The sequence below is a fragment of the Streptomyces sp. 549 genome (assembly GCF_030124175.1).
Taxonomy (GTDB): domain Bacteria; phylum Actinomycetota; class Actinomycetes; order Streptomycetales; family Streptomycetaceae; genus Streptomyces.
Genome location: NZ_JASKMT010000006.1, coordinates 51,799 through 105,016, shown reverse-complemented (window position 1 = coordinate 105,016; position 53,218 = coordinate 51,799). Strand labels below are relative to the sequence as shown.

The 53,218-nt window shown below is 72.9% G+C and carries 69 protein-coding genes and 1 tRNA gene (2 of these 70 running past the window's edge); 56 read left to right on the top strand and 14 right to left on the bottom strand.

What is annotated here, in order from left to right:
• The 3 genes in view from QNO07_RS09845 to QNO07_RS09835 are tightly spaced (at most 11 nt apart) and all read right to left on the bottom strand, a layout consistent with a single transcriptional unit that may run on beyond the window.
• Positions 1–1,053: the 5' portion of an AAA domain-containing protein gene (locus QNO07_RS09845; protein WP_283991524.1), read on the bottom strand. Its footprint begins 306 nt before the window's first position; 1,053 of the gene's 1,359 nt are visible here — the first part of the coding sequence; its start codon is at positions 1,051–1,053; its stop codon lies beyond the left edge, outside the window.
• A gap of 11 nt (positions 1,054–1,064) precedes the next feature.
• Positions 1,065–2,570: a hypothetical protein gene (locus tag QNO07_RS09840; protein ID WP_283991350.1), complete on the bottom strand. Its 1,506-nt coding sequence runs from the start codon at positions 2,568–2,570 to the stop codon at positions 1,065–1,067.
• A complete protein-coding gene (locus tag QNO07_RS09835; protein WP_502961808.1) occupies positions 2,561–3,799 on the bottom strand; it encodes a hypothetical protein in 1,239 nt (412 codons plus the stop codon). The genes QNO07_RS09840 and QNO07_RS09835 overlap by 10 nt, the downstream gene beginning before the upstream one ends.
• Before the next feature lie 132 nt (positions 3,800–3,931).
• Between QNO07_RS09835 and QNO07_RS09830 the strand changes: the two genes are divergently transcribed.
• Positions 3,932–4,540, top strand: coding sequence for a histidine phosphatase family protein (locus tag QNO07_RS09830; RefSeq protein WP_283991349.1), 609 nt, complete (start codon positions 3,932–3,934; stop codon positions 4,538–4,540).
• Positions 4,541–4,588: 48 nt separating this feature from the next.
• On the opposite strand, the gene QNO07_RS09825 is transcribed toward QNO07_RS09830, so the two are convergent.
• Positions 4,589–5,998: an NsdA family TPR-like regulatory protein gene (locus QNO07_RS09825; RefSeq protein ID WP_283991348.1), complete on the bottom strand. Its 1,410-nt coding sequence runs from the start codon at positions 5,996–5,998 to the stop codon at positions 4,589–4,591.
• 171 nt (positions 5,999–6,169) lie between these two features.
• Here QNO07_RS09825 and QNO07_RS09820 point away from each other — a divergent pair, with 171 nt between their 5' ends.
• On the top strand, positions 6,170–6,583 hold the full coding sequence (locus QNO07_RS09820; RefSeq protein WP_502961807.1) for a hypothetical protein: 414 nt from the start codon (positions 6,170–6,172) through the stop codon (positions 6,581–6,583).
• Positions 6,584–6,632: 49 nt separating this feature from the next.
• Positions 6,633–7,514, top strand: a complete 882-nt coding sequence (locus QNO07_RS09815) for a spermidine synthase (protein ID WP_283991347.1) — start codon at positions 6,633–6,635, stop codon at positions 7,512–7,514.
• 45 nt (positions 7,515–7,559) lie between these two features.
• Here QNO07_RS09815 and QNO07_RS09810 read toward each other — a convergent pair whose 3' ends face one another.
• Positions 7,560–8,129: a hypothetical protein gene (locus QNO07_RS09810; protein ID WP_283991346.1), complete on the bottom strand. Its 570-nt coding sequence runs from the start codon at positions 8,127–8,129 to the stop codon at positions 7,560–7,562.
• A gap of 32 nt (positions 8,130–8,161) precedes the next feature.
• Between QNO07_RS09810 and QNO07_RS09805 the strand changes: the two genes are divergently transcribed.
• Both QNO07_RS09805 and QNO07_RS09800 read left to right on the top strand, forming a co-directional pair.
• The gene (locus QNO07_RS09805; RefSeq protein ID WP_283991345.1) at positions 8,162–8,869 is read left to right on the top strand and encodes a response regulator transcription factor; all 708 of its coding nucleotides are present in this window, start codon (positions 8,162–8,164) and stop codon (positions 8,867–8,869) included.
• Positions 8,866–10,242: a HAMP domain-containing sensor histidine kinase gene (locus QNO07_RS09800; protein ID WP_283991344.1), complete on the top strand. Its 1,377-nt coding sequence runs from the start codon at positions 8,866–8,868 to the stop codon at positions 10,240–10,242. Before QNO07_RS09805 ends, QNO07_RS09800 begins: the two co-directional genes overlap by 4 nt.
• A gap of 188 nt (positions 10,243–10,430) precedes the next feature.
• Here QNO07_RS09800 and QNO07_RS09795 read toward each other — a convergent pair whose 3' ends face one another.
• Genes QNO07_RS09795 through QNO07_RS09780 form a run of 4 tightly spaced genes read right to left on the bottom strand, consistent with a single transcriptional unit; the run spans position 10,431 to position 15,112 of the window.
• Positions 10,431–11,825 (bottom strand): GH1 family beta-glucosidase, encoded by a 1,395-nt coding sequence (locus QNO07_RS09795; protein ID WP_283991343.1) that lies wholly within the window; start codon positions 11,823–11,825, stop codon positions 10,431–10,433.
• 57 nt (positions 11,826–11,882) lie between these two features.
• Positions 11,883–12,740 carry a carbohydrate ABC transporter permease gene (locus QNO07_RS09790; RefSeq protein WP_283991342.1) on the bottom strand — a complete coding sequence of 286 codons (858 nt, stop codon included), beginning with the start codon at positions 12,738–12,740 and terminating at the stop codon, positions 11,883–11,885.
• Positions 12,741–12,753: 13 nt separating this feature from the next.
• Positions 12,754–13,764: a carbohydrate ABC transporter permease gene (locus tag QNO07_RS09785; RefSeq protein WP_283991341.1), complete on the bottom strand. Its 1,011-nt coding sequence runs from the start codon at positions 13,762–13,764 to the stop codon at positions 12,754–12,756.
• Positions 13,765–13,777: 13 nt separating this feature from the next.
• Complete coding sequence (locus QNO07_RS09780; protein WP_283991340.1) at positions 13,778–15,112, bottom strand: ABC transporter substrate-binding protein; 1,335 nt, start codon at positions 15,110–15,112, stop codon at positions 13,778–13,780.
• A gap of 199 nt (positions 15,113–15,311) precedes the next feature.
• On the opposite strand from QNO07_RS09780, the gene QNO07_RS09775 reads away from it, so the two are divergent.
• From QNO07_RS09775 to QNO07_RS09765, 3 genes are all read left to right on the top strand, one after another.
• Positions 15,312–16,364, top strand: a complete 1,053-nt coding sequence (locus QNO07_RS09775; protein ID WP_283991339.1) for a LacI family DNA-binding transcriptional regulator — start codon at positions 15,312–15,314, stop codon at positions 16,362–16,364.
• A 94-nt stretch (positions 16,365–16,458) separates the two neighbouring features.
• Positions 16,459–17,361: an SCO2400 family protein gene (locus QNO07_RS09770; RefSeq protein ID WP_283991338.1), complete on the top strand. Its 903-nt coding sequence runs from the start codon at positions 16,459–16,461 to the stop codon at positions 17,359–17,361.
• Positions 17,362–17,705: 344 nt separating this feature from the next.
• Positions 17,706–18,299 carry a M23 family metallopeptidase gene (locus tag QNO07_RS09765; RefSeq protein ID WP_283991337.1) on the top strand — a complete coding sequence of 198 codons (594 nt, stop codon included), beginning with the start codon at positions 17,706–17,708 and terminating at the stop codon, positions 18,297–18,299.
• Here the strand turns inward: QNO07_RS09765 and QNO07_RS09760 are convergent.
• The gene (locus tag QNO07_RS09760) at positions 18,266–18,955 is read right to left on the bottom strand and encodes an SACE_7040 family transcriptional regulator (protein WP_283991336.1); all 690 of its coding nucleotides are present in this window, start codon (positions 18,953–18,955) and stop codon (positions 18,266–18,268) included. The genes QNO07_RS09765 and QNO07_RS09760 overlap by 34 nt on opposite strands.
• Before the next feature lie 111 nt (positions 18,956–19,066).
• Between QNO07_RS09760 and QNO07_RS09755 the strand changes: the two genes are divergently transcribed.
• From QNO07_RS09755 to glmS, 7 genes are all read left to right on the top strand, one after another.
• Complete coding sequence (locus tag QNO07_RS09755) at positions 19,067–20,683, top strand: carboxyl transferase domain-containing protein (RefSeq protein ID WP_283991335.1); 1,617 nt, start codon at positions 19,067–19,069, stop codon at positions 20,681–20,683.
• A 16-nt stretch (positions 20,684–20,699) separates the two neighbouring features.
• Complete coding sequence (locus tag QNO07_RS09750) at positions 20,700–22,799, top strand: ATP-binding protein (RefSeq protein ID WP_283991334.1); 2,100 nt, start codon at positions 20,700–20,702, stop codon at positions 22,797–22,799.
• A gap of 50 nt (positions 22,800–22,849) precedes the next feature.
• A complete protein-coding gene (locus QNO07_RS09745) occupies positions 22,850–23,773 on the top strand; it encodes a hydroxymethylglutaryl-CoA lyase (RefSeq protein ID WP_283991521.1) in 924 nt (307 codons plus the stop codon).
• Between the two features lie 6 nt (positions 23,774–23,779).
• Complete coding sequence (locus QNO07_RS09740) at positions 23,780–24,943, top strand: acyl-CoA dehydrogenase family protein (protein WP_283991333.1); 1,164 nt, start codon at positions 23,780–23,782, stop codon at positions 24,941–24,943.
• Between the two features lie 27 nt (positions 24,944–24,970).
• Positions 24,971–25,882 carry a DUF4429 domain-containing protein gene (locus QNO07_RS09735; protein WP_283991332.1) on the top strand — a complete coding sequence of 304 codons (912 nt, stop codon included), beginning with the start codon at positions 24,971–24,973 and terminating at the stop codon, positions 25,880–25,882.
• A 145-nt stretch (positions 25,883–26,027) separates the two neighbouring features.
• A complete protein-coding gene (locus QNO07_RS09730) occupies positions 26,028–26,306 on the top strand; it encodes a hypothetical protein (RefSeq protein WP_283991331.1) in 279 nt (92 codons plus the stop codon).
• 61 nt (positions 26,307–26,367) lie between these two features.
• Complete coding sequence (glmS, locus tag QNO07_RS09725) at positions 26,368–28,203, top strand: glutamine--fructose-6-phosphate transaminase (isomerizing) (RefSeq protein ID WP_283991330.1); 1,836 nt, start codon at positions 26,368–26,370, stop codon at positions 28,201–28,203.
• Positions 28,204–28,626: 423 nt separating this feature from the next.
• Here glmS and QNO07_RS09720 read toward each other — a convergent pair whose 3' ends face one another.
• Positions 28,627–29,148 (bottom strand): universal stress protein, encoded by a 522-nt coding sequence (locus QNO07_RS09720; RefSeq protein WP_283991329.1) that lies wholly within the window; start codon positions 29,146–29,148, stop codon positions 28,627–28,629.
• Positions 29,149–30,038: 890 nt separating this feature from the next.
• Between QNO07_RS09720 and QNO07_RS09715 the strand changes: the two genes are divergently transcribed.
• The 4 genes from QNO07_RS09715 (at position 30,039) to QNO07_RS09700 (ending at position 33,648) form a co-directional block, all read left to right on the top strand.
• Positions 30,039–31,451 carry a helix-turn-helix domain-containing protein gene (locus tag QNO07_RS09715; RefSeq protein WP_283991328.1) on the top strand — a complete coding sequence of 471 codons (1,413 nt, stop codon included), beginning with the start codon at positions 30,039–30,041 and terminating at the stop codon, positions 31,449–31,451.
• A 19-nt stretch (positions 31,452–31,470) separates the two neighbouring features.
• Positions 31,471–32,082, top strand: coding sequence for an oligoribonuclease (orn, locus tag QNO07_RS09710; protein ID WP_283991327.1), 612 nt, complete (start codon positions 31,471–31,473; stop codon positions 32,080–32,082).
• 122 nt (positions 32,083–32,204) lie between these two features.
• A tRNA-His gene (locus tag QNO07_RS09705) sits at positions 32,205–32,277 on the top strand.
• Positions 32,278–32,388: 111 nt separating this feature from the next.
• Positions 32,389–33,648 carry a tyrosine-type recombinase/integrase gene (locus QNO07_RS09700; protein WP_283991326.1) on the top strand — a complete coding sequence of 420 codons (1,260 nt, stop codon included), beginning with the start codon at positions 32,389–32,391 and terminating at the stop codon, positions 33,646–33,648.
• Here QNO07_RS09700 and QNO07_RS09695 read toward each other — a convergent pair.
• Together QNO07_RS09695 and QNO07_RS09690 are read right to left on the bottom strand one after the other, a co-directional pair.
• A complete protein-coding gene (locus QNO07_RS09695) occupies positions 33,618–34,100 on the bottom strand; it encodes a hypothetical protein (protein ID WP_283991325.1) in 483 nt (160 codons plus the stop codon). The two genes, QNO07_RS09700 and QNO07_RS09695, sit on opposite strands and share 31 nt — an antisense overlap.
• Before the next feature lie 209 nt (positions 34,101–34,309).
• The gene (locus QNO07_RS09690) at positions 34,310–34,720 is read right to left on the bottom strand and encodes a hypothetical protein (protein ID WP_283991324.1); all 411 of its coding nucleotides are present in this window, start codon (positions 34,718–34,720) and stop codon (positions 34,310–34,312) included.
• 252 nt (positions 34,721–34,972) lie between these two features.
• Here QNO07_RS09690 and QNO07_RS09685 point away from each other — a divergent pair, with 252 nt between their 5' ends.
• The 20 genes from QNO07_RS09685 (at position 34,973) to QNO07_RS09590 (ending at position 44,214) form a co-directional block, all read left to right on the top strand.
• Positions 34,973–35,305, top strand: a complete 333-nt coding sequence (locus QNO07_RS09685) for an XRE family transcriptional regulator (RefSeq protein WP_283991323.1) — start codon at positions 34,973–34,975, stop codon at positions 35,303–35,305.
• Entirely contained in the window at positions 35,302–35,556 is a 255-nt protein-coding gene (locus tag QNO07_RS09680; RefSeq protein WP_283991322.1) for a helix-turn-helix domain-containing protein, read from the top strand. Before QNO07_RS09685 ends, QNO07_RS09680 begins: the two co-directional genes overlap by 4 nt.
• A 79-nt stretch (positions 35,557–35,635) precedes the next feature.
• Positions 35,636–36,046, top strand: coding sequence for a hypothetical protein (locus QNO07_RS09675; RefSeq protein WP_283991321.1), 411 nt, complete (start codon positions 35,636–35,638; stop codon positions 36,044–36,046).
• Positions 36,043–36,657, top strand: a complete 615-nt coding sequence (locus tag QNO07_RS09670; protein ID WP_283991320.1) for a hypothetical protein — start codon at positions 36,043–36,045, stop codon at positions 36,655–36,657. Before QNO07_RS09675 ends, QNO07_RS09670 begins: the two co-directional genes overlap by 4 nt.
• Positions 36,657–36,869 (top strand): hypothetical protein, encoded by a 213-nt coding sequence (locus QNO07_RS09665; protein ID WP_283991319.1) that lies wholly within the window; start codon positions 36,657–36,659, stop codon positions 36,867–36,869. Before QNO07_RS09670 ends, QNO07_RS09665 begins: the two co-directional genes overlap by 1 nt.
• Positions 36,866–37,222 (top strand): hypothetical protein, encoded by a 357-nt coding sequence (locus QNO07_RS09660; protein WP_283991318.1) that lies wholly within the window; start codon positions 36,866–36,868, stop codon positions 37,220–37,222. Before QNO07_RS09665 ends, QNO07_RS09660 begins: the two co-directional genes overlap by 4 nt.
• Entirely contained in the window at positions 37,219–37,437 is a 219-nt protein-coding gene (locus QNO07_RS09655) for a hypothetical protein (RefSeq protein WP_283991317.1), read from the top strand. Before QNO07_RS09660 ends, QNO07_RS09655 begins: the two co-directional genes overlap by 4 nt.
• Positions 37,437–38,486 carry a YqaJ viral recombinase family nuclease gene (locus QNO07_RS09650; RefSeq protein ID WP_283991316.1) on the top strand — a complete coding sequence of 350 codons (1,050 nt, stop codon included), beginning with the start codon at positions 37,437–37,439 and terminating at the stop codon, positions 38,484–38,486. The genes QNO07_RS09655 and QNO07_RS09650 overlap by 1 nt, the downstream gene beginning before the upstream one ends.
• Positions 38,483–39,271: an ERF family protein gene (locus QNO07_RS09645; RefSeq protein ID WP_283991315.1), complete on the top strand. Its 789-nt coding sequence runs from the start codon at positions 38,483–38,485 to the stop codon at positions 39,269–39,271. The genes QNO07_RS09650 and QNO07_RS09645 overlap by 4 nt, the downstream gene beginning before the upstream one ends.
• Positions 39,268–39,984, top strand: a complete 717-nt coding sequence (locus QNO07_RS09640) for an exonuclease domain-containing protein (RefSeq protein ID WP_283991314.1) — start codon at positions 39,268–39,270, stop codon at positions 39,982–39,984. The genes QNO07_RS09645 and QNO07_RS09640 overlap by 4 nt, the downstream gene beginning before the upstream one ends.
• Entirely contained in the window at positions 39,981–40,259 is a 279-nt protein-coding gene (locus tag QNO07_RS09635) for a hypothetical protein (RefSeq protein WP_283991313.1), read from the top strand. Before QNO07_RS09640 ends, QNO07_RS09635 begins: the two co-directional genes overlap by 4 nt.
• Positions 40,260–40,419: 160 nt before the next feature.
• Positions 40,420–41,484, top strand: coding sequence for a DUF5131 family protein (locus QNO07_RS09630; protein ID WP_283991312.1), 1,065 nt, complete (start codon positions 40,420–40,422; stop codon positions 41,482–41,484).
• 68 nt (positions 41,485–41,552) lie between these two features.
• Positions 41,553–41,951, top strand: coding sequence for a hypothetical protein (locus tag QNO07_RS09625; protein ID WP_283991311.1), 399 nt, complete (start codon positions 41,553–41,555; stop codon positions 41,949–41,951).
• The gene (locus QNO07_RS09620) at positions 41,948–42,211 is read left to right on the top strand and encodes a hypothetical protein (protein WP_283991310.1); all 264 of its coding nucleotides are present in this window, start codon (positions 41,948–41,950) and stop codon (positions 42,209–42,211) included. The genes QNO07_RS09625 and QNO07_RS09620 overlap by 4 nt, the downstream gene beginning before the upstream one ends.
• Entirely contained in the window at positions 42,208–42,387 is a 180-nt protein-coding gene (locus tag QNO07_RS09615; RefSeq protein ID WP_283991309.1) for a hypothetical protein, read from the top strand. Before QNO07_RS09620 ends, QNO07_RS09615 begins: the two co-directional genes overlap by 4 nt.
• The gene (locus QNO07_RS09610; RefSeq protein WP_283991308.1) at positions 42,384–42,617 is read left to right on the top strand and encodes a hypothetical protein; all 234 of its coding nucleotides are present in this window, start codon (positions 42,384–42,386) and stop codon (positions 42,615–42,617) included. Before QNO07_RS09615 ends, QNO07_RS09610 begins: the two co-directional genes overlap by 4 nt.
• Positions 42,614–42,835: a hypothetical protein gene (locus tag QNO07_RS09605; protein WP_283991307.1), complete on the top strand. Its 222-nt coding sequence runs from the start codon at positions 42,614–42,616 to the stop codon at positions 42,833–42,835. The genes QNO07_RS09610 and QNO07_RS09605 overlap by 4 nt, the downstream gene beginning before the upstream one ends.
• On the top strand, positions 42,832–43,674 hold the full coding sequence (locus QNO07_RS09600) for a hypothetical protein (RefSeq protein ID WP_283991306.1): 843 nt from the start codon (positions 42,832–42,834) through the stop codon (positions 43,672–43,674). The genes QNO07_RS09605 and QNO07_RS09600 overlap by 4 nt, the downstream gene beginning before the upstream one ends.
• Before the next feature lie 16 nt (positions 43,675–43,690).
• Positions 43,691–43,873, top strand: coding sequence for a hypothetical protein (locus QNO07_RS09595; protein ID WP_283991305.1), 183 nt, complete (start codon positions 43,691–43,693; stop codon positions 43,871–43,873).
• The gene (locus tag QNO07_RS09590) at positions 43,873–44,214 is read left to right on the top strand and encodes a helix-turn-helix domain-containing protein (RefSeq protein ID WP_283991304.1); all 342 of its coding nucleotides are present in this window, start codon (positions 43,873–43,875) and stop codon (positions 44,212–44,214) included. Before QNO07_RS09595 ends, QNO07_RS09590 begins: the two co-directional genes overlap by 1 nt.
• 53 nt (positions 44,215–44,267) lie before the next feature.
• Here the strand turns inward: QNO07_RS09590 and QNO07_RS09585 are convergent, their stop codons facing one another.
• Positions 44,268–44,555, bottom strand: a complete 288-nt coding sequence (locus QNO07_RS09585) for a type II toxin-antitoxin system prevent-host-death family antitoxin (RefSeq protein ID WP_283991303.1) — start codon at positions 44,553–44,555, stop codon at positions 44,268–44,270.
• 145 nt (positions 44,556–44,700) lie between these two features.
• Between QNO07_RS09585 and QNO07_RS09580 the strand changes: the two genes are divergently transcribed.
• From QNO07_RS09580 to QNO07_RS09500, 17 genes are all read left to right on the top strand, one after another.
• Complete coding sequence (locus QNO07_RS09580; RefSeq protein ID WP_283991302.1) at positions 44,701–45,582, top strand: hypothetical protein; 882 nt, start codon at positions 44,701–44,703, stop codon at positions 45,580–45,582.
• Positions 45,579–46,973, top strand: a complete 1,395-nt coding sequence (locus QNO07_RS09575) for a replicative DNA helicase (protein ID WP_283991301.1) — start codon at positions 45,579–45,581, stop codon at positions 46,971–46,973. Before QNO07_RS09580 ends, QNO07_RS09575 begins: the two co-directional genes overlap by 4 nt.
• Complete coding sequence (locus tag QNO07_RS09570; protein ID WP_283991300.1) at positions 46,973–47,164, top strand: hypothetical protein; 192 nt, start codon at positions 46,973–46,975, stop codon at positions 47,162–47,164. Before QNO07_RS09575 ends, QNO07_RS09570 begins: the two co-directional genes overlap by 1 nt.
• A 16-nt stretch (positions 47,165–47,180) precedes the next feature.
• Positions 47,181–47,411: a hypothetical protein gene (locus QNO07_RS09565; RefSeq protein WP_283991299.1), complete on the top strand. Its 231-nt coding sequence runs from the start codon at positions 47,181–47,183 to the stop codon at positions 47,409–47,411.
• A complete protein-coding gene (locus tag QNO07_RS09560) occupies positions 47,408–47,974 on the top strand; it encodes a hypothetical protein (RefSeq protein WP_283991298.1) in 567 nt (188 codons plus the stop codon). The genes QNO07_RS09565 and QNO07_RS09560 overlap by 4 nt, the downstream gene beginning before the upstream one ends.
• A complete protein-coding gene (locus QNO07_RS09555; RefSeq protein WP_283991297.1) occupies positions 47,971–48,249 on the top strand; it encodes a hypothetical protein in 279 nt (92 codons plus the stop codon). Before QNO07_RS09560 ends, QNO07_RS09555 begins: the two co-directional genes overlap by 4 nt.
• Positions 48,249–49,004: a DNA-methyltransferase gene (locus QNO07_RS09550; RefSeq protein ID WP_283991296.1), complete on the top strand. Its 756-nt coding sequence runs from the start codon at positions 48,249–48,251 to the stop codon at positions 49,002–49,004. Before QNO07_RS09555 ends, QNO07_RS09550 begins: the two co-directional genes overlap by 1 nt.
• 29 nt (positions 49,005–49,033) lie before the next feature.
• Positions 49,034–49,429 carry an ASCH domain-containing protein gene (locus tag QNO07_RS09545; protein WP_283991295.1) on the top strand — a complete coding sequence of 132 codons (396 nt, stop codon included), beginning with the start codon at positions 49,034–49,036 and terminating at the stop codon, positions 49,427–49,429.
• Between the two features lie 28 nt (positions 49,430–49,457).
• Entirely contained in the window at positions 49,458–49,760 is a 303-nt protein-coding gene (locus QNO07_RS09540; RefSeq protein ID WP_283991294.1) for a hypothetical protein, read from the top strand.
• Positions 49,761–49,852: 92 nt separating this feature from the next.
• Entirely contained in the window at positions 49,853–50,278 is a 426-nt protein-coding gene (locus QNO07_RS09535) for a hypothetical protein (protein WP_283991293.1), read from the top strand.
• Positions 50,275–50,976, top strand: coding sequence for a DNA methylase (locus tag QNO07_RS09530; protein WP_283991292.1), 702 nt, complete (start codon positions 50,275–50,277; stop codon positions 50,974–50,976). Before QNO07_RS09535 ends, QNO07_RS09530 begins: the two co-directional genes overlap by 4 nt.
• Positions 50,973–51,269: a hypothetical protein gene (locus tag QNO07_RS09525; RefSeq protein WP_283991291.1), complete on the top strand. Its 297-nt coding sequence runs from the start codon at positions 50,973–50,975 to the stop codon at positions 51,267–51,269. Before QNO07_RS09530 ends, QNO07_RS09525 begins: the two co-directional genes overlap by 4 nt.
• A gap of 53 nt (positions 51,270–51,322) precedes the next feature.
• Positions 51,323–51,532 (top strand): hypothetical protein, encoded by a 210-nt coding sequence (locus QNO07_RS09520; RefSeq protein WP_283991290.1) that lies wholly within the window; start codon positions 51,323–51,325, stop codon positions 51,530–51,532.
• Positions 51,529–51,783 (top strand): hypothetical protein, encoded by a 255-nt coding sequence (locus QNO07_RS09515; protein WP_283991289.1) that lies wholly within the window; start codon positions 51,529–51,531, stop codon positions 51,781–51,783. Before QNO07_RS09520 ends, QNO07_RS09515 begins: the two co-directional genes overlap by 4 nt.
• 53 nt (positions 51,784–51,836) lie before the next feature.
• Positions 51,837–52,181, top strand: a complete 345-nt coding sequence (locus QNO07_RS09510; RefSeq protein WP_283991288.1) for a hypothetical protein — start codon at positions 51,837–51,839, stop codon at positions 52,179–52,181.
• A 1-nt stretch (position 52,182) separates the two neighbouring features.
• Positions 52,183–52,800: a hypothetical protein gene (locus tag QNO07_RS09505; RefSeq protein ID WP_283991287.1), complete on the top strand. Its 618-nt coding sequence runs from the start codon at positions 52,183–52,185 to the stop codon at positions 52,798–52,800.
• A gap of 163 nt (positions 52,801–52,963) precedes the next feature.
• Positions 52,964–53,218, top strand: partial view of an HIT family protein gene (locus QNO07_RS09500; protein ID WP_283991286.1) — the 5' portion only. The gene runs 108 nt beyond the window's last position; only the first 255 of its 363 coding nucleotides appear in the window; the start codon lies at positions 52,964–52,966; the stop codon falls past the right edge of the window.

The window sequence follows — 53,218 nt, the reverse complement described above, 5'->3', positions numbered from 1 at the left end:
CACGCCAAGCGCGGCCAGCGCCTCACGGATCGCGGCGGCCTGGTCCCGGTGTGCGGTGCCCACCGCGATCCGGTCGGCGGTCAGCGGCGCCGGATCGGGCGTCCGCTCGCTGAGCGTGCTGCCCCGGCGGTCCAGCGCCCGGCGCACGACGCGCGCGACGGCGGCCACCGCCTCCGGGTCGGTCCGCGGGGTGTGCCGCGCGGGCAGCTCCAGCAGGCCCCACCCGGAGGACGCCGCCTCGTCCAGCACCCGGTCCGGCGCCGAGCCGTCCGACCGCTCGGCGAACCCCATGGCACGGTCGCCGGGGCCCGTCCCGCTGCGGAACGGCGTGAACGGGTAGAACGCCTGCGACACCAGGGGCGCAGCGGAGGCCGGCAGCCGCCAGGACACCGGCAGCCGGTGCTGGGGCAGCCCCGGGTTGTGGGCCAGCAGCGCCGCCACCGCGCTCGCCGACGGATCGTGCGACAGGCCCGCCCACTGCTCGGTGCCCACCTGGCTGAACGGGTCGAGCTGGCCCGGGTCGCCGACGAACAGCGCGTGCTCGAACAGCCGCGCCACCGCCAGAAGCGCGTCCGACCGCATCTGGTACGCCTCGTCCACGATGGCGTGCCGCCACGGCTCGACGTCCTTCACGTGCGCCCACTTCGCGGCCGTCGACACCACCACGTCCAGGCCCGCCAGATCACCGGCCCGCGCCGCCATGCGCACCTGCGGGTGCCGGTCGGGGCGCGGCTGCGGCGGCGTGTAGTCGCTGCTGTGCAGCCGTCCGACGGGCAGCTGCGGATCGGCCTCGGCCAGCCGCTCCACCAGGTCGTCCACCTGCGCGTTGGTCTGCGCCACCACCATCAGCGCACGCCCGGTCGCGGCGATCTCCCGGGCCGCCCGCACCACCAGCGTGGACTTGCCGGCGCCCGGCGGGGAGTCCACCACCACGCCGCGTCCCGTGCCGGCCAGCGTGTCGGCGAGGATCGCCGCCGTCGCGGCGGCGGCAGCCGCGCCGGGGTCGTCCGGCGGGCCGCCCGCGTCCCCGGGAGCGGTGGCGGCCGGGGCGATGGGGGACGTACTCACAGCAGGTCCTCCTCGGTGACCGGGTCGGGTGCGGCGCCGTCGGTACCGGGCGGGCCGCCGTGCGTCCACGGGGTGTGCTCCGGCTCCGGCAGGTCGGGTCCGCCGCGCGGGGCGTGCTCGAACAGCGTGAAGCAGACCCGCTCGCCCGGCCCTGGCACGGAACCCGGCGCGGGCTCCTTGCCGCGGCCCATGCCGCCGGTCAGCCGCACGGTGATCAGTCCAGGTCCCGGGGAAACGGCGAACTCGCCCGTCTGCGCCCGCCCCTCCGGCAGCGCCCGGAACACAGCGGAGCCCTCCGACAGCTGCGGGAGGTCGTCGGTGCGGACCGTCACCAGCGGGCGCGGCATCCTGCGCCTGCCCTCGGACCAGGCCATCTCGACCTCCGCGACCTCACCGGTGAACGCCTCGCCGGCCAGCCGCCGGGCGGCCATCACCAGCGGGTCGTCGAGCGCTTCGTGGGCCGCCAGCCGGGCCTGGTCGCGCTCCCTGGCGGCCAGCTTGCGGGCCGCCGTCACCGCGTCGTCCCGCCGGGGCTGCGGCGGCTCGCCGGCGAGCAGCCGGTCCCGGTGCGCGGTGCACGACCAGCGGTCGCTCTCCCAGCGCGTCGGCACCCGCCGGCCGGGCGGGAGGGCCCGCAGCAGGTCGAGGCCCTCCCAGACGGCGTCCCAGGTCGGACGCAGCTGAGACGCGAGAAGCGCGGCGACCTCCTCCTCGGCGCCCGGCAGCTTGGCGTCGTAGCGCTGGACGGCGGGCGCCAGCCGCTTGTTGTCGAAGGCCGGGTCGGTGGCGGGACCGGCCGGCGGGGTGCGCAGCAGACCCGCGGCGTCCCGCTCGGTCTCAGCCCGCAGGGCCGCCGCGGCGCCGTCGCCGGGGTGCCGGAACCAGGCCAGCAGCGCCCCGAGGTGCTGGTCCTCCAGGCTGCTCTGGCCGGTGGCCCAGTGGCGGCCGAGCAGGTCCGTCATGGCGAGCAGCAGTGAGGAGCCGGGCACCCGGGCCCGCTCCCCGAAGTGGCTAAGCCAGCGGCCCAGCAGCGGCACCCGGGGCGGCGCCGGATGGGCGGCCTGCGGGTCCTCCTCGGCGGTGCGGCGGAACCGCATCGACCGCCCGAGCAGCCGCACGAACTCCATCCCGCCGCGGTTGGGCACCAGCAGCTGGGGTGCGTCCAGGCACAGCTCGACGGGCTCGGCGTCCTTGTCCTTCGGCGGCACCGCCTCGGTCGCGGCCAGCACGGCCTCGACGTGCGGCAGCACCTCCTCGGCGAGCGCGGCGAGGAAGGCGAACCGCAGGTCCCGGTCGCGGGGCTGCGGCACGGTCAGCAGGCGCGGCGCGTCCCGGTCGGTGCCGACCAGCGCGCCCAGCGGCGCACCGGCCTCACCGGCCGTGGTGAGCGGTACCAGGACCAGTGGCCGGTCGGACAGATGCCGGTGCCGGACGGTGGTGAGCGGCGTGACCGCCCCCGTCTCCACGGCCTCCATCCGGGCCAGTGTGGTGATCAGCCCCATGCCGCCCCCTCGGGCACCGCCGGGCCCGCCGCCCGCGCCCCGGGCACCCCGCCGGCCCCGGCGTCGGCCTCGCAGCCGTGCCCCGGAGCCTCTGCGAGGGCTTCGGCCCGCAGGCGGGCCGCGCGCCGCAGGGCGGTGACCGCCGGGTCGGCCGGGTCGCCCGCGAGGCCGCGGGCCGCGTCCAGCGCGCTGCGGACGGTGGCGAGGCCGCCCAGCTCACCGCGTGCGCCGCGGCCCAGCGTCGTCACCTCACCGGCCGACCTGGCCTGGCCGCGGCAGTGGAAGGCGAGTTCGCAGCCGGCCAGGCACTGCGGGTCGTACGCGGCGGGCACCGTCGCGACGGCCGCGGCCAGCTCCCCCGCGGGCAGGTCCGGGTCGAAGCTGACCCCGTCGGGCACGGCGCCGGCGATCTCCTCCACCCGCGTCAGCCGGTCCAGTTGCCGCCGCACGGCGGCAACCTGCCTGCGCAGGTCCATGGCGGCGGCGGTGGGCTGGTTGGAGAAGTCCTTCGGGCACACCAGCAGCGCCCGCTCGTCCACCGCACCGCCCATCCGGGCGAGCGCCAGCGCGTAGACGGCCGCCTGCCGGGCGGCGGCACCGACCTTGGCCGGGTCGGCGGAACCGTCCAGGATCGGGAAGGACTTGATCTCCACCACCGTGCGGCGCCCGTCGGGGGCCACGGTGACCGCGTCCGGCTCCAGGTGGACGGGGGAGCCGCCGACGTCCAGCTCCAGCATCGGGTGGGCCAGCAGCGTCCACCGGCCCTCGGCGGCGGCGCGGTCCGCCTCGGCCAGCGCGAGCCGGGTGCGCTCGGCGCGGCCCGCAGGGCCGTCGGCGGACAGGTCGGGGACGGCGACGTCCTCCGGCTCGGGCACGTCACCGCCCATGCGCTCCCGCAGCAGGGCGACCAGAGCGGCGCCGTTGTCGGCCGTCAGCCGGGACTCGAAGGCGTGGCCCCGGGCGAACGCGAACTGCGACTGCCCGAAGGGCGCGGGAGCGCCGAGGGCCTGCGCGAGCGCGGCCTTGTCGACGCCGGCGCCGTCCAGCAGGGCGCGGCGGCGGCAGCCGGGGTTGGCGGCGAGCGCGGAGATGGCCCGCGCGTCCAGCGGGCGGGCCGGGCGGCCGGCGCCGCGCAGTGCGGCCAGCCGCCGGGGCAGGGCGGTGCGCCGCCCGTCGGGGGCCTCGGCCCCGGCGTCGCTGCGGGGGGAGCGGTGCGGGTGGTGCGTCACCCGGCAGAGTCTGGCATCCGGCACCGACAACGGCCCAGCGCACCCGCCGTCCCCCGCCTCCGGCGCCCGCCCGGCCGGTGCGCGATGATGGATGCGGAAAGACCCTGCCCCCGCTGCGAGGAGAGCTTTCGCATGTCAGCGCGCATCCTGCTGGTACGCCACGGCGAGACGGCCTGGTCCCGCCTGGGCCGACACACCGGGCGGACCGACGTGCCGCTGCTCGACGACGGCCGCCGCATGGCCAAGCAGCTGGGCGAGCGGCTGCACCGCGCGCCCTGGAACGGACTGCCGGACGCCGAGGTGCGGACCAGCCCGCTCTCGCGGGCGGCGGAGACCTGCGAGCTGGCCGGGTTCGGCGGCGGCCGGGCGCAGCCGTGGGACGCCCTCATGGAGCGGGACTACGGCGGTTACGAGGGGCTCAGCCCGGACGACATCAAGGAACGGGCCGGGGCGGACTGGGTGATCTGGCGGGACGGCGTGCCCGGCGGGGAGTCGCTGGCCGAGCTGTCCGCCCGCGCGGACGAGGTCGTCGCCTGGGCGCGGGCGGCCGAGCACGACGTGCTGCTGTTCGCCCACGGCCACATGCTGCGGGTGCTCGGTGCGCGCTGGCTCGGCCGTGAACCGGAGTTCGCCGCCCGGCTGCGGCTGTCGCCCGCCTCGCTGTCGGAGCTGGGCTGGGCGTACGGCGAGCCCGCCATCGAGCGCTGGAACGACGTCGGCCACCTGGAGGCCGGGGCCTGAACCAGAGGCAGCCGGCCCCTGGTTCCTGGCTCCCACCGGGTTGTGCAGTCAGGCTGTGAGGCGGGCCGACATCCGGTCCAGGAACGAGTCCACCGCCGCGTCACCCCGGTGGGGCGCGAGGTGGTGCGCGGTGGCCGCGAGCATGGTGCTGACGCGGGAGGACCGGACGTCCGCCAGCAGGTCCAGGGCGCGGGCGGCCTGCGTCGCCGCCTCGTCCGGGGAGCCCGCACCGGCCAGGTCCCCGGCCAACTGGGCGGTGAACAGGGCGGTGTTGCGGGCGAAGTGCGGCGGTTGCAGGGCGACCGCGCGCCGCGCGCCGCGCGTGGCGAGTGTCCAGTCGCCCAGCGCCGCCCAGCACTGCGCCTCCAGACCGGAAAGCTCCGCCTCGCCGAAGAACGTCATCCACTCCGGGTCGTCGTCCACCGGGCCGCGGGCGAAGAGGGCACGCGCCCGGCCGAGTGCCTCCGCGCAGGAGGCCCGGTCGCCGAGCCGGCTCCAGCCGCCGGCCTCGCGCAGCGCCAGCAGCGAGAGCAGCCGGTGCGAGCCGAGGCGCCGGGCAGCCTGCGTGCCGGCCTGCGCGGCCCGCACGCACTCCCGGGGCCGCCCGGCGTCCCGGGCGAGAAAGGCCAGGTTGCAGAAGGCGTGCGCCTCCAGGGCGGGGTCTTCGGCCACCCGTGAGGTGGCCAGCGCCTCGCCGTAGTGCGAGCGGGCGTCCTCCAGCCGTCCTGAGTCGTGCGCCAGCCAGCCCACGGAGATGGCGAGTTCACCCGCGCCGGCGTGCAACCGGTCGGCCACGGTCTGGCGTTGCGGTCGGGAGTCCAGCAGTTCGTACGCGGCTCGGAGCCAGGTGCCGGCGCGGCGGTAGAGGCCGTCCGCGCCGTGCCGGTCGTCCAGCAGGCGGATGCGGCGCACCGCCTCCTCGACCGCTGCCGCCTCGGGCGCCCCGGCGCGGGCCGGGGCGGCAAGGGCGCTTGCGGCCCCGGGGCCGCAGAGCACGGCGCCCGCGGTGGTGGCGGCCAGCGCGGCGGGGCCGCCGGCCATGAATGCGCGACGCAGCACGTCGCTCTCCTCGTCGTGTCCAGGGTGGGGCCCGGCACGCTCGTGGTCCGAGTGCGCCGGGCAGGAGGTCGTCCCGGTGGAGGTGCCGTCACCTCCGCCCGGGATTCGCGCCGCCCTTCCGCGCACCGACGCCCGCGGGGCGAAGCCCAGGTCGGACAGGGTCCGCCCCGGGAACATGTGCAGGAACACCCGTTCGTAGGCGTAGTTGGGGCAGCGGATCTCCCCGCTCTCCACCCGCCCGACGTAGCGGGCGTCGCAGGACACCCGCTCCCCGATCTCCCGGGCCGCCCTGCGGACGGCGGCGGCGAACTCACCGGGGGAGAGCCCGCCGCGCTGTCGCCGGAAGGCCAGGTTCGGCTGCCGCTGCGTCGCGGCTGACGCTGGAGGTGACGACGCCATGCCCGGGAAGGTACACGCCGTGAGGGGTCCGCCACACAGGGTTTGCCGACAGAACGGATATCCCATTCGGCATCCGCCATGAATCGCCATCCTTTGCGGTGCCCGATGCCGTAGCCGTTGACGCTCCCGCACGTTGAACCATGCATCAGCGAGCGCAGAGGAGTGGTCACCGTGCTTGACACCGGAGACTTGCGTACCACCGCCCCGACCCGGCCCGGGGCCGGACGCGGTGCGGTGCCGCCGGACGAGCCCTGCGACCTGGTCACCGTGCCCGCGCGGCAGGGGCTGGAGGCGGTCGACATCCTCAGGCTGCGCGACGGCGTCGGCCCGGTGCTGCACGACGACGCCGGAGCCACGCTCGGCTTCCTGGTCCCGCCGGGCACCGCCGCCGCCTGGGACCTTCCCGGCAGCGCCTGCACGCAGACCAGCGGGCCCGCCGACCGCAGCGCCGGTGAGCCGCCGGTGGCCGGCGCGGGCTGGGTGGTGCCGCCGGACGGCACCTACGAGACGGCCACCGACGCGTCCCGGCTGCGTGCCGCGCTCGGCGAGGCGGCCCGGACCATCGAGGCGCTCGACCGCTGGTAGCCGCTCCCCGGCGGGCGCGCCGGCGCGCGGCCGGGGGATACTGGCCGCCATGGGCAGACAGCGACGATCCGCCGCGGCCCGGCAGGGCCGCGAGGCGGCGGCCGAGCAGGTCGGCGGCGGGCTGGCCGAGCTGCTGCCGGACCCCGACCGCCCGCAGGCGTGGCAACTGCTGCTCGACGGCGCCCCGCAGTCGCACGTGGACCTCGCCGACCCCGCGCACCTCGACTTCTCCTATCAGCGCAGGATCGGCCACGCCATCGACCTGCTGGCGCCGCCCGGACGCCCGGTGCGGGTGCTGCACCTGGGCGGCGGCGCGCTGACCCTGGCCCGCTACACCGCCGCGACCCGCCCGCGCTCCACCCAGCAGGTCGTCGAGATGGACACCGCGCTGACCGCCTTCGTGCGGGAGCACCTGCCGCTGCCCGACGGCTGGCGCATCCGGGTGCGCGGCACGGACGCGCGGGCAGGGCTGGCCCGCGTCGCCGACGGCTGGGCCGACCTGGTGGTGGCGGACGTCTTCCAGGGCGCCCGCACCCCCGCGCACCTGGGAACGGCCGAGTTCCTCACCGAGGTCCGGCGGACGCTGCGGCCCGGCGGCTGGTACGCGGCGAACCTGGCCGACGGGCCGCCGCTGGCCCATCTGCGCGCCCAGACCGCGACCGTGCGCGACGCCTTCGCCGAGCTGTGCCTGACCTCGGACCCGGCGGTGCTGCGCGGCAAGCGTTTCGGCAACGCGGTGCTGCTGGCCGCCGACGGGCCGCTGCCGACAACCGAACTCACCCGGCGGGCGGCCGGCGACCCGCACCCGGGGCGGCTGCTGCACGGCCGGGATCTGGCGGACTTCACCGGTGGCGCCCGCGTCGTCACCGACGCCACCGCCACCGCCTCGCCGGCCCCACCCGCAGGCGTCTTCGACCGCCGCCGCAGCTGACCGGCAAGACCCGGCGGGCCCATCCGCGCCCGGGCGCGGGGCGGTTCAGCGCTCGTCGAGCTGCACGCGTGGCGGGCCGTCGTGCCAGGTGCAGAAGATCGACGAGGCGCGGTCGCCCTTGCTGAAGGTCACCCGAATCCAGAACTCCTGCTGCCACACCTCGACCTGCCATCCGGAGCCGGGTGTCGCCGACACCAGCGCCGCCGAGTCGGCCCGCAGGTCGAACGCGACCAGCCCGCCGTCAGCGGTGTAGCTGCGCACCTGCCCGGTGGGCGGCTGCTCGCCCTTCCCGGGTGCGGGCGGTGACGCGCTGCCCGACGGGGTGCGGGACGGCCGGGCGCTCGGGCTGCCCGCGGCCGACGGCGACGCGGAGTCCGACGGTGACGGCGACGGCGAAGCCCCCGACGCCGAAGGGGAGGGCGAATCCGCCGGCTTGGGACGCCGGGTGGAGGACTGCTCGGCTGTTTCCGCGTCGCCGTCCAGGGACAGGGTGACCGCCCGGGGCGGGTCGTAGGCCGTGCCGGAGATCACGGTGTGCACGCCGAACCAGGACAGCGCGGCGGCAACCGAGGTGGCGCACAACCACGCGCCCGCGTGAACCAGTCGACGTTGCATCGGCTTCACCCTAATGGCGTACGGTTCCGCGCATGGCAAGTGTGCTCGTCGTTGAGGACGACCAGTTCGTGCGCTCGGCGCTGATCCGCCACCTCACCGAGGCGTCCCACACGGTGCGCAGTGTCGGGACGGCGCTGGAGGCACTGCGCGAGGTCTCCCAGATCGGTTTCGACGTGGTCGTGCTCGACCTGGGACTGCCCGACCTGGACGGCGCCGAGGCCCTGAAGATGCTGCGCGGCATCACCCAGGTCCCGGTCATCATCGCCACCGCCCGGGACGACGAGTCGGAGATCGTGCGGCTGCTCAACGCCGGCGCCGACGACTACCTGGTGAAGCCCTTCTCGGTGGAGCACCTGTCCGCCCGGATGGCGGCGGTGCTGCGCCGGTCCCGGGGCGGCGAGCGCACCGCGTCGCCGGAGGACGCCACGCTCCGGGTCGGCGGCCTGGAGGTGGACCCGCTGCGCCGGCAGGCCCGGCTCGACGGCACCGCACTGGACCTGACCCGCCGCGAGTTCGACCTGCTGGCCTTCCTCGCCGGGCGGCCCGGTGTGGTGGTGCCGCGCCGCGAACTGCTCGCCCAGGTGTGGCAGCAGTCCTACGGAGACGACCAGACCATCGACGTGCACCTGTCCTGGCTGCGGCGCAAGCTCGGCGAGACCGCGGCCCGCCCGCGCTACCTGCACACGCTGCGCGGCGTCGGCGTCAAGCTCGAACCCCCGGTGGCGGGACCGCCGCAGTGAGATGGGCGCTGGTCAAGGTCTGCCTCGCCGTGACGGCCATGGTGGTGATCGCCTTCGCGGTGCCGCTGGGCCTGGTGGTGAAGGAGATGGCACGGGACCGGGCGTTCTCCAACGCCGAGCGGCAGGCCGCCGCGATCGGCCCGGCGCTCGCCATCACCGCCGACCGCGCCCAGCTCCAGCGCGCGGTGGCCAGCACCCAGGCGGGTGCCGACGGCCGCATCGCGGTACACGTACCGGCCGGGGACGATCGGGGCGAGCCGATCGAGGTCGGTGAGCGCCGCGCGCCCGCGGACGCGCTGGGCGAGGCGCGGGCGTCGATCGTCGCCGTGCCCGGCGGCTTCGCGCTGCTCCAACCGACCGCCGTCAACACCGGCCGCATCGCGGTGGTGGAGGTCTTCGTGCCCGACGAGGAGGTCTCGCGCGGGGTGACCACCGCCTGGCTGGTGCTGGCCGGAGTGGGACTGGGCCTGGTGGTGGGCTCGGTCGCGATCGCCGACCGGCTCGGCACCCGGATGGTCCGTCCCGCGGCCCGCCTCGCACAGGCGGCGCACGAACTGGGTGAGGGAAAGCTCGGCGTGCGGGTGCCCGAACAGGGCCCGACCGAACTGCGGTCGGCCGCTGTGGCGTTCAACATGATGGCCGACCAGGTCGTGCAACTGCTTGCCAATGAACGGGAGTTGGCTGCCGACCTCTCACACCGGCTGCGCACCCCGTTGACGGTGCTGCGCCTGAACGCCGCCTCGCTGGGCGAGGGCGACGCGGCGGACCAGACCCGCCACGCGGTCGCCCAGCTTGAACGGGAGGTCGACCAGGTCATCCAGGCCGCCCGGGAGTTGAAGCCGCAGTCACCCGGCGCCGGGGTGTCGGTGGGCTGCGACGCGTCCGAAGTGGTGCGGGCGCGGATGGAGTTCTGGTCGGCGCTGGCGGAGGACGAGGGCCGCCGGGCCCGGGTCGCCACGCCGGACCGTCCGGTGCGCGTACCGGTGGCCCGCGCCGAACTGGCCGCCGCGCTGGACGCGATGCTCGGCAACGTCTTCCGGCACACCCCCGAGGGCACCGCCTTCGCGGTGGACGTGCACGACGCGGGCAGTTCCAGCAACTCCGTCATCGTGCTGGTCTCCGACGCGGGCCCCGGCATCGAGGACCCGGAGGCGGCGCTGCGGCGCGGCCACGGCGACGGCGGCCCCGGCTCGACCGGCCTGGGGCTGGACATCGTGCGCCGGGTCGCGGAGTCCACCGGCGGCGACGTGCGGATCGGCCGGTCGGTGCTGGGCGGCACCGAGGTGCGGCTGTGGCTCGCGCTGGACACCGAGGGCCGCCCGGCCGGGAACCGCCGCGGTCACCGGGTGCGGCGGCGGGCTCGCCGGGCGTGACACTCGCTTAACGTCCGGCCATCCGGGCCTTAAGGCCGTCCTAAGGCACCCGCCCGGAGCCCGATTCGTCCAGGATGCCGGAGTCGGGGCGGCTAGTGTTCTGATCACCCCCACAGGGACCCAGCGGGGTGCGGCGGCCGATTTGCCCCTTCCGCCGCACCCCGCGCTCCCGCCGTCCCCCCGATCCGTCAGACGGCGGGCAGCTCCCGGGTCCTGACCAGTTCCGCGTACCAGTGCGCACTGGCCTTCGGTGTCCGCTCCTGGGTGTCGAAGTCGACGTAGACCGCGCCGAAGCGCTTGCTGTACCCGTAGGACCACTCGAAGTTGTCGAGCAGCGACCACAGGAAGTAGCCGCGCACGTCCACGCCGTCGCCCCTGGCCTGCTCGACCGCGCCGAGGTGGCCGTGCAGGTAGTCGATCCGGTCCTGGTCGTTGACGGTGCCGTCCTCGGACGGCTTGTCCTCGCAGGCCATGCCGTTCTCGGTGATGTACAGCGGCACGCCGGGTGCCAGCTGCCCCAGCCGGACGAGCAGCTCGTGCAGGCCGGTCGGGTCGACCGTCCAGCCCATCTGGGTGGTCGGGCCGGGCGTCTGGTGGAAGGCGACGCTGTCGGCCGCAGGCCAGGGGGAGTGCGCGCTCGCGCCGTGACCGTCGCGCCGCTCGACCTCGCCCGCCTGCACCTGGGACACCAGGGACGGGGTGTAGTAGTTGACGCCGAGCGCGTCCAGCGGCTGGTGGATCTCCGCCAGGTCGCCGTCGCGGACGAAACTCCAGTCGGTGATGCGCGCGGTGTCCGCGAACAGGTCCTCGGGGTACGCGCCCTGGAGGATCGGCCCCTCGAAGACGCCGTTGGCGAGCGCCTCGATGCGCCGCTTGGCGTCGCGGTCGGCGGGGGAGTCGGTGCGGGCCCGCACGACCGCCGAGTTGAGGCTGACGCCCAGCTTGGCGGTGGCCGGCAGCGCCGCGCGCAGCGCCTGCGCGGCGAGGCCGTGGCCGAGGTTGAGGTGGTGCGCGGCGCGCAGCGCGGCGAGCGGCTCGGTCCGGCCCGGCGCGTGCACGCCCGAGCCGTAGCCGAGGAACGCGCTGCACCACGGCTCGTTGAGCGTCGTCCAGTGCTGCACCCGGTCGCCGAGCGCGTCGGCGGTGAGCGTGGCGTACTCGGCGAACCGCTCGGCGGTGACGCGCTCGGGCCAGCCGCCCGCGTCCTCCAGCTCCTGCGGCAGGTCCCAGTGGTACAGGGTGACCCACGGGGTGATGTCGTGCTCCAGCAGCTCGTCGACCAGTTGGCGGTAGAAGTCCAGGCCGCGCTGGACGGCCGGGCCGCGGCCGGTGGGCTGGACGCGGGACCAGCTGACGGAGAACCGGTAGGCCTCAAGGCCCAGGTCCGCCATGAGGCGCACGTCGTCGCGGAAGCGGTGGTAGTGGTCTACGGCGACGTCGCCGTGCTCGCCGCCGAGCACCTTGCCGGGGGTGTGGCTGAAGGTGTCCCAGATGGAGGGGGTGCGTCCGTCCTCGGCGGCGGCGCCCTCGATCTGGTAGGCGGACGTGGCCGATCCGAACAGGAAGTCGGAGGGGAAAGTCATGTGGGAGCGCTCCCAAGTCTAGTCGTCGGAAAGGGCGTTCGGCAGGGCGGACACGCGTCAGCCCTTGACTGCGCCGTGCATGATGCCGCCCACGATCTGTCTGCCGAAGATGGCGAAGGCGATCAGCAGCGGGAGCGTGCCGAGCAGGGCGCCGGCCATGATCACCGACTGGTCGGGGATGTATCCCTGGCCCAGACCCGTCAGGGCGACCTGGACGGTCGGGTTGTCCTGGGTCAGCGCGATGATCGGCCAGAAGAACTCGTTCCAGGCCATCACGAAGGTGAGCATGCCCAGGACGGCCATCGCCGGGCGGGCGGCGGGGAAGACCACGTGCCAGATGACGCGCAGGCTGTTCGCGCCGTCCACCCGGGCGGCCTCGATGACCTCGGTGGGCAGCGCGTTCACCAGGTACTGCCGCATGAAGAACACTCCGAAGGCGCTCACCATCATGGGCAGGATGACCGCCTGCAGCTGGTTGGTCCACTCCAGCTCGGCGATGGCCATGAACAGGGGCACCACGCTGAGCTGCGGCGGCACCATCATGGTCCCGATGACGAGCACCAGCAGGATGTTCTTCGCCCGGAAGTGGAGCTTGGCGAAGGCGAACCCGGCCAGCGTCGCGAACAGCACCGTGCTGACCGAGATGGTCCCGGCCACGAACACCGTGTTGAACAGCGCCTTGCCCATGTTGGCGTCGGTCCACGCCGTGCTCAGGTTGGAGAGCAGGTTGCCGCCGAACCAGAACGGTGGCGGCGTCTCGGCCAGCCGCGAGTTGTCCCGGGAGGCCGCGATCGCCGTCCACACCAGGGGGAGCAGCGAGCCCAGGGTGAAGACCGCCAGCACGGTGTAGGTGATCACGCCGCCGTGCAGGTGCTTGCCCGCGCGGCCGGCCCGGACAGCAGAGAAAACAGCCATGGTCAGCCCCCTTTCAGTGGCTCTTCTGAAGCCGTCGGGCGAACAGCCAGTAGACGAGGCCGATCACGATCAGGACGAGGAACATGGACCAGGCGATCGCTGACGCCCGGCCGAGGTGGTAGTTGACCCAGCCCTGCTCGTACAGGTACAGCCCCAGCGTCTGGTACTGGTGCGAGGACCCGCCGGTCGCCGAACCGCCGAACAGCAGCGGCTCTCCGAACAGCTGGGTGGCGCCGATGGTCGAGATGACAGCCGTGAACAGGATGGTCGGCCGCAGCGACGGAATCGTCACGTGCAGGAACTGCTGCCAGCGGGAGGCCCCGTCCAGGGCCGCCGACTCGTAGAGGTCGTCCGGCACGGCCTGCATCGCGGCCAGGTAGATCAGCGCGTTGTAGCCCGTCCATCGCCAGATGACGATGGTGGACACGGCGAACTGCGAGGTCCAGGTGCCGCTCTCCCAGTCGATGTTGTCGATGCCGACCAGGCCCAGACCCCAGTTGATCATGCCGTAGTCGCGACCGTAGAGCATCGCGAACACCAGGGTCGCCGCGGCGACCGAGGTGGCGTAGGGGGTGAGCATGGCGACCCGGAAGAACATCGAGCCGCGCAGCTTGTAGTTCATCAGGTGGGCCAGCGCGAGCGCCATCAGCAACTGGGGAACGGTGGCGATGAGGCCGATGGTGAACGTGTTGCGCAGCGCGTTCCAGAAGAACTCGTCGCTGATCAGCCGGGAGAAGTTGTGCAGCCCGGCCCACTCCATCTCCGTCGGGGTGTGCAGGGAGACCTTGTGCAGCGAGGCCCAGCCCGTGTACAGCAGCGGGAAGAGGCCGAAGGCGGTGAAGAACAGGAAGAACGGAGCTATGAACGCGTACGGGCTCCAGCGGGCGTCCCGCTGGTAGCGGCGGCTGCGCCGGGCGAGGCGGCGCTCCTCTTTGGGGTCGGCCGGCCCGCCCTTGCGGGGCGGGCGCGGGGCCGTGCCCCCCGCGGTGGCGGGGGGCACGGCTTCGAGGCGCGGGGTGGTCATCCAGCAGCTCCGGTCACTCGTCGACCGCGTTGTCGATCTTCTTCACCGCGGCCTTCCACGCCTCGTCGGGCGACTTGCCCTGCTGCTCGGCCTGGAGGATGCCGACCGTGGCGATGTTCTCGCCGACGATCTGGTCCTTCGGGCCGAGGATGGCGGTGGGGATGCCCTTCGCGGCTTCGGAGAAGATCGCACCGATGGGCGCGTCAGCGAAGTACTCGTGCTTGGCGTCCTTGACCTCGGGGAGGTCCAGTGCCCGCTGCGAGCTGGGGAAGCTGGCCTGCTTGGCGAACAGCTTCGCCTGCTGCTGCGGCGCGGTCAGCCAGGCCGCCAGCTTGACGGCCTCCTCCTTGTTCTTGCCGGCCTCCGGCACGGTCAGGAACGAACCTCCCCAGTTGGCGGGCCGGGGAGCGGGCGCGACGTCCCACTGGTCGGCGTTCTTCTCGCCGGCCTTCTCCTTGATGTAGCCGAGCATCCAGGAGGGGCAGACCACGGTGGCGAAGGTGCCGTTGGCGTAGGCCTGGTCCCAGGCGGTGTCGAACTGCTTCAGCCGGCCGGTCATCTTGCCCTCGACTGCCCGCATCGCCAGGTCCCACGAGGTCTTCACGGCGTCGCTGTCCTTGTAGATCAGCTCGCCGTCCTTGTTGTAGTTCTTCTCGGCGTAGCTGGAGACCGAACCGTTGTAGAGGCCGGCTGCGGCGTCCATGAAGGTCGTCCCCTCGGGGGCGTCCTTCATGTAGGTCTCACCTGCGTCGACGTACTTCTCCCAGTCGCCTTCCCAGAGCTTGCCGACCTCCTCGCGGTCGGTGGGCAGGCCCGCCTTGTCGAACAGGTCCTTGCGGTAGCAGACGCCCATCGGGCCGATGTCGGTGCCGACACCGATGACCCGGCCGTCCTCGGCCTTGGCCTGGTCCCACTTCCAGGGCAGGAAGCTCTCGCCGTCCACCCCGTCGGCCTTGGACATGTCCACGAACTTCGCGGCCTGGATCTGGGTCAGCTCGTTGATGTTGGCGACCTCGACGGCCTGGATGTCGTCGAGTCCGCTGCCGGCCGAGAGGCGGTTCAGCAGGGCCGGGTAGTAGTCCTCGTTGCGCTCGGTGGAGTTCTCCTTGATCGTCACATGCGGGTTGAGCTTCTCGTACTCGTCGTACAGCCCGGCCTGCTTGTAGCCGAAGACGCCGAAGACGCCCACCGAGACGGTGGTCTTCTTCTTGCCGTCCGCGGTATCCGACGACTCGTCGCTGTCCGAGGCGCATCCTGCGAGCAGGCCGGCGCTCAGGGCAGCGGTGAGGCCGATGGCCAGGCTGCGGGTGGTGAGACGGAACGAAGGTGTGCGGGTCCTGCCGTGCATTGCATCCTCCCGAACGTACGGGACGTGAAAGGGCGTGTGGAGAAATGACTGGGTGCGGTACCTTGGGAGCGCTCCCAAACGTGATGGGTTGAAGAGTCTCCGAGACCCATCGGGGTGTCAAGACACTGAACGGCAACTACTTCGAAACACGGTGTAGTTGAATGATCCGTACATCGGAGAATCGGTCCGGGAGGCAGGTATGGCGGTGCGCGGCGCTGGGGCTCGCAGGCCCACGTTGGAGCAGGTCGCGGCACGTGCCGGGGTCGGACGGGGCACGGTCTCCCGGGTGGTCAACGGTTCCCCGCGGGTCAGTGAGCAGACCCGGGCGGCGGTCCAGCGGGCCGTCGCGGAACTCGGTTACGTTCCGAACCCGGCCGCGCGCGCCCTCGCCGCCGGCAGCACCGACGCGATAGCGCTCGTGGTCCCCGAGCACGAGACCCGGCTGTTCGCCGAGCCGTACTTCTCCGGTGTGGTGCGCGGCGTCAGCGCCGCCCTGGCCGACGCCGACCTCCAGCTGCTGCTCACCATGATCCGCAACCAGAAGGAACGCGACCGCTTCGGCCAGTACGTCAGCGCCCACCGGGTGGACGGCGTGCTGCTGGTGTCGGTGCACGCCGACGACCCGCTGCCCGACCTGCTGGAGAGCATCGAGATGCCGGCCGTGCTGGGCGGCCGGCGGTCCGGCGCCGAGTCCGTGCCCTACGTCGACTCCGACAACGTCGGCGGCGCACGGGCCGCGGTGGAGCACCTGATCGGCCGTGGCCGCCGCACGGTGGCCACCATCACCGGCCCGCTCGACATGTACGTGGCCCAGTGCCGCCTGGACGGCTACCGGGACGCCGTCCGCATCGCCGGCCACGACGAGGACGCGCGGCTCGTCGCGCACGGCGACTTCACCGAGGACGGCGGCCACCGCGCGATGCGCGAGCTGCTGGCCCGCAGGCCCGAGGTGGACGCCGTCTTCTGCGCGTCCGACGTGATGGCCTCCGGCGCGCGGATGGCGCTGCGTGCGGCCGGGCGGACGGTGCCCGACGACGTGGCGCTGGTCGGCTTCGACGACTCCGCGGTGGCCCGCCACATGGACCCGCCGCTGACCAGCGTGCGGCAGCCCATCGAGCAGATGGGCCGCGAGATGGCCAGGCTGCTGCTGGCCCGGCTGCGCGGCCCGGCCGCGCCCGGTGGCGCGGGCGGCACCGCCGTGCCCACCGGCGTGGTGCTGCCGACCGAGCTGGTGCGCCGCAGTTCGTCCTGATCCCGGGCCGGGTGACCCCCTCGGCAGGGACACGACACAGGCCAGTAGGGTGGCCGCCACCGCAGGACTGACGCCCGCTGGAGTGGGTCCCCCCATGAACTACTGCCTTACCTGTCGCCGCCACCTCAACGGCGCCCTGGTGTGTCCCGGATGCGGCGAGGTGCAGCACGCACCGGAGACCCCGGCCGACCCCGACCCCGCCGGCCCGCTGGGGAGCGGTGCGTTCGGCGCCGGTGCGTCCGGGGGCGGGGCGCCGGACGCGGAGCTGCCCACCGCGGAACTGCCCGCGGTCGCGCCGGCCGGCGCCCACGACCCGGTGGCGCCGGCCCGCACTCCCGACGCGCCCTCCACGTCCGACGCGCCCTCCACGTCTGACGCACCCGGCGCGCCTTCCACACCCGACGCGGTGGAAACGGCCGCGCTTCCCGCCGTGGACGGCGCCGCCGAGCCGCCGCCCGGCGTGCGGGAGGGGCGGGCGGCCGACCGCCGGGAGGGCCGCCGGGGGAGTCGGCGCCGCATCCTGATCGGCGCGGTGCTGGTCGCGGCGGTGGTGCTGGCCGGGGTCGCGGTGGGTACCGGCGGCGGACTGCCCGACTTCCGGCCGGAGGCCGACGCCGAGGCCCCGGCGAGCACGCCGCCCTCACCGGAGCGGTCCGGCGAGGAGGGGACGGAGCCGGAGACGCCGGGCGACGGGCCGGTGGACGGGGAGGAGGAGGCGTCGCCGTCCGCGTCGGCCGACGGCGTCTCCTCCTCCCCGTCGGCGTCACCCGACACCAGTGGCAGCGCCTCACCGCCGGCCGGGGCGCCCAGCGCGCCCTCGTCCTCGGCCCCCGACGCGGAGCAGCCGCCCCCGGCGCCCGCCTCCACACCGCCGGCGACCGTCAACGTGCCCCGTCCCCCGACCCCCACCGCGACCAGCCAGCCTCCCCGGGATCCCGACCCAGAGCCGGAACCGGAGCCGACGCAGTCCTCGTGTGTGCTGTGGTGGTGCGACTGAGGCGTGGGCAGCCGGCCTGCCGCGCCCCTCGCTTCCGCCACGCCGACCAGCCGTCAGGTCGACCGCCGTCGCGTGTGCGCCGGGGAGCTGCCGGTGCCCGGGCCGCAGCCTGACGGTCCGTGATCTGACGGAGCAAAAGTGGTTTACACCATTCACCTGTACGGACCGGCACGCCCGAGCAGTCGCGTCGCAAGCCAACCAAGCAGGTGCAAAGGGGAGTTGTCGCCTCCGCTGGTCCGTTCCCGGCTCCGCTCGCCGGGGTTCTGCGGTGTTCACGAGATGCAGGCTCCCGGCACCTGACGTGTCCTCACAGTGTTGACGTCACTGTTCGGGAGGACGGTCGCATGTGTACACAGGGTGAACGCACGCCCGCCGCGTTGAGCCGCCGCGGCATGCTGCTGGGCGGTGGCGCGCTGCTGGCGCTCGGACTCGTTCCGGCCCTCGGCGCGGCACACCCGGCCGCCGCCGCGGACGACCCGCAGTCAGAGCCGCAGACGCAACAGACGGACCCGCTGGCCGGGCCGCCGGGCGTGTTCGCGCGTCCGCTCGCGGCGAAGTACCCGGTGTCGGCCGCCTACGGCATCCCCGGCAACTGGCTCGCCGGGCGGCACACCGGCATCGACCTCGCGGTGCCGTCGGGTACGCCGGTGGCCTCGGTGGGGCCCGGGGAGGTGGAGGTCGCCCGCGCCTACGGCGACTACGGCAACGCGGTGCTGGTCGCGATGGAGGACGGCCACTTCGTGCTGTTCGCGCACCTGTCCAGGATCGCGGTGAAGGAGGGCGCCGCGGTGCAGGGCGGCACCCGGCTGGGCGACACCGGCGCCACCGGCCGCGTGACGGGCCCGCACCTGCACCTGGAGGTCCGGAAGAAGCGCGGCTACGGCTCGGACGTCGACCCCGTCGCCTACCTCGCCGAGCGCGGAGTCTCCCTGCCCTGACCGCGGCGCCCGCGCCCGTCACCGTCCCCGGCTCCGGCGGCGGCGAAGGCGCCGCGGGCCAGGCGGTGCAGCAGCGCGGCGGTGACGTCGCGGCGCTGGGTGGGCTGCTCGGCGGTGGGCCGACTCAGGTGCGGGGTCGAGTTCAGCAGCCCGAACACGGCGTGCACGGCCGTCCTGGCCTGCTGCTCGGGCACCTCGGGGTGGACCTCGCGGACCACCGACACCCACAGCTCCACGTAACCGCGCTGGAGCCGGCGGACCCGCTTGCGGTCCGCGTCCCGCAGCCGGTCCAGCTCCCGGTCGTGCAGGGTGATCAGCGCCCGGTCGTCGAGCGCGAAGTCGATGTGGCCGTCGATGAGCGCGTCCAGGGTGTCGGACGGGGACCGCGAGGCCGCCTCGGACTCCGCCAGGCGCAGCCGCCCGCCGTCGTGCAGCCGCTCGCTGATGCCCACCAGCAGCTCGGCGAGCATGGCGTCCTTGCCCGCGAAGTGCCGGTACAGACCGGGACCGCTGATGCCGACGGCGGCGCCTATCTCGTCGACCCCCACGCCGTGGAAGCCGCGCTCGGCGAACAGCCGGGCGGCCTCGCGCAGGATCTGCTCGCGGCGGGTCGGAGCGGGCGCCGGGCCCGGGGCGGCCCCGGTCTTCGTGGTCATGGGGACGATTCTAGACAGTGGGGTTAGTGAGCGTTAACCTGACGCCGTGGGTTAACGATGATTAACCGCGTGCACGCACCACCCGACCCGTGAGCGAGGGGGCTCCACGCCATGCAGCAGGCACCGCCGCTGACCGGCACCGCGGATCCGGCGTCCGACACCTGGCGCACCAACGAGGCCGCACACCGCGAGCTGGCCGCCCAGCTCCGCGAGAAGCTGGCCCGGGCCCGCCTGGGCGGCGGTCAGCGCGCCCGGGAGCGGCACACCTCCCGCGGCAAGCTGCTGCCGCGCGACCGGGTGGACGCGCTGCTCGACCCCGGCTCGCCCTTCCTGGAACTGGCCCCGCTCGCCGCCGACGGCCTCTACGGCGACCAGGCGCCCGCCGCCGGGGTGATCGCCGGCATCGGCCGGGTCTCCGGGCGCGAGGTCGTCGTCGTCGCCAACGACGCCACCGTCAAGGGCGGCACCTACTACCCGATGACGGTGAAGAAGCACCTCCGCGCGCAGGAGGTGGCGCTGGAGAACCGCCTGCCGTGCCTGTACCTCGTCGACTCCGGCGGGGCCTTCCTGCCGATGCAGGACGAGGTCTTCCCCGACCGCGACCACTTCGGGCGGATCTTCTACAACCAGGCCCGGATGTCCGGCGCCGGCATCCCGCAGATCGCCGCCGTGCTCGGCTCCTGCACCGCCGGCGGCGCCTACGTCCCGGCGATGAGCGACGAGGCGGTCATCGTCCGCGGCCAGGGCACCATCTTCCTGGGCGGCCCGCCGCTGGTGAAGGCCGCCACCGGCGAGGTCGTCACCGCCGAGGAGCTGGGCGGCGGCGAGGTCCACTCGCGCACCTCCGGCGTCACCGACCACCTCGCCGAGGACGACGCGCACGCCCTGCGCATCGTGCGCGACATCGTCGCCACGCTGCCGCGCCGCGGCCCGCTGCCGTGGACGGTGCGGCCGGTCGAGGAACCGGCCGTGGACCCGGCCGGACTGTACGGCGCGGTGCCGGTGGACTCCCGCACCCCCTACGACGTGCGCGAGGTCATCGCCCGCCTCACCGACGGCTCCCGCTTCCACGAGTTCAAGGCCGAGTTCGGCACCACACTCGTCACCGGCTTCGCCCATGTGCACGGCCACCCGGTGGGCATCGTCGCCAACAACGGCATCCTGTTCTCGGAGTCCGCGCAGAAGGGCGCGCACTTCGTCGAGCTGTGCGACCAGCGCGGCATCCCGCTGCTGTTCCTGCAGAACATCTCCGGCTTCATGGTCGGCCGCGACTACGAGGCCGGCGGCATCGCCAAGCACGGCGCCAAGATGGTCACCGCCGTCGCCTGCACCCGGGTGCCGAAGCTGACGGTCGTCGTCGGCGGCAGCTACGGCGCCGGCAACTACTCCATGTGCGGCCGGGCGTACTCGCCGCGCTTCCTGTGGATGTGGCCGAACGCCAAGATCTCCGTGATGGGCGGCGAGCAGGCCGCGTCCGTGCTGGCCACCGTCAAGCGGGACCAGATCGAGGGCCGCGGCGAGCAGTGGACGACGCAGCAGGAGGAGGAGTTCAAAGCCCCGGTGCGCGAGCAGTACGAGACCCAGGGCAGCGCCTACTACGCCACCGCCCGCCTGTGGGACGACGGCGTCATCGACCCGCTGCAGACCCGCACGGTGCTGGGCCTGGCCCTGACCGCCTGCGCCAACGCCCCGCTGGGTGAGCCCGGCTTCGGCGTCTTCCGGATGTGAGGGAACCGCTGTGAGGATGTTCGACACCGTACTGATCGCCAACCGCGGCGAGATCGCCGTCCGGGTGATCCGCACGCTGCGCGAGCTGGGCGTGCGCTCGGTCGCCGTGTACAGCGACGCCGACGCCGACGCCCGGCACGTCCGAGAGGCCGACGAGGCGGTGCGCATCGGCCCGCCGCCCGCCGCCGAGAGCTACCTGCACGTGCCCGCGATACTCGACGCCGCCGCCCGCACCGGCGCCCAGGCCGTGCACCCCGGCTACGGCTTCCTGGCCGAGAACGCCGCCTTCGCCCGTGCCGTCACCGACGCCGGCCTGGTGTTCGTCGGGCCGCCGGCCGAGGCCATCGAGCTGATGGGCGACAAGATCCGGGCCAAGGAGACGGTCGCCGCCGCGGGTGTGCCCGTCGTGCCCGGCTCCTCCGGCAGCGGCCTGGACGACGACGCGCTCGCCGAGTCCGCCCGCCGCATCGGCATGCCCGTCCTGCTCAAGCCGTCCGCGGGCGGCGGCGGCAAGGGCATGCGGCTGGTCCACGACGAGGCACGGCTGGCCGAGGAGATCGCCGCCGCCCGCCGCACCGCGCGCGGCGCGTTCGGCGACGACACGCTGCTGGTGGAACGCTGGATCGAGGGCCCCCGGCACATCGAGATCCAGGTGCTCGCCGACGGCCACGGCAACGTCGTGCACCTGGGCGAGCGCGAGTGCTCACTCCAGCGCCGCCACCAGAAGATCATCGAGGAGGCGCCCAGCCCGCTGCTCGACGAGGCCACCCGCGCCGCGATGGGCCGGGCCGCCGCCGACGCCGCCCGCTCCTGCGGCTACCGGGGCGCCGGCACGGTCGAGTTCATCGTGCCCGGCGGCGACCCGGGCGCCTACTGCTTCATGGAGATGAACACCCGCCTCCAGGTCGAGCACCCCGTCACCGAACTGATCACCGGCGTCGACCTCGTCGAGTGGCAGCTGCGTGTCGCGGCCGGCGAGGAACTGCCGTTCGCCCAGGCCGACATCCGCCTCGACGGGCATGCCGTCGAGGCCCGGATCTGCGCCGAGACAGCACGCGCCACCGGCGGTCAGGTCGACTTCCTGCCCTCGGCCGGCACGGTCCACCTGCTCGCTGAACCCCAGGGCACCGGCGTCCGCGTCGACTCCGGGCTGGCCACCGGCACCCGCGTCGGCACCACCTACGACCCGATGCTGGCGAAGGTCATCGCCCACGGCCCCGACCGGCCCACCGCGCTGCGCCGCCTGCGCGCCGCGCTCGCCGGCACCACCGTGCTCGGCGTGGACACCAACACCGCCTTCCTGCGCGCCCTGCTCGCCCACCCGGCGGTCGCCGCCGGCGACCTCGACACCGGCCTCGTCGACCGCGACGCCGCCTCCCTGGTCCCGGCGGAGGTGCCCGACGAGGTGTACGCGGCCGTCGCGCTGCTGCGCACCCGTGACGCCGAGCCCGACGCCGACGGCTGGACCGACCCCTTCTCGGTGCCGTCCGGCTGGCGCCTGGGCGACGAGCCCGCGTGGACGGTCCACCGGCTGCGGGTGCCCGGCCACGACCCCGTCGCGGTGCACGTCCGCGGCCTGCCCGCCGACGCGGAGGTCCGCGTCGGCGACGCCGACCCGGTGCCCGCCCGGCTGCTCGCCACCGGCGACGGCACCGTGCACCTGCGCTGGCACGGCACCGCCGCGGCCTTCGCGCACGCCCCCGACGGCCCGCACCACTGGCTGGGCAGGGACGGCGCCGGTTGGTGGGTGCAGGACCACGACCCGGTCGCCGCCATGCTGCGCGGCGGTGCCGGCACGCACGGCGACACGCTGACCGCGCCGATGCCCGGAACCGTCTCGGTCGTCAAGGCCACCGTCGGCGACCGGGTCGCCGCCGGGCAGACCCTGGTCGTGGTCGAGGCGATGAAGATGGAGCACGTCATCGCCGCCCCGCACGCCGGAACGGTCATCGCGCTGGACGTCACCGCGGGCAGCACCGTGGCGATGGACCAGGTGCTCGCCGTCGTCGAACCCGACGAACCCGACGGTGCGGACGACCCCGCCGGGTCCGCCGGGTCTGCCGGGACCGCCGGACGCACGGCGCCCGACGCGCGCGACAAGGAGGCCACCCCGTGACCACCGCCCCCGAGACCCCCGCCGCCGCACCCGGCCCCGGCGCGCTGCCGATGGCCGTGCCCGCGCCCGGACTGCCCGAGAGGGTCCGCATCCACGAGGTCGGCCCGCGCGACGGGCTGCAGAACGAGCAGGCCGTGGTGCCCGTCGAGGTCAAGGCCGAGTTCGTGCGCCGACTGGCCGACGCGGGCCTCACCACGGTGGAGGCCACAAGCTTCGTCCACCCCAGGTGGGTGCCGCAACTGGCCGACGCCGAGCAGCTGTTCCCGCTGGTGTCGGACCTCGACGGGGTGCGGCTGCCGGTGCTGGTGCCCAACATGCGCGGGCTGGACCGCGCGCTGGCGCTGGGCGCCCGCGAGGTGGCCGTCTTCGGCAGCGCCACCGAGTCCTTCGCCCGCGCCAACCTCAACCGCGGTGTCGACGAGTCGCTGGAGATGTTCGCCCCGGTCGTCGCCGCCGCGAAGGACGCCGGGGCGACCGTGCGCGGCTACCTCTCGATGTGCTTCGGCGACCCCTGGGAGGGGGCGGTGCCGCTGGCGAAGGTCACCGCGGTCTGCCGCCGCCTGCTCGACCTGGGATGCGACGAACTGAGCCTGGGCGACACCATCGGCGTCGCCACCCCCGGCCACGTCGGCGCCCTGCTCACCGCGCTCGCCGAGGACGGCGTCGGCGCCGACCGGCTCGCGGTCCACTTCCACGACACCTACGGCCAGGCGCTGGCCAACACCCTCGCCGCCCTCCAGCACGGCGTCACCACCGTCGACGCCTCGGCGGGCGGGCTCGGCGGCTGCCCCTACGCCAAGAGCGCCACCGGCAACCTCGCCACCGAGGACCTGGTGTGGATGCTGCACGGACTCGGCATCCGCACCGGCGTCGACCTCGGCCGTCTCACCGCCACCAGCGAGTGGATGGCCGGCCACCTGGGCCGACCCAGCCCGTCCCGCACCGTCCGCGCCCTCTCCCACAAGGAGCAGTGAACCGCCATGTCCCTTGACCACCGCCTCAGTCCCGAACACGAGGAGCTGCGCCGCACCGTCGAGGCGTTCGCGCACGACGTCGTCGCGCCGAAGATCGGGGACTACTACGAGCGGCACGAGTTCCCCTACGAGATCGTGCGCGAGATGGGCCGCATGGGCCTGTTCGGACTGCCCTTCCCCGAGGAGTACGGCGGCATGGGCGGCGACTACCTCGCGCTCTGCCTGGCGCTGGAGGAGCTCGCCCGGGTCGACTCCTCGGTCGCGATCACCCTGGAAGCCGGTGTCTCCCTCGGCGCCATGCCCGTCTTCCGCTTCGGGACCGAGGAGCAGAAGCGCGAGTGGCTGCCCAGGCTGTGCTCGGGTGAGGTGCTCGGCGCGTTCGGCCTGACCGAGCCGGAGTGCGGCTCGGACGCGGGCGGAACCCGCACCACCGCCGTCCGCGACGGCGACGAGTGGGTGATCAACGGCACCAAGTGCTTCATCACCAACTCCGGCACCGACATCACCGGCCTGGTCACCGTCACCGCCGTCACCGGCCGCAAGGACGACGGCTCCCCGCTGATCTCGTCGATCATCGTGCCCTCCGGCACCCCCGGCTTCACCGTCGCCGCGCCCTACTCCAAGGTCGGCTGGAACGCCTCCGACACCCGCGAGCTGTCCTTCGCCGACGTGCGGGTGCCCGCGGCGAACCTGCTCGGTGAGGAGGGCCGCGGTTACGCCCAGTTCCTGCGCATCCTCGACGAGGGGCGCATCGCCATCTCCGCGCTCGCCACCGGCCTCGCCCAGGGCTGCGTCGACGAGTCGGTGTCCTACGCGAGCACCCGCATGGCCTTCGGGCGGCCGATCGGCGCCAACCAGGCCATCCAGTTCAAGCTCGCCGACATGGAGATGCGGGCCCACACCGCCCGCGTCGGCTGGCGGGACGCCGCGTCCCGACTGCTGGCCGGTGAGCCGTTCAAGAAGCAGGCGGCCATCGCCAAGCTGTACTCCTCGGAGAGCGCCGTCACCAACGCCCGCGAGGCCACCCAGATCCACGGCGGCTACGGCTTCATGAACGAGTACCCGGTGGCCCGCATGTGGCGGGACTCCAAGATCCTGGAGATCGGCGAGGGCACCAGCGAGGTCCAGCGCATGCTGATCGCACGGGAGTTGGGAGTCGGCAGCCTCTGACCGGCCGGCGGCTGGGAGAATGCGCGCATGGCCGAACTCACCCAGCGCGACGGGACCTGGACCTTCGACGGCTCGGTACTGAGGCTGACCCCCGGCGGAGGCCGGGGCGTGCACCCGCTGCGGACCGCGCTGGGCGAGCTGACGGTGCCGCTGGCGGCGGTCGCGGGCATCTCCTACGAGGCGGGGCGCAAGGGCGGCCGGCTGCGCCTGCGGCTGCGTGCCGCCGCCGACCCGCTGACCCAGGCCACCGGTGGTGTGCTGCCGGACGCCGCCGACCCCTACACCCTGGGCGTGGAGAAGGACCGCTCCGGCGCCGCCGAGTACCTCGTCGACGAGGTGCGCAACGCCCTGCTGCTGGACGAGGTGCCGGTGGACGAGCCCGCTGACCGCTACCTGCTGCCCGGTCCCCCGGTGCCGCTGACGCTGAACGGCTCGGACGGCCGGGCCACCTTCGACGGGGAGCAGATCCGCATCGAGTGGGGCTGGGGTGCGGAGGAGACCAAGAAGTCCTCCGGACCCCGCGTGCTGGCGCTGGCCGACCTGGCCCGGGTCGAGTGGTTGAAATCGGGCGGCTGGGAGAGCGGCTGGGTGCGGTTCGTGCCCAAGGGCCCGGCGGTATTCGTCAAGCCGTCGCACGACCCCTACTGCGTGGTGCTGTGGGGGTTGCGCGAGGCCCGCGAGACGGCGGAGTCGGCGCTGTTGCTGGCGGCCGTCACCGCCCGTCTGCCGCACCCGGCCGGGCCGGCCGGGCCGCAGCTGTCCCTGGACAAGGCCCCCGGGCCGGCGACCGGGCAGGCGGCCCAGCACGGGGCCCGTCAGGACGCCGACCACGACGCGCTGCTGCGCCGGCTGCGGGAGCTGGCCGAGCTGCACACCGCGGGCGTGCTCACCGACGAGGAGTTCAGCGCAGCGAAGAAAGCCGTCCTGGACCGCTTCTGACCCGCCCGACGCAGCCGGCGTGAGCTGAAGCGGAGCCGGACGGTCCGCCCGGTTGCCACACCGGCACGGCTCACCCACGACACACCCCTGCCCGAAATCGGGCAGGATTCTTGCGAAAGGGCCCGGCTGCCCGCAGTATCAACGGGTGCTCGAACGCCGGACGCCGCACCACGACGACCTGGTCGACCACCTGGTCCGCACCACCGCACTGCAACGCGGCGAAGCGGCCCGGGTCGTGCTCGACGTCCTGGCGTACTTCGACGAGACGACGGAGGAGTTCGTCCGCCGAAGGCACCGCGAACTGCAGTCCGGCGGCCTGACCAATCCGGCGATCTTCGAGCGGATCACCGCGGAACTGCCGCACCGCGCGGTCGCGCCGCCGCAGCTCTCGCTGCGGCAGCTGCGCCGCATCGTCTACGGCTGACGCCGCGGGCCGCCCGGCGCCGCGACGCGCGGGCACCACAGAACTGACGAGGAGAAACGCTATGTGCGGGATCGTTGGCTACATCGGCAAGCGCGACGTGGCGCCGCTGCTGCTGGAGGGCCTGCAGCGGCTGGAGTACCGGGGCTACGACTCGGCCGGCATCGCCATCCACGGCACGGGGACGGGCCGCAGCGCGGGTCTGCGCACCGCCAAGGCCAAGGGCCGCGTCCGCGAGCTGGAGGCACGGCTGCCGAAGAAGTTCACCGGCAGCACCGGCATCGCCCACACCCGCTGGGCCACCCACGGCGCGCCCAGCGACGAGAACGCGCACCCGCACACCGAGACCGCCGGCCCCGACGCCAAGGTCGCCGTCGTCCACAACGGCATCTTCGACAACGCCGACGACCTGCGCGCCAAGCTGACCGCCGACGGCGTCACCTTCGCCTCCGAGACCGACACCGAGGTGCTGGCGCACCTCATCGGCCGCGCCCAGGCCGAGACGCTGGAGGAGAAGGTCCGCGAGGCGCTCAGCGTCATCGAGGGCACCTACGGCATCGCGGTGCTGCACGCCGACTTCCCCGACCGGATCGTCGTCGCCCGCAACGGCTCCCCGGTCCTGCTGGGCATCGGCGAGCACGAGATGCTCTTCGCCTCCGACGTCGCCGCCCTCGTCTCGCACACCCGCCAGGTCGTCACCCTCAACGACGGCGAGATGGCCACCATCAAGGCCGACGACTACCGCACGTACACCACCGAGGGCTCCCGCACCTCGACGTCGCCGGAGACCGTGGAGTGGGCCGCCGAGTCCTACGACATGGCCGGCCACGACACCTACATGCACAAGGAGATCGCCGAGCAGGCCGACGCCGTCGACCGGGTGCTGCGCGGCCGCATCGACGACCGGTTCGCCACCGTGCACCTCGGCGGCCTCAACCTGGACGCCCGCGAGGCCCGGGGCGTGCGACGGGTCAAGATCCTCGGCTGCGGCTCGGCGTACCACGCGGGCATGATCGGCGCCCAGCTCATCGAGGAGCTGGCCCGCATCCCCGCCGACGCCGAACCCGCCAGCGAGTTCCGCTACCGCAACGCCGTCGTCGACCCCGACACGCTGTACATCGCGGTCAGCCAGTCCGGCGAGACCTACGACACGCTCGCCGCCGTACAGGAGCTCAAGCGCAAGGGCGCCCGGGTGCTCGGCGTGGTCAACGTCGTCGGCAGCGCCATCGCCCGCGAGACCGACGGCGGCGTGTACGTGCACGCCGGACCCGAGGTGTGCGTGGTCTCCACCAAGTGCTTCACCAACACCGCCGTCGCCTTCGCGCTGCTCGCCCTGCACCTGGGCCGCATCCGCGACCTGTCCGTCGCCGACGGCAAGCGCATCATCGACGGCCTGCGCCGGCTGCCCGGCCAGATCGCCGAGATCATGGCCGGCGAGCCGGAGATCGAGAAGCTGGCCGCGGAGTACGCCCACGCCAAGTCGATGATGTTCGTCGGCCGGGTGCGCGGCTACCCGGTGGCCCGCGAGGCCTCGCTGAAGCTCAAGGAGGTCTCCTACATCCACGCCGAGGCCTACCCGGCGTCCGAGCTGAAGCACGGTCCGCTGGCGCTCATCGAGCCCTCGGTGCCGACCGTGGCGATCCTGCCCGACGACGAACTGCTGGACAAGAACCGCGCCACGCTGGAGGAGATCAAGGCCCGCGAGGGCCGCATCCTCGCCGTCGCGCACAGCCGGCAGGAGAAGGCCGACCACACCATCGTGGTGCCGCGCAACGAGGTGGAGCTGGACCCGATCCTGATGGGCCTGCCGCTCCAGCTGCTCGCCTACCACACGGCGCTCGCGCTGGGCCGGGACATCGACAAGCCGCGCAACCTGGCCAAGTCCGTCACCGTCGAGTAGTCCCACGGGGCTAGTCGAGCAGCCGCACGGGAGCAGCCGCACTCAAGCAGCCGCACTCAGGCAGTCGTACGGAACGAGGGGTCCGGGAGCGCGTGCCACCAGACGCGCTCCCGGGCCCCTCCACTGCGCCGGCGTTGCCCATCACGCCGGCGGTGAGCTGCCCTCCGGGGACCGTCACCTCCCGTTCGGCAGCACGCTGTGCGGGCTATATGCCCACGCAGACGGCGTCCTGCACCGGATCGGGGGCGGAAAATTTCCCCGGAGTTCCGCCGGGAGACGGAGAGTTGTCCCTGAGCCCGGTGAGCCACCGGGGGCCACGTGCCAGTGCGCGGCTGCTGGCGGCCCGAGCGTGGCGTCGGTCGTCTCGTGCGCCCGAGTGATCGTCTCGTGCGCCGCAGCGGTCTCGTGCGCCGCAGCGGTCGGTCAGGGAATGACCACGACCGGGCGCTGGGCACGGCGTGCCAGGCGGCCGGCGACCGAGCCGAAGATGCGGCCCACCAGCCCGTGCGTGGAACCCACCACGATGGCGTCCGCCGCGTACTCGCGGCCGACCTCCTCCAACTCGTGGCAGATGTCGCCACCGCGTTCCACCAGGATCCACGGCACCTCGGCGAGGTAGTCGGCGCAGGCCAGTTCCAGGCCCAGCACCTCGGTGCGGTGGTCGGGAACGTCGACGAACACCGGGGGCTCGCAACCCGCCCACACGGTGGTGGGCAGCCGGTTGGCCACATGCACGATGATCAGGCCGGAACCCGACCTGCGTGCCATTCCGATGCTGTAGGCCAGTGCCCGTTCACTGGAGGTGGAGCCGTCGAATCCGACGACGACTCCGTGCCGGAACGCCGGATCGCAGGAATGGCGTTCCTGGGCCGCCGCATCGGGCCGTGCCGCGGAATCGGCGACAGGCTTGCGGTCCGCTGGTTCGGGGATCTCGTGTCCGGCCATTGGCGTCTCGGCGAAAGAAGTCCTCGTGCGGAGGGGCGGCGGATGGTTGCGGGCTAAATAAAACGTCCGGGAAACATCTTTCCAGGGCCCTACCCCCAGGGTACGGCGCCACACGCTCCGTGCCCAGAGGTTGAGGGCGAAGCATGCCGTAGCGATGCGCATCGTGCAATGGCGGGTGTCACGCCCGACCCCTTCCGGCCACCGTCCACCGCGTGCGTCAGCCACCGGCCGGGCCGGGTCGGGCGGGCCGGCGGGAGGCCTGCCCCGACGCGGATCCCGCCGGGCCGGAGGCGGTGAACGGTCTCCGGCGACGCGGTTCGCGAGGGCCCGGCCGGGGGAGACCGGTGGGTGGGTGGACGTCCGCGCCACCCGCCCACCGGTCCCACCGGCCCGGACAGGACGGTCCTGTCCGTCATGGCCCCCGGTGCCCGCGGCGTGCCCGCGTCCGGTGGCTGATCCACCACCGGTCGGTGGAGAGGTTCGCGTCAACCGGGGACGTGGGCGAGACCTCGCGGAGCGCAGGGCGTACGCTCATGCCTGTCGGACGGTCCGTCAGAACCGGCGTACTTTTCGGCCAACTTGCCCTCAGGGTGCACCGAGTGCCCCGTCAGCCTCCTTCATGGCCCCGACCAGGGTTGAAAGGAGTGCAACGGGTGTATGCACCCCACGGACACCGGTCCACACGGCCAGGCGCACTTCCCAGGGGCGCCCGCGAGTGGAACGCTTCGTGATCGAATGCTTTACGCCAAGTTGTCTTGTCGACATAGCGCTGAGTGATGAAGTTGTCCCATCAGCCCCATCTGACGCAGTAGATTCGATCTTGGCAAAACCACGGCGGGGGAAACCGTGCAGGACCGAGAGGAAGCGACCACTGAGGGGGGCTTAGAGACATGAGCCAGGACCCACCGCACGGCCCCGCGCCAATCCGGAAGCTGGCCGCCCGGCGGCGCCGCGAGATTGTCGCGGTACTGCTCTTCGGCGGAGGCCCGATATTCGAGAGTTCAATTCCGCTCTCCGTCTTCGGTGTCGACCGGCAGGACGCGGGTGTACCCCGCTATCGCCTTCTGGTGTGCGCGGGTGAGGACGGGCCGTTGCGTACCACCGGCGGCCTTGAGCTGTCGGCGCCCTACGGGCTCGACGCCATCTCCCGGGCGGGCACGGTCGTCGTGCCCGCCTGGCGTTCCATCACCCAACCGCCGCCCTCCGCCGCGCTCGACGCCCTGCGTCGCGCGCACCAGGAGGGCGCGCGGATCATGGGACTGTGCACCGGCGCGTTCGTGCTGGCGGCGGCAGGTCTGCTGGACGGCCGTCCAGCGACCACACACTGGATGTACGCACCGACACTCGCCAAGCGCTACCCGGCGGTGCACGTCGATCCGCGGGAACTCTTCGTGGACGACGGCGACATCCTCACCTCGGCGGGTACCGCCGCGGGCATCGACCTCTGCCTGCACGTCGTGCGGGCCGACCACGGGGTCGAGGCCGCGGGGGCGCTCGCCCGCAGGCTCGTCGTGCCGCCGCGCCGCGGCAACGGCAGCGAAGTGGGACAACTCCACCGGCTCGACAGGTCATTACCGGAGGAGATCGGAACCGACCCGCTGGCGGAAGTCGTCGCATGGGCACTGGAGCACCTCCACGAGCAGTTCGACGTGGAGACGCTCGCCGCCCGCGCGTACATGAGCCGCCGCACGTTCGACCGCAGGTTCCGCTCACTCACCGGCAGCGCGCCCCTGCAGTGGCTCATCACCCAGCGGGTGCTGCAGGCCCAGCGGCTGCTGGAGACGACGGACTACTCCGTCGACGAGGTCGCGGCCCGCTGCGGCTTCCGGTCGCCGGTCGCCCTGCGCGGCCACTTCAGGCGGCAGCTGGGCGCGTCCCCGGCCGCCTACCGGGCGGCCTACCGGGCCCGGCGGCCGTCGGGTGCGAACAACGACACCGCGGACGGGCTGGAGGGCGGACCACCGGGTGACCACCGGCTGCCGCACTCACGGTCGGAGTCCAGGGTGGAGGCGCGGTCGGAGTCGCGGGCGGAGTCACGAGCGCTGGCACGCGCGGAGGCCAGGGCCATGGCCAGGGTCGACGGGCGGGCCGATCCCAGACCGGGTGAGGGCCGGCCGGGAGACATGCGGCCGGGAGATGCACGACCGGAGGTGCGGATGGACTCCCGTCCGCCCACCCGGTCGGAGGCGGCGGAGTTCCTTGGCCGCAGCCTGGTGACCACACCGGCGGCCGACACCGCCGGGGTCCCGCCGGATCTCTACGCGGCCCGGCTACCCCTGCAACGGGGCCGCACACAGCCCTGAGCGACGTAGGGTGACTCGCATGAACGATCGCATGGTGTGGATCGACTGCGAGATGACCGGCCTCTCGTTGTCCGACGACGCGCTCATCGAGGTGGCCGCCCTGGTCACGGACTCGGAGCTGAACGTGCTCGGCGAGGGGGTGGACGTCGTCGTCCGCCCGCCCGCCGAGGCGCTGGCGCAGATGCCCGAGGTGGTGCGCGACATGCACACCGCCTCGGGCCTGCTCGACGAGCTGGACGGCGGCACGACGCTCGCCGACGCCGAGAAGCAGGTGCTGGAGTACCTCCGCGAGCACGTGCCCGAGCCCGGCCGGGCCCCGCTCTGCGGCAACTCCGTCTCCACCGACCGCGGCTTCCTGCTCCGCGACATGCCCACCCTGGAAGCGCACCTGCACTACCGGATCGTGGACGTGTCCTCGGTGAAGGAACTCGCCCGGCGCTGGTACCCGCGGGCGTACTACAACAGTCCCGAGAAGAGCGGCAACCACCGCGCGCTGGCCGACATCCGCGAGTCCATCGCCGAGATGCGCTACTACCGCGAGGCCGTCTTCGTGCCCCAGCCCGGCCCGGACTCCGACACGGCGAAGGCCATCGCCGCCAAGCACGTCCTGCCCGCCGAACCCACTGCCTGACCGGGCACAGCACCCCGCGCGGGCGCTTCCCGGCACCCCCGGGAAAGGGGTGCGCGAGCACCCTCGCAAAACCTGTACACTCGTATCCGGCCGGTGCGGAGAACACTCCGACGCCGGTCATGGTGGGTGTAGCTCAGTTGGTAGAGCACCTGGTTGTGGTCCAGGTGGCCGCGGGTTCAAGTCCCGTCACTCACCCTGAAAAGCAGGGCCTCCGACCTGGGGAAACCCGGGAACGGAGGCCCTGCTTTCTTCTTCGGCCCAACGCGGGCCTAACCAGAGAGCCACAACCGGCGCTACCGTCCCGTCATGGCGACCATCAGGAAGCGTGAACGTAAGGACGGATCCGCGATCTTTCAGGTCCGGTGGATCCAAGGCGGACGAGGCGGCACCTCGGAGTCCGAACCCTTCGCGGACGAGGACAGCGCGAAGGCGTTCAAGCGCCTCGTCGATGCTCACGGGCAGAAGTGGCCGCACGGCTGGCTCAAGGGCCGCGGCTTCGTCGAGGAGCCCGTCAGCGAGGACGACGTCCCCCTCCTTGACTGGGCCCACCGCTACGTGAACCGCCTCACCGGCATCGACCCCCGCACCCGCGACGACTACGCCCGCGAAGTCGACCAGCACTTCACCGTCATCCGCCACGCCCTCCGGTCCGGCCGCACCGTCCAGCCGACCATCGGCAACATCACGGCCGACGACATCACCGACTGGGTCCGCGCGGAGGAGGACGGCGAGCGCGACCCGGAGGACCCGAAGGCGTGGCTGCGCCGGCCCGCCTCGCCCAAGTCGATCGCGAACCGGCACGGGCTGCTGTGGTGCATCGTGCAGGCCGCCGTGGAGGCCGACCCGCAGCTGCGCACCACGAACTGCTGCACCGGCACCCGACTGCCTCGCGCCGACGACCACACGGTGGAGGAGATGGTGTTCCTGGAGCGCGACGAGTACGCGCGCGTCGCGGCCGAGATCACCGACCCCGGGGCGCGGTTGCTCGCCGACTGGCTCGTGGGCACGGGCATGCGCTGGGGCGAGGCGTCAGCCCTCCAGGTGCGGGACCTCAAGCTGACCTCGTCGACACCGACCGCGTCCGTCCAGCGGGCCTGGAAGAAGGCGCCGAAGGGCTCGGACAAGAGCTTCTTCCTCGGCCCGCCGAAGACGCGCAAGGCCCGGCGCCTGGTGGCCCTGTCGCCCTCTCAGGTCGACGTGGCCCGCCGGCTGGTGGAGGGCCAGCACCCGGAGGCGTTCGTGTTCCGCACGGCCTGGGGCAACGCCTGGCGGCACAGCAACTTCTACCACCGCAAGTGGCAGCCGGCGGGGCGCGAGGCCGTCGCGAAGGGCCTGCCTCGCGCACCGCGGATCCACGATCTGCGGCACACGCATGTGGCGTGGCTGATCGCTGCCCGTATTCCGCTGCCGGCGATCCGGACCCGGCTGGGTCACGAGTCGATCCAGACGACGGTGGACCGGTACGGGCACCTTGTGAGTGCGCTCGATGGTGAGATCACTGCGGCGGTGGAGGCGGCGATGGCGCCGGAGGTGCGTCAGGGGCTGCGGGTGGTGGATGCGGGCTGAGGCGTGCGGCGGCGTCCGTGCCATCGCTGGATCCACAGGCCGTCGCCGACGAGGCGTTCCAGGCGCCGGTTCATCTGGTCGATGAGGGCGTCGGTGGCTTCGCCGTCGCGGATGAGCCAGAGGATCCCGGCCTGCCGCTCGACGGGGCGGCAGGCTTCGCCGGCGGTGAGGGTGGCGGGGGCGGTGGCCCAGCGGGCGGTGGCGATGCGGCGGTGCTGGGGTGGGGTGTCGAGTCGGCCGGCTGGTCCGTCCCAGCGTTGGGCCCAGAGGCCGCGGCTGAGGATGCGGTGGTGCCAGCGGTTGAGGGAGGCGCAGAGCGCGGGTGTGGCGGCGTCTGTGTGGAGGAGGATGTCGGCGCAGCCGGGGCTTTCGGTGATGCGGCAGGCGTGCCGGGTGTCGATGTCGGTGGTGCTGAGGTGGAAGTGGGCCTCCGCGTTGTTGTACAGGTGCATTCAAACCCCCATCGTCCGCACGTTTCTACGACCGAATCGCGTGTGTGTTCGATTCGGTGGTTAGGGTGCGCCCTGTGTGGCGCTCCCTCACGCCCCCCGGCGGAACATTCATGATGCACCTGTGATCGGTGATGTACCACCACTCTAACGGGGGAACTACGCGCGGTAACTTCCCTGGCCAGAGCTGCACGCGGTGCCCCCCGGTAGCCCTAGTCCAGCGGCGGGAGTTGCTCGCGCATCAGTCGGAAGATCGCGTCACGCTGGGTCGGCGAAAGCCGCTCGCCCAGTTCCACCCAGGTGCGCATCTCGCCGCTCTCGGACCAGACGGTCTCGATGCCGAGGAACTGGGCGCCGGCGGCGTCCTGTAGGCGGCCGAGGGGGAGGGCGAGGGCGCCGGCGAGGGCTTCGAGTTCTTCCAGGGTGGGCGGTGTGATGCCGGGGCTGTTCTTCTCCAGCTTGTTCAGCCGCCCGTACTTGATGACGGGTTCGCCGGTGTCGGGGTGGATCGTCCGGTCTTGGACGGTGCGCAGGCTGAGGCGTTGTTCCTGGCGGCGGCTGGCGATCAGGTCGGACAGGGCCGTGTTCGGGGGTGCGGTCTGTTCGGCCATGGTGGTGGTCATCCGTTCGGTCTCCGTGTCACGTGGCGGGGGGTGTTCATGTGACCGGTGGTTCTGTTCGAGCGTTTCCCCTGTTCAGGCGGCTGGTCAGTTCCGCCCGCTGAACAGATTGTCCACGCTAGCGGGCACGGCGACCACCCTGCACGGGGACAGTGACCAGAATCCACACATTGAGATGTACGCAACAATGGCCTCGTTGTTCACCTAGAAAAACACGTTGTTCAAAGTCATGGACAAGTCGTTCACGGGTGTGCCATGCTCGAACCGTTCACCAGAAAAAACACTCTGAACACCGAGGTAAACGTGGACGAAGAGCTGCCTCCGTACCTGCTGGTCGACCGTGACCTGCTGCGCACCGTCATGAAGCGCACCGGCAACGGCCGACCCACCAACACCCGGGAGCTGGCGGCCACCGCCGGCGTAGCCCACGGAGTCATCGGCGAACTCCTCACCGGGGTGCGAGACACCCTCCCCGGAGAAGCCGCCCACGCCGTCGCCCGACGAATTGGCGTGGATGTCCTGATCCTGTTCATCCCTACGGGGCGCAGTGTCCCCGCAACGGTGGCCCCCGAGGCGGTGGCGTCGTGACGCGACTCCACACCTACCGCGAGGCCGCCGCGGTGCTCCGCATCGAGGAGAGCTGGCTGCGCCGCCACATCAAGCGCCTGCCCCACATCAAGCTCGGCCGTCAGGTGCTGTTCACCGACGCCGACCTGGAGCGCATCACGCTCCTGCACCACCACGAGCCGGGCACCGCCACTGCGGCGCCGGCCCCCGGTCAGCACCCGATGGCCCACCTCGTGCCGCTTCCGGCACGCGGGTCTCGCCGCACTGCCTGACCAGACACAGATGGCCGCCCCTCGCCGGCAAGCAACGGGGCGGCCAGACCTCACCACTCCCAGAGAAAGAGGTAAGGCCATGAATCAGCCTACCCACTTCCAGCCTCAGGCCAGCGGGGCGTTCGCGCTGGCGGAGTTGATCGCGATGTTCCCGGCGCCGGCGGCGACGTGGCACCTGTCCGAGTCGGGTGACCTGTTGGGGCACCTGCACGCCGAGTCGTTCGAGCCGATGCATGTCTGGGCGGAGCGTCTGGGCGGGAGCATCCGGGCGGCTGCGGCGACGCGTGAGGACGCGGATGGTCGGACGGTTCGGACGCACACGTTGTCGTCGTCGTGGCGGGGTGTGCGGGTGGCGTTGACGTTGGCTCTGCCGGTGGCGTCGTTGGACGCGCGGTTGGCTGAGCAGCGGCACCAGCTGTTGGACCCGCCGGTGATGGACCCGTGCAGCGCGGCGCGTGTGGCTGCGGCCGGTATCGGGGTGGCGGCATGAGCGCCGAGCAGACGCCGATGACGGCGAAGGCCGCCGCGATTCGTCTCGCGCAGTACGGCGAGCGGACCGCGACCTACGACAGCGGCACCGAGCGGGCGTTGCACGAGATCGCCCTGACGATGGCCGCCGAGGTGGAGCGGCTGCGCGAGTGGGGCGTGGGGTTGGGCCTGCTGGTTGCTCGCAAGGAGTCGGAGCTGATCGCGCTGCGTGCCGAGCTGGCCGCCCGCCCGCGCCGCACCGACGTGCTCCGGGAGGCGGCACGGTCCTTCGAGGAGCGGTGTCCGGACGCCAGCGGCGGCCTGGACCTGTGCATGTGCCACGCAGCCGACGAGCTGTACCGCATGGCAGCCGCCACCGAGGTGGAGCAGCCGGTCGTCGCGGAGGACACGGCCCCGTCGCCGGTGCAGCAGCTCGTCGCCCGGCAGCGCGCCGACGTCTACCTCTCGACCCCCTGTGACGCCTGCCATCACACCCTGAACTGGCACCGCAACGACGTCGGCTGCACCGTCTGCGTCTGCGGCCGATTCCAGGCCCCGGGGTGTGGCGGCCCGGACTGCGCTGAGGTCACGCCCGAGCACCGCAGCGCCGCCTCCGAGGCGGGTGACCGGTGATGACGGAGGAGACCGTGCTGGCCGTCGTCCTCGCTGTCGGTGTGCTGGCCGCTGCGGGGCTGGTGGTGGGGGTGCTGCTGGACCGCACGGACCGCACCGTCACCGGGGCCCTCGCGCACGGGGCGGGCGTCCTGGCCGCGCTCGCCATGGCCCTGGCCCACACGACTGCCGCCCACGCATCCCAGCTCACCAACCTGCGAGGCCCCCGATGACGCATCCCCAGATCCGTGTCCACCGCCGCCCCGGGCGCGTCGCCATCGACGTCACCGACATCGTGGAGCAGGCCATCCGGGACCTCGCGGAGGTGGCTGCCGCCGACCCGCAGGCCCTGATCGACGACCTGCTGGAGATCGACCGGCTCACCACCACCGCCGGCACGCAGACCGCGTCCGGGTGCGACGACAGCCCCGCCGGCCACGCCCGCGACGAGCTCGTCACCGAGCTGACCGAACGCCTCTCCTACGGGACGCAGTACCCGTGCACCGCCGATGAGGCCATGGCCCTGGCAGAGCACATCACCCGGGCCGTCGGCCCGCTGGCCCAGCCCGAGCGGAAGGCGTCATGAGCGACCGCCTGGAGGTGCTCGCGGAGGCGGTGCGCACCGAGTCGGGGCCGGGGACGACGGCCCGTGTGCGGCGCCTGTACGCGGATCGCGGGGTGGCGGTGCCGTTCCGGCGGACCGCGCGCCGTGATCTGCGGGTGCTGGCCCGCCGTGGCGCCCTGATCGCTCGTCGCCGGTCCGACGGGGCCACCCACTACCTGCGCAAGGAGCACGCCTGATGACGACGTCCGTGCAGGCCGGGGCGGTCACCGCCCCGGCCGCCGGGCGGCGGGTCACCCCGACCGGCCGCCTCATCCTCCCCGCCGACGCCGACCGCGACACCTGGCTCACCGCCCGCCGCCGAGGGCTCGGTTCGTCCGATGTCGCCGCCATCCTCGGCATCTCCCGCTACGGCAACGCACTGTCCGTCTACCACGACAAGACCGGCGGCCTTCCCCTCGAAGGCGACGACTCCGAGCCCGCCCTGTGGGGGCGGCTCAACGAGGAGACCGTCGCCCGCGAGTGGGCCCGCCGCAACCGCTCCGTCGTTCGCCGCGTCGGGCTGGTCGCCAACGTCGACCGCCCGTGGCAGATGTGCACCCTCGACCGGCGCGTCCTGGAATGCCCGCTGGCCACCGCTCAGGAACGCTGCGCGGTGGAGATCAAGTGCCGCGACAAGATGAAGGCCCCCGCGTGGCGGGCCGGCGTTCCTGACGACGTCCTTGCCCAGACGCTGTGGCAGGCGGACGTGTGCGGCTACGACCACATGCACGTCGCGTGCCTGATCGGCGGTAACGACTACCGGCAGTTCGTCGTCCGCCCGGCCGATCACGCCCAGCTCATCAACGACCTGCGGGCGACGGGCGACCGGGCGTGGCGTCAGATCACCGACCGCACTCCGCCGGTTCTCGCCGACGACGCCGACCCTGACGTGCTGCTCGACCTGTACGAGCAGCTCCACCCGAACCGGGCCGGATACGTCGTGCTCGACCGCGAGTTGGAAGCGCACGACCACCTGACCGAGTACGTGCAGGCGGCTGCCGCCGAGTCGGACGCGAAGAAGCGGAAGACCGCGGCGAAGGCCCGGCTGCTGGCTCACCTGGGCGACGCCGAGCAGGCCCTCATTCGGGACCGTGTCGCGTTCGCCTACGAGTCGGAGGCCCGCGAGTACGTGGACCGGTCCCGGCTCCGCGAGGAGTTCCCCGACGCGTACGCCGCGTGCGTGGAGGACCGGGAGTCCCGCCGTCTCAACATCCCTGCTGCCATTCGTAAGGAGTACCTGCGGTGACCACTCTCGCTGAGCGCGCGGCGGCTGCCGCCGGCCGCACCGACACCGCCGAGGCCACGCCGGCCACGCCGACTTCGGCCCCGTCTGCGGCGCCCCGCCTTTCGGACCCGGGCATCCCCGAGCCCGGCCCTGAGGGGCCCGAACAGGTCCCCGTCCACGTCGCCTGGTCCCGCGTCATGGGGACGGTGCGCGGTGTCAGCAAGGACGGCTGGTACGGCAAGCCCAACACGTCGGGCAGCTACCAGTTCAGGGGCGTAGATGCGGCCCTGAACGCTTTCGGTCCGGCGTGCCGACTCCATGGGGTGCTGGTCCTGCCGGTGCACACGGAGGCTGCCTACAGGGACGTGAAGACGAGCACCGGTAAGAACTCCCGCGAGTGCACTGTCTCCGTCACGTACAAGATCATCGGCCCGGCCGGGGACTTCATCGAGGTGCAGTCCGTGGGCGAGTCGATGGACTCCGCCGACAAGGGCACCGCCAAGGCGCTGTCTACCGCGCTGCGCTCTCTGCTGTTCCTCGGCGGTCTGGTGCCGACGGGGGATGTCGACCCCGACTCCGTGAACGTCGAGCGGGGCGAGGCCCCGCTGCGCCCCCTCACGGACTACCGGGACGAGGCGCTCGACACCGCCACCAGCAAGGCCCGGATGGCCCAGATGGTGTACGAGCTGAGGCAGCAGAAGAGGGAAGGCGGCCTCGTCACCAATGAGTCTGGGGACGACGAGCCGATCGTCCCGATGATTCTGCGGGTCGGCACCGAGCGTGGCTTCGCGGGTGGTGCCTCGTGAGCTGGCACCTGGCCCGGATGGCGGGTCTCGATTTCGAGACGACCGGCGTAGACCCGGAGACGGCGCGGATCGTCACGGCCTGCGTCCCGCAGGTCGGCGGCGGACAGCCCCCGGCGGTGGCGTCGTGGCTGTCGGACGTCGGTGGGGAGGACATCCCCGCGCAGGCGTCGGCGGTGCACGGCGTGACGACGGAGCGGGCCCGCGCGGAGGGTGCTTCGGCGGGTGAAGTGGTGGAGTCGATCGTGGCCGCGCTGGTGCAGGTCGCCGCACATGATCTGCCGGTCGTCGTGATGAACGCGCGGTACGACTTCACGGTGCTGGACCGGGAGGCGCGCCGGTACGGCGTGGCGCCGCTGTCGGAGCGTGTGGACCGGCTGCACGTGGTCGACCCGCTGGTCCTGGACAAGCGGGTGGACCAGTTCCGGCCGGGGAAGCGGACGTTGACGGCGCTGTGCGAGCACTACCGGGTGCCGCTGGGCGCGGCGCACACCGCGGATGCGGATGCGGTGGCGGCGTGCCGGGTGGCGTGGCGACTGGCCAGCCTGTACCCGGAGTTGGCCGCGATGGACCTGTCGGAGTTGCATGCGGCGCAGGTGTTCTGGGCTGCGGATCAGGCGGCGTCGCTACAGGAGCACTTCCGGCGGCGGGATCCGCAGGCGGTTGTCGAGTCTGCGTGGCCGTTGGTGCCGGTGCCTGAGGCGGTGGCGTCGTGACGGGCTACGCCCTGTACGGGGCGATGTTCGTGGCGGTGGCGGTGGCGACGCTCGCCTACCGGGCGCTCGCCGAGGCGGGCCAGCCCCGGCGCCGCACGGCCCGGTTCGACGCTGACACGTCCGGCCGGCTCCTCGCCTGCGCGGGGACCTGTCCCAGCCTGCTGACCCGGCATGACGACCACGGCGACGGCACGGCCACCTGCCGCGCCTGCGGCAGGCCCCGCCTCGTGCCCGAGGCCCGGGAGGACCGGGACTGGCTGGAGGTGGGCGAGTGACCACCGTGCTGTGGCTGCTGGCGATCTGCTCGACGCCGCTCGGTCTGGCCGCCGCGTGCCTGTACTTCGCGGCGCGCAGCCGCTTTCCCCGTTGATCGCCTGCCGGCCCGGCGGCCACCAAACCCCGGGCCGGCAGCGCACAACCACCAGGAGACACCTCATGACGTCCATCGAGTGGACCGACAAGACCCTCAACGTCGTTACCGGCTGCACGAAGGTCAGCCCCGGGTGCGACAACTGCTACGCCGAGACGTTCGCCGAGCGGTTCCGTGGCGTGGCCGGTCATCACTTCGAGACCGGCTTCGACCTGACGCTCCGCCCGAACGCGCTGACCCTGCCGCTGCGTTGGAAGAAGCCCCGCCGGATCTTCGTCAACAGCATGTCGGACCTGTTCCACAAGGACATCCCCGGCGACTACATCGCCCGCCTCTTCGCCGTGATGGCGCTCACTCCGCAGCACACGTACCAGGTGCTGACGAAGCGGCACGGGCGGATGCGGTCGCTGCTCGGCGGCCGGTGCGACTGCGGGCACAGCCATGGGCCCGGCATGCACTTCCGTTCAGCGATGGCCTGGGCCGTTTCCAAGGCGAACCCGGACCGCGTGCCGGGTGTACCGGACGACGCCGAGAAGCGCGTCTTCCACGACACCCCGTGGCCGCTGCCGAACGTCTGGATGGGCGTCTCGGTGGAGGACCAGCAGCGTGCAGACCTCCGCATCCCCGCGCTGCTCGACACCCCGGCGGCCGTCCGGTTCCTGTCCTGCGAACCGCTCCTCGGCCCGGTGAAGCTGCCGTTCTTCGAGGAGTCCAAGGACTGCACCTGTGGCGGCTACGGGCCGCCGTACTACATGCACGAGGCCGGGTGCGGGCTTACGCCGGGCCCCGCTTGGGGGGCGCTGCACTGGGTGATCGTCGGCGGGGAGTCCGGCCACCGCGCCCGTCCCATGCACCCGGACTGGGCGCGCTCCCTGCGTGACCAGTGCCAGCAGGCGGGCGTGCCCTACCTGTTTAAGCAGCACGGGGAGTGGGTGGCCGCCCCTTCGAGCTACGGCCCGGACGTGCCCGATCGGGCGCGCGCGTCCACCCGGCTGCTGTTCGCCGGGCCCGGAGACGTGGACGGCCAGATCATGCTCCGCGCTGGCAAGGGCCGCGCTGGCCGGGTCCTGGACGGCCGGACGTGGGACGAGTTCCCCGCCGTCCACCCGGCCGCCGTCCTCACCACCTGATGACGCCCACGGGCCGCCCCCGATTCGAGCGGGGGCGGCCCCACCCACCGTACCGATCGGAGACTCCGATGCTTGCCCGCTACCGCGCCCGGCACAGTGCCGCGGCCATAGCCGACCGGCGCGCCCAGGAGGCGGCCCAGGACGCCGCTGAGGCGCGTGCCGCCGTCGCTGAGGCCGCCGCCGACCTGGCCTGCACCCGCACCGCGCTCGACGCCCTGACGGCCCGCCTCGCTGAGGCGAACACCGCCCGGGACCGGGCCAACGCCCGCGCCAACCAGCTCGCCGAGGCTGCGGCCCGCGCCGACCGGCTGGAGGCCGACGTGCAGCGGCTCCGCGCCGCGCTCGACAACGCCCGCGCCGTGACCGTGCCCGCCGGGGTGCGCGACGTCGACCCCGACGACCAGCCCACCCACCCCACCGGCATCAACGTCCGCCCCCTCCGAGACGCCCTCGGAGGCGCCGCATGAACGTCTTCGAGTTCATCGACCGGCTGCTACTCGTCGCCCTCGTCGCCCACGGCATCCTCGCCGCCGCGATGGTGCTGCTCGGCGTGTGGGCTGCCCGCCTCCTCTGGCGGCAGCACCGGGCGCTGCGCCGCTGGTCCCGCGCCCTGGACGCCGCGGAGGCCCTGCCCGTCCCCGCGGACGGCTCCCTCACCGAAGCCGAGGCCGAAGCGTTCGACCGGCTCGCTGAGGCGGTCCGCCGCGACAGGGGTGAGCGCCGATGACCGACGCCGGAATCATCGCCGCCGCATGCGGGGCCGCCGCACTCCTCATGGTCCTCGTCGGCGTACCCCTCTCCGACCGACGCGCCGCACGCCTCGCTGAGCGGCCCTGCCCGACCTGCAAGGGCACCTTCGAGACCTGCCGCTGCGGCACCCACAAGCCGGGAGTCCCCCGATGAGCGGCCGGCTCGCCCCGTTCACGACCGTCCAGCACGACGGCAACACCATCGACGTCGTCGCCGTAGAACGCCGCCTCAACGGCGAACTCGTCGACATCAGCATTCCGGAACGCCGATGGGCCGCCCGCCGACTCCACGCCCTCGGCCACACCATCGCCGCCATCGCCAACCTCCTCGGCTACAGCGAAGACACCATCGCCCACGACCTCGCCGCCGAGGTGCCCCGATGAAGCACCACCGCAAGCCGGCCCAGGCCCGGCCCTCCTCGCTCCAGATCAGCACCTGCCCCACCACAGGCAAGCAGCGGTACGCCAACCGCCGCACGGCGCGCTCCGTCGCCCGCCGCCTCTACCCCGGCGTCGCTCTCCGCGCCTACACCTGCCACGCCTGCGGCCTCTGGCACATCGGCAACACCCCGCCCGCCATCAAGAAGGGAGACGGCTGGTGAAGCCCCTGCCCGACCACGGCACCACCGCCCGCGCTAAGGGCCGCCCCGGCTCCGGAGTCAGAGGCTGCTCCTGCCCGCCCTGCCGCCGCGCCGAGAACGCCTACGCCAAGCGCCGCCGCCACCTCGCCGAAACCGGCCGCGCCCTCACCGTGCCCGCCGAACCCGTCCGCGAACACCTCCAACGACTCATCACCGCAGGCGCCGGCTGGAACCAGCTCGAAGCCGCGACCGGGCTCGGCGGATGCACCCTCCGACGCCTACGCCGGGGCCGCTACCGGCGACTTCACCGCTCAACCGCCGCGGCAATTCTCGCCCTCCAGCCCGGGGACTGCGCCGCGCCAGGCCGCAGCGTCCCCGCGATCGGGAGTACCCGTCGCCTCCGCGCTCTCACTGCGGTCGGCTACAGCAGGGCTCGGCTCGCCATCGAAACCGGCCTCGACCCGACCACCATCAAGCGGATCACGGCCGGGGTCGAAACGCTCGCCGCGGCCACCGCCGACACCATCGCGGCTACGTACACCCGTCTCGCCCACACCACTGCGACCCCGTCTCGGACAGCGAGCCGGGCCAGTAACGACGCCCGCCGCGCGGGCTGGCCGGACCCGACGTGGTGGGAGGACTACGGGCACCTGGACGACCCCGACTTCGACCCGCGCACGGCCGAGGTCCGAGACAAGGGCCGGGCCTGGCTCGCCGCCGAGATCAACCACCTCATGGCGTGCGGGGTGTCCACGCACGAGATCGCGACCCGGGTCGACCGGACAGAGGCGTACGTCCGGCAGATCCTCGCGGGCCACCGCAGCCCCGGGCAGCGGCGGCAGTACGAGGAGGCGGCGTGATCCGCCAGGTGCCGCCGTGACCCGCTGGCCGCCCGCGTCCCTGCCGGGTCTGCACATCCGTATGCAGGCCCGGCCGCCGACGGCCGACTACCGCTGCCGGTGCGGCCACACGGACGCCGCCGCCGGGGACGGCATCCCCGCACTCACCCACCGCATCACCACCCACCGGGCCACCTGCCCACAACGAGAGGACACCTGATGGCCCGCGAGGACGACACCCCGACAAGCATCGACGCGGTCACACCCGAAGTCGCCGCCGAACTCCGTGCCATGCAAGCCATCGCCAAGACCGTCGGCGGACACACCCCCCTCGACGACCCGAAGCGCCAGGTCAGCCGGGACTTCACCGAGGCGCTGGCCGTCCTCGTCGAGCAAGGCGTCACCGTCTACCGGCTCGCCAAGATCCTCGGGGTCCGGCACAGCACCGTCTACGCGCGGCTCGCCCGACACGGCTACCGCAAGCCGTCCCCGTCCACCGAGCACAAGGCGTACCGCGGCATTAGGGCCACAGGTGTCCGCCGGGCCAACCAGGGCCAGTGACAGCAGTCGGCCCCGCACACACGGTGCGGGGCCAGGAAGGACAGGCGATGCGATCAGGAGTCGGCGGCGGCGAGTTCGTCCCGGACGCGTGCGAGGTCGTCGTGCAGTTCCTCCGCGCGCTTGCGGTTCGGCATCTCGGCCAGCAGTCGGTGCAGCGCCTCGACGGTGCGCCGGTCCTCCTGCGCCTGCACGTAGAAGTCGTGCCCGACGATCGCCGCGGCTTCCTTGCCTCGGTTGATCAGGACGGTCGGCTCCCCGGCGAAGCGCGCGCGCGCGATCACTTCGCCCAGGACGTTGCGCGCCTCGGCGATCTTCGCGCGGTGCTCGGTGCGGGTGCTCATGTCGACAGCGTAGCGGATTTGCTACACGACACAACAACGCAACTTCGCTTTCTTAGCTATGATGGGCAAGTGACGTCAGGGGTCCCCTAGCCCAGATCACAACCACACCCCTGCCCTGATCAGCACGAATGGAAGAAGGACCCGAGTGACCCTCGACGCCATGGACTGGGTGTGGAAGCACAGCCAGTCGAAGGGGAACGCCAGGTTGGTGCTGCTCTACGTCGCCGACCAGGTGCGCACCGCCGCGTGCGAGGTGCGCATCGGCCAGCGGGAGATCTCACGCGTCGCCCTGAACTCCGCCTCGAAGGGCACCGCGGAAGCGGCTGTGAAGAAGGCGCTGGAGCTCGGCGAGCTGGAGATTGCGGAGCCGGCCAAGGGGCGTCGGAGCCCCCTCTACCGGCTTCCGAAGGCCGTCGACTACGTCCGAACCGCCTCTTCCAGTGCCCCGGATTCCGGGGCGCAAGAGTCCGGTAGTGCCCCGGTTCTCAGGGCGCAAGAGGGTTCCGGTAGCGCCCCGGAATTCGGGGCACAAGCCGAAGTTTGTGCCCCGAATTTTGACCCGTTGCGCCCCGAAAACCGGGGCACCTCTCCCATACCCAATAAAGCAAGCAGGCCCGACGGCCAGTCCGACGCCGGAGCTCTCTGCCACCAACTCATGGCCGCGATGACCGAAGCTGGCATCACCGTCAGCTGGGGCATGAAGTCCGAGGACTGGATCGAGACCGCTCACCTCATCCGCAAGTGCGGCATCCCCGCCATGGTCGACTTCGCCCGCGCCGCCAAGGCCCGCGCGAAGCAGCCACCGATGTACGCCACGTTCTTCCTCCGCGGCGGATGGCGCGGACTCCCGCCGGCCTTCTCCACTCCGCCGCCGTTGCCCGGCCCGCGACGCGACGAGAAGCCCCCGCACTGCGGACACCTCGACTGCGACCCCGAGAGCCGCTACCGCGCCATCGAACGAGGCGGCCTACGCGCCCTCACCCCATGTCCCGAATGCCACCCAGACACCCAGGGAGCCACCGCATGAACGACGACCACGGCGACGGCACCACCGCCATCGACACCCGCATGCCGCACGACACCGAAGCCGAACGCGCCGTCCTCGGCGGCATGCTCCTCCACTCCGCTGCCATCAACCACGCCGAAGCCGTCCTCGGAGACGGCGCAGCCTTCTACGAGCCCCGCCACCACACCGTGTACCGCGCCATCCTCAACCTCCACGGACGCCCCGGAACCCGCCCCGACCCCATCACCGTCGCCGCACACCTCCGCACCCACGGAGACCTCGACCGCATCGGCGGCCAGGGCTACCTCCACACCCTCGCCCAATCCATCCCCACCGCCAGCAACGCCGCCTGGTACGCCGAAATCGTCCGCACCCAGCACCGGCTGCGACGCATCGCCGAGATCGCCACCCGCGCCTCCGGGCAGGCCCGCTTCGCCGAAGCCAACCCCGAAGACGTCCTCGAACAGCTCCTCGCCGAAGCCCAGGAACTCACCGCCGACGCCACCGGCGGCACCGACGACCGGCTCTCCGTCGCCGACAACTGGGAGTCCTTCGTCGACGAGCTCGACAGCGGCGACGACCCCGACGCCCTCGACTCCCCATGGCACGACCTCAACGAGATCGTCGCCTTCAAGCCCAAGGAGCTCACCGTCGTCGGCGCCTCAACCGGCGGAGGCAAGTCCCTCCTCGGCATGAACCTCGGCGCGCACATCGCCCTCCACCGCAACCTGCCCGTCCTCGTCGCCTCCATGGAGATGACCCGCAAGGAGCTCATCGCCCGCCTCACCGCCGCCGAAGCCGGCGTCGAACTCGAACACCTCACCCGGCGGAAGCTGACCCAGGACGACTGGCGGCGCATCGCCAAGGTCGACGACGTGATGCGCAAGGCCCACAACTTCATCCTCGACGACTCGCCCGGCCTGTCCGTCGGGAAGATCCGGGCACGCGTCCGCTGGATGGCCGCGCAGGGCAACGCCCCCCGCATGGTGATCGTCGACTACATGCAGCTCATCACCCCCGAGACGACATCCGGGGCACAGTCCCGCACGCAGGAAGTCGCGAAGATCTCCCGGGACTTGAAGCTCCTCGCCGCCGAGTTCGGTGTCCCGGTGGTCGCCCTGGCGCAGTTCAACCGCGGGCAGGTCGGCCGCAAGCCGCTCATCTCCGACTTCAAGGACTCCTCGCAGATCGAGCAGGACGCCTCGGTGATCCTTCTCCTCCACCGCGAGTTGGCCGCCGACGGTTCCGACACCGGCCCGAGTGCCGGGAAGGTCGACCTGATCGTCGGCAAGAACCGCAACGGCAAGCAGGGCCGCGAAGTCACCCTCCAGTTCCAGGGCAACTTCGGCCGGCTCGCCTCCATCGCCCCGCCGTCCTGGACCCCCAGCGCCGCCATTCGGGGAGTCGCGTGATGACCGACGGAAACCGGTTCTACGCCGACACCTGCGACCACTGCCTCCGCCCCGCACGGCCCGGCTCCGGCATCGCCACCGGCGGGCTACTCACCGCCGCCTACCGATGCTGCGGCACCACCTGGACCTGCACGTGGCGCATCGTGCCCGGCCGCATCCTCCCGCCCCAACCCCGCCTCAACGCCGCCTGATCCCGAGGAGCGCCGCGTGATCCGCATCGACCTACCCGACACCCTCGCCGCCGACCGCCTCATCGAAGCCCTCTACGTGGCGGCCGGCACCTGCCGCGGAACCGTCCGCGCCGCCCGCTGGCTCCGCCTCGCCGCCGAAGCCGAGCAGGCCCTCGACCGCTACGACCCCGCCGGGGCGCGGTGCACCACCGCCCGCGGTGTCGACCGCACCACCACCCACCCCAGCCGACAGGAGACCACCCCGTGAGCGACCAGTCCCAGCCCGAGTTCACCGTCACCGCCACCACCGTCGAGCTGACCGTCATCGGCGCACCCGACGTGCCCAACCGGTACGGCCCCGGCCACATCAGCCCCCGCCGGATCAACCTCGCCACCGACCAGAACGGCCACACCGCCACCACCATCCACGGCGACTGGCGCCGCGAGGACGACACCCTCACCGACCTGCCCGTCAGCCGCGACTACCGCCACGGCGACGAGTGGCCGGACTGGCTCACCGCCGCCGCCCGCCAGCACGGGCCCGGCGCCGAGGGTGTCGCGGCCCGGCACGCTGCGGCCAACGACCTGCGCACCGACGCTGGCCTCCGCGAAGCCGAGGGTCTGCACGACCTCGCCGCCTACGGGCGGGAACTCGCCGACCTGATCACCCACACGCCCACCCCGTGCGGCGACCAGCTCACCGAGTGGACCTGCACCCTCCCCACCGGCTCCCACCCCGGCTGGCGCCACATCGACGAGACGACCGGCGCCTGGTGGGACCAGTCCGCCATCCCGCCGCACACCAACCGCGCCACCGAGGAGACCCCGTGACGACGTTCCTGCTGCTCGCCGCGCTCGCCGTCGGCTACCTGCTCGGCCGTTGGCAGCCCTGGACGCGCCTAGGCGACTGGGCCGACTGGCAGATCCGCATCCACCCCGACCGGTGGATCGGCCGCGGCTGGCGGCGCGAGGCACTGCTCTACGCCGCACTGCTGTCCACCCAGCCCGCCCGCGCCCTCCGCGCCTGGCGGACCCGCAACGACCCGACCCCGCCCCGATCACCCGCCATCCGCGTCACCGACCACACCACCGAGGAGACCCGCTGATGCCCGAGCCCTACTGGAAGGACGAGGAAGCAGGCCTGTACCTGTACCACGGCGACATGCGCGACATCCTGCCCGCGCTCACCCTGCAGGCCGACCTCCTCGTCGTCGACCCGCCCTACGGCGAGACGTCCCTCGCCTGGGACCGCTGGCCCGACGGCTGGCCCACCCTCGCCGCGACCGTCACCCGCAGCATGTGGTGCTTCGGCAGCATGCGCATGTTCCTCCAGCGCGCCACCGAACTCCAGGCAGCCGGTTGGCGACTCAGCCAGGACGTGGTGTGGGAAAAGGCGAACGGCACAGGGTTCGCCGCAGACCGCTTCAAGCGCGTCCACGAGATCGCCACCCACTGGTACCGCGGCGACTGGAAGGCCCTACACCACGACACCCCGAAGGTCGCCTACACCGGACCCAGCAAGCACGTGCGCATACGACGAGACGATCGAGCGGCCCACACTGGAAGCGTCAAGGCAGTCGCGTACCACGACGACGACACCCGCCTCATGCGGTCTGTCCTGCGGGCGCAGTCGGTCCGCGGCGGCCTGCATCCGACGGAGAAGCCGCTCGGCATCCTCGACCCGCTGATCCGCTACGCCTGCCCGCCCGGCGGCCTCGTCATCGACCCGTTCGCCGGCAGCGGCAGCACGTTGGACGCGGCCCGCCAGACCGGGCGCCACGCCATCGGCATCGAAGCCGACGAGCGGTACGCAGAAGCCGCCGCCCGCCGCCTCTCCGCCGCCACCCTCCCTATCTCGTGACCACCCCACCCACCCCGAGGAGCACCCACATGCGAGCACTCACCATCCGCCAGCCCTGGGCCGGAGCCATCGCCCACCAGACGAAGCGCGTCGAGAACCGGTCGTGGCGCCTGCCCGCCGCCCACCACGGGACGCGCATCCTCATCCACGCCGGAGCCCAGCTTGACCGGGACGCGCAGGTGTACGGCCCGCACCTCGACGTGTACAGCGCGGTCGTCGCCATCGCCACCATCACCGGCTGCCACTGGTCCGACGACGGCACCTGCTGCGGCCCCTGGGGGAACGAGCGCACCTACCACTGGGAGCTGGCCGACGTGACCGCCCTCCCGAACCCGGTGCCCGCGAAGGGCGCACTCGGCCTCTGGCGGCCCAGCGACGAGCTGCTGAACGCCGTCACCGCCCAGCTCTCCCACACCACCCCGTGACCGACCACACCACCCGAGGAGCACCCACATGACCGAGCACACCTTCAACACCTCGACCGGCCCGACCACCGTGACCGCCACCGAGCCCACCCCCGGACTGCACGTCTACAAGATCCCCGCCGACACCACCCCGCCCCCCACCGGCCCCTGGGTCCTCGCCCACCACGACGGCCGTGTCCTGGCGACCTACCACACCAGCGACGCCGCGACCACGGCGGCCGGGAAGGTCGCGCCGCTCGCCGACTGGACGCGGAACGCCATGACCGCCGCCCAGGAGATCAGCCTCGGCGGGAAGGTCGCGGCCCTGAAGGCCGCGCTCCACGCCGAGTGACCGCGCACAACGGGCCCCTCCCGCAGCTACCGGGAGGGGCCCGACCCCAGCCTCCCACAGCAACCCGCACCGCAGACAACGGAGACACCCGCATGGACCACAGCCCCGCCGACACCCTCCGAGACGCAGCCGCACGACTCCGCACACTCGCCGGCGCTGTCCCCGCCGACCACTGGGGAGACCGCCCCTGGCACGTCGAGGAGTGCAGCGACACCGACACCATGCAGAACTGCCCCTGCATCGTCACGCAGGGCGAGTACCGCGCCTTCGACGAGCCGCAGGACCCGCCGATCCAGTACGTCGCCGACGCCGAGACCCCCGAGCACGCCGCGTACATCGCCGCCATGCACCCCGGAGTCGGCCTCGCACTCGCCACCTGGCTGGAGCACTCCGCCGTGATCCTCTCCGGCTACGACAACCACGACCACGCCGAGGAGTACGGCCACCTGCCCCTCGCCGTGGCCCGCGCCGTACTCGGTTCCGGGCCGGACGCGGACACGACGGGGGCCGGCCAGTGACCGCGCTCCTCGACCGCCTCGCCGCGGACCGTGTCCCGAACGGGCTGCGGCTGCTGGACCTGTGCTGCTGCTCCGGTGGCGCGGGCGCGGGCTACTGGGCCGCGGGCTGGGACGTCGTCGGCGTCGACCTGGTGCCCCGCCCGCGGTACCCGTTCGAGTCCGTCCAGGCCGACGCGGTCGCCTACGTGACCGAGCACGGGCACGAGTTCGACCTCATCCACGCCTCCTGGCCGTGCCAGCACCGCGCGGCGATCACCGCGGGCACCAACCGGCACCTGCGGGACACGTATCCGGACCTGCTGCCTGCGGGTCGGGCCGCGATGCTGGGCACGGGCCAGCCGTGGGTGATCGAGACGACCGGCTGCCGGCGCGACGTGGAGCTGTGCGGCACGATGTTCGGCCTGCCGCTCCTGCGGCACCGCCGGTTCGAGGTGCATGGCTGGCTGCCGATGGCGCCGCCGCACACACCGCACCGCGGCTACGTGCGTGGCTGGCGGCACGGCGTCTACCGCGAGGGCGAGTACGTCGCGGTCTACGGCAAGGGCGGCGGCAAGGCCACCGTCCCCGAGATGCAGCAGGCGCTGGGTATCGACTGGACGGACGTGCACGAGGAACTGACGGAGGCCATCCCGCCCGCGTACACCCGCTTCCTCGGGGAGCAGGCCGCGGTGCAGCTCGCCCCGGAGGCCGCGGCGTGACCCGCTGTCGTGACTGCCACCGCCCGCTCACCCGCGTGTCGCCGGACGGGTACGGCCCGGTGTGCCGCCGGCGGCGTCGCCTCGGTGATCCGCTCGGCGGGGCGCACGGGCTGCGGCCGGTCCCGGGCGGCGGGCAACTCGCCCTCCCCGTGGCCGAGACCCTGCCGTCCCCGTCGGCTGCCGACCTGGCGTGGCTGTACCGGGCCGACCCCGAACCCCGACACCCCACCGTCCCGCAGCGGCTGCGTGGCCGCCGCGTCGACACCATCCCCGCACTCCCCGCCTACCTGTAGCCCCCACGGCCCGGCCACCGCGTGTGGCCGGGCCCCGACCCCGGAGACACCCCATGCCCGAGCGGATCTACACCAACCGGCGCCCCGGCGAGGAGCGCATCCACCTCGAGATCCCCGCCCACGAGATCGCCGACGTCCTCGACGACTGGGCCCCGCCCGGCGGCGACGCGTTCGACGCGACGAAGCGGCTGCACGCCCTGCTCGTTGCTGCCGCCCGCGACTTCAACCTGACCTGCCGCGCCACCGAGGAGCCGACGCGATGACCGAGCCCACCACCGCACCGGCCGAGAGTGACTGGGGGCCGAGTCGCCCGACCGCCGCGCACCGCCGCACCGGCCGAGGCGCGCTCACCCCGGAGCAGCAGGCCCTCGCCGAAGACCTCCACGTGAGGGCGCTCGCCCTGCGCGCCGCGTCGGAGGACGGCATGTCGATCCGGGAGGCCGTCGCGCTGGCGGCGGTCCAGCTCGGTGTCGAACCCCCGCGAACCGTGACCGAAGGGACGGCATCCCGATGACTACACCTAGGCACCATGGCGATCCGGCCCCGGGAAGGGCCCTGGGCGGCCCTGTGACGGCCTCAACCCCCAATCCGCGTGGCGAGCGAGGGACGGGGGGTGCCTCAGGCCCTGAGGCGGGCACGCAGCGCCTCACCGCCGACACCGTCACCGACGACGCCCTCGACGCGCTGTACGCCCGCCTGGAGCGCGCCGAGGCCCGGGGCCGCGAGTACGAGAACGCGATCAAGGAGCAGCGGGACGCACTGGTGACGCAACTCACCGCCGTCAGGGCCCTGGCCGACGCCATCGACACCGAGATGCGCACCGAGCCCGACACGCAGCGCGCCGCCATGCAGATGGAAACCGTCGTACGCATCCGCGCCGCCCTCATCACCACCCCGGAGCAGGGAGATTGACATGCACGACCCGCTGACCGTCGCCTTCGAGATCCGCCGCCCCTGGCCGAAGCGTGCCGACTGGCGTACCGACCGAGCCGCCCGCACGAACACCCGCTGGAGGCTCGGCGGCCCATTCTGGGTTGCCGCCGGAGTCGGCCTCTACTGGCCCTGCATGATCACCGTCTGGCACCGCGACCCTTCCGGCTACGACGACACGACCTGCCGCGCCCACCACTGGCGCCTGCACGTCCACCACTGGCGCATCCAGGTGCACCCCCTCCAGCACCTGCGCCGGCGGCTCCTGACCCGCTGCACCTGGTGCCGGGGCCGCTCCCGGAAGGGCGACCCGGTCTGCGTCTCCCGCCAGTGGGACGGACCGCGCGGGCGCTGGTGGCAGGGCGAGCCCGGCCTCTATCACTCGGACTGCTCGAGCATCAAGAGCGCGCACGAGGCCTGCATCTGCGAGCAGCCCGTCTTCGAGCACGACGGGTGGGGTCCGTGTGCCCGCTGCCGAAGGTTCCGGGGCCACCGCATCACGCCCGCCCAACTCGCCCGGGTGCGGGAGCTGGCCGCGATCCCGCACGGTGCTCGCCGAGTCCCGACCGCCCTCGACACCACCCCGGAGGCCGCCTCGTGAGGTCGCGTCTCCACCGTCAGCCGGACCGCACCACCGCACGGCTCCGACGCCGCTGGGACCACTGCCGCACCGGGGCGCACACCGCCTGCCCCGGCACCTGCTCCGGCCAACCCGACGGCCAGTGCTGCACCTGCAACTGCCCCTGCCACACCCAAGGAGACCGATGACCGACCAGCCCTGCCCGTTCTGCGAGATCGTCGCCGGACGCGCACCCGCCACGATCGTCGAGGAGTGGCCCGAGGCCATCGCAATCGTCCCGCTCAGCCCCGTCGTCGAAGGCCACGTGCTCGTGATCCCGCGCGAGCACGTCCCCGACTTCGTCGCCCACCCCAAGGTGTCCGCAGCCACGATGCTCTGCGCCGCCGAACTCGTCGCGGGCATGGGCTCGTACAACCTGATCACCAGCAAAGGGCGGCCA

Coding starts and splice junctions, on each gene's coding strand:
- QNO07_RS09840 (WP_283991350.1), bottom strand. CDS start 2,570: ATGGGGCTGATCACCACACTGGCCCGGATGGAGGCCGTGGAGACGGGG.
- QNO07_RS09830 (WP_283991349.1), top strand. CDS start 3,932: ATGTCAGCGCGCATCCTGCTGGTACGCCACGGCGAGACGGCCTGGTCC.
- QNO07_RS09825 (WP_283991348.1), bottom strand. CDS start 5,998: ATGGCGTCGTCACCTCCAGCGTCAGCCGCGACGCAGCGGCAGCCGAAC.
- QNO07_RS09815 (WP_283991347.1), top strand. CDS start 6,633: ATGGGCAGACAGCGACGATCCGCCGCGGCCCGGCAGGGCCGCGAGGCG.
- QNO07_RS09810 (WP_283991346.1), bottom strand. CDS start 8,129: ATGCAACGTCGACTGGTTCACGCGGGCGCGTGGTTGTGCGCCACCTCG.
- QNO07_RS09805 (WP_283991345.1), top strand. CDS start 8,162: ATGGCAAGTGTGCTCGTCGTTGAGGACGACCAGTTCGTGCGCTCGGCG.
- QNO07_RS09795 (WP_283991343.1), bottom strand. CDS start 11,825: ATGACTTTCCCCTCCGACTTCCTGTTCGGATCGGCCACGTCCGCCTAC.
- QNO07_RS09790 (WP_283991342.1), bottom strand. CDS start 12,740: ATGGCTGTTTTCTCTGCTGTCCGGGCCGGCCGCGCGGGCAAGCACCTG.
- QNO07_RS09785 (WP_283991341.1), bottom strand. CDS start 13,764: ATGACCACCCCGCGCCTCGAAGCCGTGCCCCCCGCCACCGCGGGGGGC.
- QNO07_RS09780 (WP_283991340.1), bottom strand. CDS start 15,112: ATGCACGGCAGGACCCGCACACCTTCGTTCCGTCTCACCACCCGCAGC.
- QNO07_RS09775 (WP_283991339.1), top strand. CDS start 15,312: ATGGCGGTGCGCGGCGCTGGGGCTCGCAGGCCCACGTTGGAGCAGGTC.
- QNO07_RS09770 (WP_283991338.1), top strand. CDS start 16,459: ATGAACTACTGCCTTACCTGTCGCCGCCACCTCAACGGCGCCCTGGTG.
- QNO07_RS09765 (WP_283991337.1), top strand. CDS start 17,706: ATGTGTACACAGGGTGAACGCACGCCCGCCGCGTTGAGCCGCCGCGGC.
- QNO07_RS09760 (WP_283991336.1), bottom strand. CDS start 18,955: ATGACCACGAAGACCGGGGCCGCCCCGGGCCCGGCGCCCGCTCCGACC.
- QNO07_RS09755 (WP_283991335.1), top strand. CDS start 19,067: ATGCAGCAGGCACCGCCGCTGACCGGCACCGCGGATCCGGCGTCCGAC.
- QNO07_RS09750 (WP_283991334.1), top strand. CDS start 20,700: ATGTTCGACACCGTACTGATCGCCAACCGCGGCGAGATCGCCGTCCGG.
- QNO07_RS09745 (WP_283991521.1), top strand. CDS start 22,850: ATGGCCGTGCCCGCGCCCGGACTGCCCGAGAGGGTCCGCATCCACGAG.
- QNO07_RS09740 (WP_283991333.1), top strand. CDS start 23,780: ATGTCCCTTGACCACCGCCTCAGTCCCGAACACGAGGAGCTGCGCCGC.
- QNO07_RS09735 (WP_283991332.1), top strand. CDS start 24,971: ATGGCCGAACTCACCCAGCGCGACGGGACCTGGACCTTCGACGGCTCG.
- glmS (WP_283991330.1), top strand. CDS start 26,368: ATGTGCGGGATCGTTGGCTACATCGGCAAGCGCGACGTGGCGCCGCTG.
- QNO07_RS09720 (WP_283991329.1), bottom strand. CDS start 29,148: ATGGCCGGACACGAGATCCCCGAACCAGCGGACCGCAAGCCTGTCGCC.
- QNO07_RS09715 (WP_283991328.1), top strand. CDS start 30,039: ATGAGCCAGGACCCACCGCACGGCCCCGCGCCAATCCGGAAGCTGGCC.
- orn (WP_283991327.1), top strand. CDS start 31,471: ATGAACGATCGCATGGTGTGGATCGACTGCGAGATGACCGGCCTCTCG.
- QNO07_RS09700 (WP_283991326.1), top strand. CDS start 32,389: ATGGCGACCATCAGGAAGCGTGAACGTAAGGACGGATCCGCGATCTTT.
- QNO07_RS09695 (WP_283991325.1), bottom strand. CDS start 34,100: ATGCACCTGTACAACAACGCGGAGGCCCACTTCCACCTCAGCACCACC.
- QNO07_RS09690 (WP_283991324.1), bottom strand. CDS start 34,720: ATGACCACCACCATGGCCGAACAGACCGCACCCCCGAACACGGCCCTG.
- QNO07_RS09685 (WP_283991323.1), top strand. CDS start 34,973: ATGCTCGAACCGTTCACCAGAAAAAACACTCTGAACACCGAGGTAAAC.
- QNO07_RS09675 (WP_283991321.1), top strand. CDS start 35,636: ATGAATCAGCCTACCCACTTCCAGCCTCAGGCCAGCGGGGCGTTCGCG.
- QNO07_RS09670 (WP_283991320.1), top strand. CDS start 36,043: ATGAGCGCCGAGCAGACGCCGATGACGGCGAAGGCCGCCGCGATTCGT.
- QNO07_RS09665 (WP_283991319.1), top strand. CDS start 36,657: ATGACGGAGGAGACCGTGCTGGCCGTCGTCCTCGCTGTCGGTGTGCTG.
- QNO07_RS09660 (WP_283991318.1), top strand. CDS start 36,866: ATGACGCATCCCCAGATCCGTGTCCACCGCCGCCCCGGGCGCGTCGCC.
- QNO07_RS09655 (WP_283991317.1), top strand. CDS start 37,219: ATGAGCGACCGCCTGGAGGTGCTCGCGGAGGCGGTGCGCACCGAGTCG.
- QNO07_RS09650 (WP_283991316.1), top strand. CDS start 37,437: ATGACGACGTCCGTGCAGGCCGGGGCGGTCACCGCCCCGGCCGCCGGG.
- QNO07_RS09630 (WP_283991312.1), top strand. CDS start 40,420: ATGACGTCCATCGAGTGGACCGACAAGACCCTCAACGTCGTTACCGGC.
- QNO07_RS09625 (WP_283991311.1), top strand. CDS start 41,553: ATGCTTGCCCGCTACCGCGCCCGGCACAGTGCCGCGGCCATAGCCGAC.
- QNO07_RS09620 (WP_283991310.1), top strand. CDS start 41,948: ATGAACGTCTTCGAGTTCATCGACCGGCTGCTACTCGTCGCCCTCGTC.
- QNO07_RS09615 (WP_283991309.1), top strand. CDS start 42,208: ATGACCGACGCCGGAATCATCGCCGCCGCATGCGGGGCCGCCGCACTC.
- QNO07_RS09610 (WP_283991308.1), top strand. CDS start 42,384: ATGAGCGGCCGGCTCGCCCCGTTCACGACCGTCCAGCACGACGGCAAC.
- QNO07_RS09605 (WP_283991307.1), top strand. CDS start 42,614: ATGAAGCACCACCGCAAGCCGGCCCAGGCCCGGCCCTCCTCGCTCCAG.
- QNO07_RS09590 (WP_283991304.1), top strand. CDS start 43,873: ATGGCCCGCGAGGACGACACCCCGACAAGCATCGACGCGGTCACACCC.
- QNO07_RS09585 (WP_283991303.1), bottom strand. CDS start 44,555: ATGAGCACCCGCACCGAGCACCGCGCGAAGATCGCCGAGGCGCGCAAC.
- QNO07_RS09575 (WP_283991301.1), top strand. CDS start 45,579: ATGAACGACGACCACGGCGACGGCACCACCGCCATCGACACCCGCATG.
- QNO07_RS09570 (WP_283991300.1), top strand. CDS start 46,973: ATGACCGACGGAAACCGGTTCTACGCCGACACCTGCGACCACTGCCTC.
- QNO07_RS09550 (WP_283991296.1), top strand. CDS start 48,249: ATGCCCGAGCCCTACTGGAAGGACGAGGAAGCAGGCCTGTACCTGTAC.
- QNO07_RS09545 (WP_283991295.1), top strand. CDS start 49,034: ATGCGAGCACTCACCATCCGCCAGCCCTGGGCCGGAGCCATCGCCCAC.
- QNO07_RS09540 (WP_283991294.1), top strand. CDS start 49,458: ATGACCGAGCACACCTTCAACACCTCGACCGGCCCGACCACCGTGACC.
- QNO07_RS09535 (WP_283991293.1), top strand. CDS start 49,853: ATGGACCACAGCCCCGCCGACACCCTCCGAGACGCAGCCGCACGACTC.
- QNO07_RS09520 (WP_283991290.1), top strand. CDS start 51,323: ATGCCCGAGCGGATCTACACCAACCGGCGCCCCGGCGAGGAGCGCATC.
- QNO07_RS09515 (WP_283991289.1), top strand. CDS start 51,529: ATGACCGAGCCCACCACCGCACCGGCCGAGAGTGACTGGGGGCCGAGT.
- QNO07_RS09505 (WP_283991287.1), top strand. CDS start 52,183: ATGCACGACCCGCTGACCGTCGCCTTCGAGATCCGCCGCCCCTGGCCG.